Origin of the sequence: Paraburkholderia sp. RL18-101-BIB-B (genome assembly GCF_046026985.1) — a bacterium.
Classification (GTDB): Bacteria; Pseudomonadota; Gammaproteobacteria; order Burkholderiales; family Burkholderiaceae; genus Paraburkholderia.
Genome location: NZ_JARESV010000048.1, coordinates 1 through 57,018 on the forward strand (window position 1 = coordinate 1; position 57,018 = coordinate 57,018).

At 60.0% G+C, this 57,018-nt stretch carries 56 protein-coding genes (1 of these 56 only partly in view); 14 read left to right on the forward strand and 42 right to left on the reverse strand.

All coding sequences use genetic code 11. The features are described from left to right. Window positions 1-25: 25 nt before the first annotated feature. The 14 genes from P0D73_RS37690 to P0D73_RS37755 all read right to left on the reverse strand — a co-directional run bounded on the left by P0D73_RS37690 (window position 26) and on the right by P0D73_RS37755 (window position 13,382). Window positions 26-418, reverse strand: coding sequence for a hypothetical protein (locus P0D73_RS37690; RefSeq protein ID WP_408259063.1), 393 nt, complete (start codon window positions 416-418; stop codon window positions 26-28). Next, window positions 375-569 (reverse strand): hypothetical protein, encoded by a 195-nt coding sequence (locus P0D73_RS37695; RefSeq protein WP_408259061.1) that lies wholly within the window; start codon window positions 567-569, stop codon window positions 375-377. Before P0D73_RS37695 ends, P0D73_RS37690 begins: the two co-directional genes overlap by 44 nt. Before the next feature lie 143 nt (window positions 570-712). Beyond that, a complete protein-coding gene (locus tag P0D73_RS37700; protein WP_408259059.1) occupies window positions 713-1,165 on the reverse strand; it encodes a hypothetical protein in 453 nt (150 codons plus the stop codon). A 105-nt stretch (window positions 1,166-1,270) separates the two neighbouring features. Then, the gene (locus P0D73_RS37705) at window positions 1,271-2,224 is read right to left on the reverse strand and encodes a tyrosine-type recombinase/integrase (RefSeq protein WP_408259056.1); all 954 of its coding nucleotides are present in this window, start codon (window positions 2,222-2,224) and stop codon (window positions 1,271-1,273) included. 816 nt (window positions 2,225-3,040) lie between these two features. After that, window positions 3,041-3,748 (reverse strand): RES domain-containing protein, encoded by a 708-nt coding sequence (locus tag P0D73_RS37710; protein WP_408435192.1) that lies wholly within the window; start codon window positions 3,746-3,748, stop codon window positions 3,041-3,043. Then, window positions 3,723-4,622, reverse strand: a complete 900-nt coding sequence (locus P0D73_RS37715) for a hypothetical protein (RefSeq protein ID WP_408259050.1) — start codon at window positions 4,620-4,622, stop codon at window positions 3,723-3,725. The genes P0D73_RS37710 and P0D73_RS37715 overlap by 26 nt, the downstream gene beginning before the upstream one ends. A gap of 431 nt (window positions 4,623-5,053) precedes the next feature. Beyond that, window positions 5,054-5,272: a hypothetical protein gene (locus P0D73_RS37720; protein WP_408435194.1), complete on the reverse strand. Its 219-nt coding sequence runs from the start codon at window positions 5,270-5,272 to the stop codon at window positions 5,054-5,056. Next, window positions 5,269-6,036 carry an IS21-like element helper ATPase IstB gene (istB, locus tag P0D73_RS37725; RefSeq protein ID WP_408435196.1) on the reverse strand — a complete coding sequence of 256 codons (768 nt, stop codon included), beginning with the start codon at window positions 6,034-6,036 and terminating at the stop codon, window positions 5,269-5,271. The genes P0D73_RS37720 and istB overlap by 4 nt, the downstream gene beginning before the upstream one ends. After that, on the reverse strand, window positions 6,023-7,525 hold the full coding sequence (gene istA, locus P0D73_RS37730; protein ID WP_408435198.1) for an IS21 family transposase: 1,503 nt from the start codon (window positions 7,523-7,525) through the stop codon (window positions 6,023-6,025). The genes istB and istA overlap by 14 nt, the downstream gene beginning before the upstream one ends. 886 nt (window positions 7,526-8,411) lie before the next feature. After that, a complete protein-coding gene (locus tag P0D73_RS37735; RefSeq protein WP_408435200.1) occupies window positions 8,412-9,848 on the reverse strand; it encodes an ISNCY family transposase in 1,437 nt (478 codons plus the stop codon). 699 nt (window positions 9,849-10,547) lie between these two features. Then, window positions 10,548-11,096, reverse strand: a complete 549-nt coding sequence (locus tag P0D73_RS37740) for a hypothetical protein (protein WP_408258547.1) — start codon at window positions 11,094-11,096, stop codon at window positions 10,548-10,550. A gap of 320 nt (window positions 11,097-11,416) precedes the next feature. After that, complete coding sequence (locus tag P0D73_RS37745) at window positions 11,417-11,914, reverse strand: TPM domain-containing protein (RefSeq protein WP_408258544.1); 498 nt, start codon at window positions 11,912-11,914, stop codon at window positions 11,417-11,419. 2 nt (window positions 11,915-11,916) lie between these two features. Continuing rightward, complete coding sequence (locus P0D73_RS37750) at window positions 11,917-12,765, reverse strand: TPM domain-containing protein (RefSeq protein ID WP_408258541.1); 849 nt, start codon at window positions 12,763-12,765, stop codon at window positions 11,917-11,919. Beyond that, the gene (locus P0D73_RS37755; RefSeq protein WP_408258538.1) at window positions 12,762-13,382 is read right to left on the reverse strand and encodes a LemA family protein; all 621 of its coding nucleotides are present in this window, start codon (window positions 13,380-13,382) and stop codon (window positions 12,762-12,764) included. Before P0D73_RS37755 ends, P0D73_RS37750 begins: the two co-directional genes overlap by 4 nt. A gap of 390 nt (window positions 13,383-13,772) precedes the next feature. On the opposite strand from P0D73_RS37755, the gene P0D73_RS37760 reads away from it, so the two are divergent. The 4 genes from P0D73_RS37760 to P0D73_RS37775 are packed head-to-tail and all read left to right on the forward strand — an operon-like array spanning window position 13,773 to window position 17,574. Beyond that, window positions 13,773-14,225, forward strand: coding sequence for a hypothetical protein (locus tag P0D73_RS37760; RefSeq protein ID WP_408258535.1), 453 nt, complete (start codon window positions 13,773-13,775; stop codon window positions 14,223-14,225). A 25-nt stretch (window positions 14,226-14,250) separates the two neighbouring features. After that, on the forward strand, window positions 14,251-14,505 hold the full coding sequence (locus tag P0D73_RS37765) for a DUF2933 domain-containing protein (protein WP_408258532.1): 255 nt from the start codon (window positions 14,251-14,253) through the stop codon (window positions 14,503-14,505). After that, a complete protein-coding gene (locus P0D73_RS37770; RefSeq protein WP_408258529.1) occupies window positions 14,489-15,145 on the forward strand; it encodes a methyltransferase family protein in 657 nt (218 codons plus the stop codon). The genes P0D73_RS37765 and P0D73_RS37770 overlap by 17 nt, the downstream gene beginning before the upstream one ends. Before the next feature lie 20 nt (window positions 15,146-15,165). Then, a complete protein-coding gene (locus P0D73_RS37775) occupies window positions 15,166-17,574 on the forward strand; it encodes a heavy metal translocating P-type ATPase (protein WP_408258526.1) in 2,409 nt (802 codons plus the stop codon). 177 nt (window positions 17,575-17,751) lie between these two features. On the opposite strand, the gene cueR is transcribed toward P0D73_RS37775, so the two are convergent. The 20 genes from cueR to P0D73_RS37875 all read right to left on the reverse strand — a co-directional run bounded on the left by cueR (window position 17,752) and on the right by P0D73_RS37875 (window position 35,456). Then, window positions 17,752-18,147, reverse strand: a complete 396-nt coding sequence (gene cueR, locus P0D73_RS37780; protein WP_408258523.1) for a Cu(I)-responsive transcriptional regulator — start codon at window positions 18,145-18,147, stop codon at window positions 17,752-17,754. A 191-nt stretch (window positions 18,148-18,338) separates the two neighbouring features. Continuing rightward, the gene (locus P0D73_RS37785; RefSeq protein ID WP_408258520.1) at window positions 18,339-18,656 is read right to left on the reverse strand and encodes a P-II family nitrogen regulator; all 318 of its coding nucleotides are present in this window, start codon (window positions 18,654-18,656) and stop codon (window positions 18,339-18,341) included. A 35-nt stretch (window positions 18,657-18,691) separates the two neighbouring features. Then, window positions 18,692-19,249 (reverse strand): PCYCGC motif-containing (lipo)protein, encoded by a 558-nt coding sequence (locus P0D73_RS37790; RefSeq protein WP_408258517.1) that lies wholly within the window; start codon window positions 19,247-19,249, stop codon window positions 18,692-18,694. 28 nt (window positions 19,250-19,277) lie between these two features. After that, window positions 19,278-19,433: a hypothetical protein gene (locus P0D73_RS37795; RefSeq protein ID WP_408258514.1), complete on the reverse strand. Its 156-nt coding sequence runs from the start codon at window positions 19,431-19,433 to the stop codon at window positions 19,278-19,280. An 83-nt stretch (window positions 19,434-19,516) separates the two neighbouring features. Continuing rightward, a complete protein-coding gene (locus P0D73_RS37800) occupies window positions 19,517-19,744 on the reverse strand; it encodes a DUF2933 domain-containing protein (protein WP_408258511.1) in 228 nt (75 codons plus the stop codon). Between the two features lie 54 nt (window positions 19,745-19,798). Continuing rightward, the gene (locus P0D73_RS37805; RefSeq protein ID WP_408258509.1) at window positions 19,799-20,104 is read right to left on the reverse strand and encodes a hypothetical protein; all 306 of its coding nucleotides are present in this window, start codon (window positions 20,102-20,104) and stop codon (window positions 19,799-19,801) included. Window positions 20,105-20,237: 133 nt separating this feature from the next. Then, entirely contained in the window at window positions 20,238-20,591 is a 354-nt protein-coding gene (locus P0D73_RS37810; RefSeq protein WP_408258502.1) for a hypothetical protein, read from the reverse strand. 69 nt (window positions 20,592-20,660) lie between these two features. Continuing rightward, on the reverse strand, window positions 20,661-22,412 hold the full coding sequence (gene dsbD / locus P0D73_RS37815; protein ID WP_408435202.1) for a protein-disulfide reductase DsbD: 1,752 nt from the start codon (window positions 22,410-22,412) through the stop codon (window positions 20,661-20,663). Between the two features lie 213 nt (window positions 22,413-22,625). Beyond that, complete coding sequence (locus P0D73_RS37820; RefSeq protein WP_408258500.1) at window positions 22,626-22,973, reverse strand: copper-binding protein; 348 nt, start codon at window positions 22,971-22,973, stop codon at window positions 22,626-22,628. After that, the gene (locus tag P0D73_RS37825; RefSeq protein WP_408258497.1) at window positions 22,970-26,176 is read right to left on the reverse strand and encodes an efflux RND transporter permease subunit; all 3,207 of its coding nucleotides are present in this window, start codon (window positions 26,174-26,176) and stop codon (window positions 22,970-22,972) included. Before P0D73_RS37825 ends, P0D73_RS37820 begins: the two co-directional genes overlap by 4 nt. Continuing rightward, window positions 26,173-27,702, reverse strand: coding sequence for an efflux RND transporter periplasmic adaptor subunit (locus P0D73_RS37830; protein WP_408258495.1), 1,530 nt, complete (start codon window positions 27,700-27,702; stop codon window positions 26,173-26,175). The genes P0D73_RS37825 and P0D73_RS37830 overlap by 4 nt, the downstream gene beginning before the upstream one ends. 11 nt (window positions 27,703-27,713) lie before the next feature. Then, entirely contained in the window at window positions 27,714-29,006 is a 1,293-nt protein-coding gene (locus P0D73_RS37835) for a TolC family protein (protein ID WP_408435204.1), read from the reverse strand. A 92-nt stretch (window positions 29,007-29,098) separates the two neighbouring features. Continuing rightward, a complete protein-coding gene (locus P0D73_RS37840; RefSeq protein WP_408435206.1) occupies window positions 29,099-29,461 on the reverse strand; it encodes a hypothetical protein in 363 nt (120 codons plus the stop codon). 682 nt (window positions 29,462-30,143) lie between these two features. Continuing rightward, entirely contained in the window at window positions 30,144-31,085 is a 942-nt protein-coding gene (locus P0D73_RS37845; protein WP_408258486.1) for a CopD family protein, read from the reverse strand. Continuing rightward, on the reverse strand, window positions 31,085-31,459 hold the full coding sequence (gene copC / locus P0D73_RS37850; protein ID WP_408258483.1) for a copper homeostasis periplasmic binding protein CopC: 375 nt from the start codon (window positions 31,457-31,459) through the stop codon (window positions 31,085-31,087). The genes P0D73_RS37845 and copC overlap by 1 nt, the downstream gene beginning before the upstream one ends. A gap of 67 nt (window positions 31,460-31,526) precedes the next feature. Next, window positions 31,527-31,874, reverse strand: coding sequence for a copper-binding protein (locus P0D73_RS37855; RefSeq protein ID WP_408258553.1), 348 nt, complete (start codon window positions 31,872-31,874; stop codon window positions 31,527-31,529). Between the two features lie 61 nt (window positions 31,875-31,935). Beyond that, the gene (locus P0D73_RS37860; protein WP_408258480.1) at window positions 31,936-33,231 is read right to left on the reverse strand and encodes a multicopper oxidase family protein; all 1,296 of its coding nucleotides are present in this window, start codon (window positions 33,229-33,231) and stop codon (window positions 31,936-31,938) included. Window position 33,232: 1 nt separating this feature from the next. Next, complete coding sequence (locus tag P0D73_RS37865; RefSeq protein ID WP_408258478.1) at window positions 33,233-34,666, reverse strand: TolC family protein; 1,434 nt, start codon at window positions 34,664-34,666, stop codon at window positions 33,233-33,235. Beyond that, window positions 34,663-34,965 carry a hypothetical protein gene (locus P0D73_RS37870; RefSeq protein WP_408258475.1) on the reverse strand — a complete coding sequence of 101 codons (303 nt, stop codon included), beginning with the start codon at window positions 34,963-34,965 and terminating at the stop codon, window positions 34,663-34,665. The genes P0D73_RS37865 and P0D73_RS37870 overlap by 4 nt, the downstream gene beginning before the upstream one ends. A gap of 86 nt (window positions 34,966-35,051) precedes the next feature. Beyond that, window positions 35,052-35,456, reverse strand: coding sequence for a DUF2946 family protein (locus P0D73_RS37875; RefSeq protein ID WP_408258472.1), 405 nt, complete (start codon window positions 35,454-35,456; stop codon window positions 35,052-35,054). Window positions 35,457-35,721: 265 nt separating this feature from the next. On the opposite strand from P0D73_RS37875, the gene P0D73_RS37880 reads away from it, so the two are divergent. The 5 genes from P0D73_RS37880 (at window position 35,722) to P0D73_RS37900 (ending at window position 39,241) form a co-directional block, all read left to right on the forward strand. Then, window positions 35,722-35,919 (forward strand): heavy-metal-associated domain-containing protein, encoded by a 198-nt coding sequence (locus P0D73_RS37880; RefSeq protein WP_408258469.1) that lies wholly within the window; start codon window positions 35,722-35,724, stop codon window positions 35,917-35,919. Window positions 35,920-35,946: 27 nt separating this feature from the next. Further along, on the forward strand, window positions 35,947-36,909 hold the full coding sequence (locus P0D73_RS37885; RefSeq protein ID WP_408435208.1) for a YVTN family beta-propeller repeat protein: 963 nt from the start codon (window positions 35,947-35,949) through the stop codon (window positions 36,907-36,909). 177 nt (window positions 36,910-37,086) lie between these two features. Beyond that, window positions 37,087-37,485, forward strand: coding sequence for a CopM family metallochaperone (copM, locus tag P0D73_RS37890; RefSeq protein ID WP_408258464.1), 399 nt, complete (start codon window positions 37,087-37,089; stop codon window positions 37,483-37,485). Window positions 37,486-37,549: 64 nt separating this feature from the next. Further along, a complete protein-coding gene (locus P0D73_RS37895) occupies window positions 37,550-38,875 on the forward strand; it encodes an Nramp family divalent metal transporter (RefSeq protein ID WP_408258462.1) in 1,326 nt (441 codons plus the stop codon). Window positions 38,876-39,052: 177 nt separating this feature from the next. After that, window positions 39,053-39,241, forward strand: coding sequence for a hypothetical protein (locus tag P0D73_RS37900; RefSeq protein WP_408258459.1), 189 nt, complete (start codon window positions 39,053-39,055; stop codon window positions 39,239-39,241). An 18-nt stretch (window positions 39,242-39,259) separates the two neighbouring features. On the opposite strand, the gene P0D73_RS37905 is transcribed toward P0D73_RS37900, so the two are convergent. The 3 genes from P0D73_RS37905 to P0D73_RS37915 all read right to left on the reverse strand — a co-directional run bounded on the left by P0D73_RS37905 (window position 39,260) and on the right by P0D73_RS37915 (window position 45,344). Continuing rightward, the gene (locus P0D73_RS37905; protein WP_408435210.1) at window positions 39,260-42,247 is read right to left on the reverse strand and encodes a galactose oxidase-like domain-containing protein; all 2,988 of its coding nucleotides are present in this window, start codon (window positions 42,245-42,247) and stop codon (window positions 39,260-39,262) included. 288 nt (window positions 42,248-42,535) lie between these two features. Next, entirely contained in the window at window positions 42,536-45,109 is a 2,574-nt protein-coding gene (locus tag P0D73_RS37910) for a tyrosinase family protein (protein ID WP_408258455.1), read from the reverse strand. Window position 45,110: 1 nt separating this feature from the next. Next, a complete protein-coding gene (locus P0D73_RS37915) occupies window positions 45,111-45,344 on the reverse strand; it encodes a hypothetical protein (protein WP_408258452.1) in 234 nt (77 codons plus the stop codon). Window positions 45,345-46,912: 1,568 nt separating this feature from the next. Here P0D73_RS37915 and P0D73_RS37920 point away from each other — a divergent pair. The 4 genes from P0D73_RS37920 to P0D73_RS37935 all read left to right on the forward strand — a co-directional run bounded on the left by P0D73_RS37920 (window position 46,913) and on the right by P0D73_RS37935 (window position 53,365). Beyond that, window positions 46,913-47,425 (forward strand): hypothetical protein, encoded by a 513-nt coding sequence (locus P0D73_RS37920; protein WP_408258449.1) that lies wholly within the window; start codon window positions 46,913-46,915, stop codon window positions 47,423-47,425. Window positions 47,426-47,439: 14 nt separating this feature from the next. Further along, window positions 47,440-48,288 carry a hypothetical protein gene (locus P0D73_RS37925; protein ID WP_408258447.1) on the forward strand — a complete coding sequence of 283 codons (849 nt, stop codon included), beginning with the start codon at window positions 47,440-47,442 and terminating at the stop codon, window positions 48,286-48,288. 58 nt (window positions 48,289-48,346) lie between these two features. Continuing rightward, window positions 48,347-50,275, forward strand: coding sequence for a multicopper oxidase domain-containing protein (locus tag P0D73_RS37930; RefSeq protein ID WP_408258445.1), 1,929 nt, complete (start codon window positions 48,347-48,349; stop codon window positions 50,273-50,275). Window positions 50,276-50,440: 165 nt separating this feature from the next. Beyond that, the gene (locus P0D73_RS37935; RefSeq protein ID WP_408258443.1) at window positions 50,441-53,365 is read left to right on the forward strand and encodes a galactose oxidase-like domain-containing protein; all 2,925 of its coding nucleotides are present in this window, start codon (window positions 50,441-50,443) and stop codon (window positions 53,363-53,365) included. Window positions 53,366-53,519: 154 nt separating this feature from the next. Here P0D73_RS37935 and P0D73_RS37940 read toward each other — a convergent pair whose 3' ends face one another. Both P0D73_RS37940 and P0D73_RS37945 read right to left on the reverse strand, forming a co-directional pair. Further along, window positions 53,520-54,095 (reverse strand): TniQ family protein, encoded by a 576-nt coding sequence (locus P0D73_RS37940; protein ID WP_408435212.1) that lies wholly within the window; start codon window positions 54,093-54,095, stop codon window positions 53,520-53,522. Further along, window positions 54,037-54,468, reverse strand: coding sequence for a TniB family NTP-binding protein (locus P0D73_RS37945; RefSeq protein WP_408258437.1), 432 nt, complete (start codon window positions 54,466-54,468; stop codon window positions 54,037-54,039). Before P0D73_RS37945 ends, P0D73_RS37940 begins: the two co-directional genes overlap by 59 nt. 210 nt (window positions 54,469-54,678) lie before the next feature. On the opposite strand from P0D73_RS37945, the gene P0D73_RS37950 reads away from it, so the two are divergent. Then, window positions 54,679-55,929 carry an IS256 family transposase gene (locus P0D73_RS37950; RefSeq protein WP_408261715.1) on the forward strand — a complete coding sequence of 417 codons (1,251 nt, stop codon included), beginning with the start codon at window positions 54,679-54,681 and terminating at the stop codon, window positions 55,927-55,929. 680 nt (window positions 55,930-56,609) lie between these two features. Here the strand turns inward: P0D73_RS37950 and P0D73_RS37960 are convergent. The 3 genes in view from P0D73_RS37960 to P0D73_RS37970 are tightly spaced (each overlapping or abutting the next) and all read right to left on the reverse strand, a layout consistent with a single transcriptional unit that may run on beyond the window. After that, on the reverse strand, window positions 56,610-56,798 hold the full coding sequence (locus P0D73_RS37960; RefSeq protein ID WP_408260788.1) for a hypothetical protein: 189 nt from the start codon (window positions 56,796-56,798) through the stop codon (window positions 56,610-56,612). Then, window positions 56,795-56,995, reverse strand: a complete 201-nt coding sequence (locus tag P0D73_RS37965; RefSeq protein WP_408260791.1) for a hypothetical protein — start codon at window positions 56,993-56,995, stop codon at window positions 56,795-56,797. Before P0D73_RS37965 ends, P0D73_RS37960 begins: the two co-directional genes overlap by 4 nt. Next, a protein-coding gene (locus P0D73_RS37970; protein WP_408260794.1) for a hypothetical protein crosses the window boundary here: on the reverse strand, window positions 56,988-57,018 show its final stretch. It continues 413 nt past the right edge of the window; 31 of the gene's 444 nt are visible here — the last part of the coding sequence; its start codon lies off the right edge, out of view — the gene reads right to left on this strand; its stop codon occupies window positions 56,988-56,990. The genes P0D73_RS37965 and P0D73_RS37970 overlap by 8 nt, the downstream gene beginning before the upstream one ends.

The window sequence follows — 57,018 nt, forward strand, 5'->3', positions numbered from 1 at the left end:
CACCTACATGGCCTGCCAGGACCTGCTACGCGCTCTGGCCAGCTTTCTCAATCTGTCGATGCAGACAGGCGCGCATGTCGTATGCAGCGTCGGCAGCCGTGCTCGCATAGCCCTCACTGATGATGACCGTCTCGGCCTTCACCTCCAGCAATTCACCGTCGTCATCACGCACGCGATTGATGACTGTCTTCGAAAGACGCCAGACCCATTCGTCCAGCCCGATCTTGTCGCGGGACGGATACATGGTGCCCAAGATCTCGCCGTGGGCGAAGGTGAACAGGTCGTCCCGGGTCCCAGTAAATTGCAGTGGGGTATCGTTGTTTGTCAATTCATGTCCTCGTTGAAGGTTTTCGTCCCGCTGGCGCCGACCGTAATTACACATCGTCAACGCCCGCTTGATCGTCTTGGTCATCGTCATCGGTCAGCGCCGCAACCCTCGGCCACGGCTGCACGGCCCAACACGGCGGCTCATCAATCAGCGCGAAGTCGTACTCCTGCGGCTCGTCAAAGATGTCGTGATAGGTCTCGTCCAGTATCTGTTGCATGTACTCAAGGTCGCGCAGGCTCATGCTGTGCCATTCCTTGTAGTAACGGTGCTCCCCGGCGATAACTTTACGGGACGGGAGGTCGATGAGTATCCGGTGGGACATATAGGGATGACTCGCCCACAGGGATTCCCACCGACCAACGGCATAGCGGGGGCGCGGTGCACTCATCCAAACATCCCCGCGACACCGGCGCTGACTGGTTTGCCGCCCTCGCGATCGACGTAGAAGGCGACCGATCCGCCGACGACATCGAGCGAACGGATATGGATGGGTTGATCGGTCGTCGTCGCCGGCCGCTTCGTGACGTTGCCGGGGCGCACGACGTCCAGTGCGTTGTAGACGATCGGATAGTCGGTCATCTGCCCGGCCGCTTGGACGACCAGCCGGATGCAGTCGTGGCGCACACCGGCCAGTTCCGCCTCGATGATCCTGTTCAGGATGACGTCGAGCGCGGTGCTGTCGGTCGGCTGGGGCTGCTCGGGTTCTTCCACCATCAGGTGAACGATCGCGCGGACCAGTCTGGCGTTCTTCGCAAGCACGATGCGATAGCGTGTGACGCGCGGTTCGCGGTTCCTTGCCGGATAGATGATGTCCCTGAACGGGCTTCTGTAGATCATGGCTGTTGCCTCGGGAGTGTAGCCGTACCCCGTGTACGGTTCACTTACCAGGCTACGCGGCGCTGCACAAAGTCAAGGCAGCGCCGCGAGCGATCGGGCGAGCAGTCAGGCCGCGTGCGTGCCGTCCTGCACCTGCTGGGCGTCAGGCTTGCCGGACTCGGTGATCGTTTCGCGTAACCGTGTGGCGGTTCGGTGGCTCGACAGCCCCAGCAGGTTGCTCACCTGTTCGTTGGTTTTGCCCTCCAGCAGGTGCCTGCGTCCATAGGTGTTGCGCAGTAGCCGTGGGCTCTCGTCGGCGGCCGCCGCGTCAATCGCGTGCAGCGCGCCGCGCACGCACTGTCCAAGGGTGACAGGCTTCATCGGCTTCCCGCCAGCCGTCGCCATGAACAGCAGCCCATCGCTTGCCGGAAGTCCGGCGCGCGCCTTCGCGTACGCGCGTAGAAGGTCAACGGCGAACGGGTCGATGGGGACGCGGCGCGCAATGCGCGGCCCGCGTTTCCGGACGAACACGCTGGCTCGCGCGCCCACGTCGAGGTCGTCGACTGTGAGCGCGACTAGCTCGGCTGCGCTGATGCCGCTGCCGAGCAGCAGCGCAACGATCGCGCGGTTGCGCATCTCCTTGAACGACTCGAAGTCCGTGATGCGGCAAAGATGCTGTAGTCGCAAATCTTCGCCGGGCCACAGGAACACCGGCATGGGCTCGTCCTCTGGCCAGTGCTCGCGGGGCAGCAGGGCGGCGGCGGGGTTATCGGTGCGCAGGCCGAGTAGCGTCAGATGGCGCGACAGCCGGTCCATCAGTTTCAGGTATCGCAGACGCGTCGACGTGCCCGGCGCGCAGTCGCGATCCAGATCGGCAAAGAAGCCCTCGATGTGGTCAGTGCCGAACTCCATCAGCGTGACGCCGTGACCTGTGAGGTACCGGTAGAAGCGGGCGAACATCGAACGGTGCTGGACGATTGAGCGCTCCGCGAACGTGCGCCGATCCGCGCCAGTAGCCTCGGCGCGTTGCCATTCGCCATAAGCCGTTTCCGGGTCAGACCGCCAGAGTTCTGCATCCATAAATGTATATACTGAAAGCGCGCCATCCCGATCATACGCGAAGCTGCCGCTTCGCCAAAACCGGCTCCCAGGGGAAAGGGGTCACAGCGACAGACAGGCGCAGGGAAGGGCGGAGCAAATCATGGGCGGCACGGCGAGAATGAATCTGTGGCCTATCGTACGGTTCGCCATCCAATGTCAAGGCGCGGCGAGCTCGCACGAGAGCGCGCCGCAAAGCGCGATGAGTCGTGATGAGCCAGCTATCGCACCGGTGCAGGAAGCTGCTTTACCGCATGATGTGGCGGACGCCTGACGGGATCGTCGATGCGTTTGCGCCGTGTGCCACGCGCGAGGACGAAGACCCGCGAGTCTTTGAAACGCAATGAAACGGCGCGCATGTCGTTGGACGGACGAACCGCCCGCTGTTTCTGACCCGCGATCCAACGTTGATCGCGCGATGGGCCGATCTGCGTGCGGAGCCGGCCGCAGCCGACGGAAACGCATCAGTCACCAAAGAGATCGGGCGTCGAGCCGCTCTGCTGCAACTCCGGAAAATCGCCGCGACGGATCTTGGCAAGCGTCGCCGCGGGCAGCCACGTTTCCTCCATCGCGTCGATGCCCCGCTCGATGACTGCTGCAGGAAAAACGACTGCCTGCGGCCCGTTGTCTCTGCAAGCAGCCGCAGTCTGTGCTCGATCTGCGGATCAACGCGCACCGCTACCACCTTCAACTTTCGTAGGGTCGCAGTCTTGCGTGCGTGAGACTCGAGAGCGGCCGTTGCCAGCTGCGATCCGGCTCAGTGCCAAGGTGGTTCAATTTGCCAGAAATGCGAGCCTCTTAAGATCCCGTTGGGGTCGGCGGCGGATCGAACGCAGGCCCGGCCGGCGCGCTGAGCCAGGACAAGCCTTGTGTCGCCAGCGCCCGACGAATACTGGATTCGCCGGCAACGGAATCGAGCCGGACAATTTCGGAGTCTTCGCATTCCCACCACGAGGCAGTCATAGGCGGCGCAAAAAGCAGCACCACACTGTCAGCACCACCCTGCCGCGAATGCCATCTTAGTGCCGCGCCCTTCTGATGGCCAGCTGCCGCCAGTTGGCGCATCACGCGCTCGGTGACCTGGTGAGTCGCCTGATGCTCGGGCTGTCTCAACCACTGCTCCCACCTAGAGTCGAGTAAGGAATTCGGGTCGACTATCTCTCGGCGGTACGGCGCCCTTAGGTCGATGAGGGGCACGCTCACCGAGAGGGTCAGCCGTGCGAGCACCATCCCCTCTAGATGGCTGGGGTCAGTGTAGACAGAGCCTTGCCGGACAGCGGCATCCCGCAATACTGTCTCCCAGAGCGCGGCTGCGGGCGTGTCCCCCGCGTAGAACATGCTGTGGGCGCCATCGCGCCACGCCAACCGTGCTTCCGATCGTGGATTGGGCGATGTCGCCGCATAGTGGCCCGGACAGACGTGCCAATAAGAACCTCCAGCCGGTAGGTAGCCAACGTGGACTCGATGAAGCACGTCACCGTCACCACCGGGCATCGTTGTCTCCATGGAACTCTTGCTTTGCGACTTCAATCACCCGCTTCGCGTCGCTCGGGAACACTGCTGCGGGCGCTTCGTTTCCGAGCTGCGCGTGAGGAGAATAGAGCCAGAACGCACGACGCCAGCCGCCTTTATCGTCGTCGGCTCCCGGCAACACCGCGAGCAACTCCGCAACTTCCGGGCGGACTTGGCCATGAGCGTCGAACTGTATGTCAGGATGCCGGTAAGTCCGCTCCGGTGCGTCCCAGACGCCCAGTAGGGCGCCGTTCGAACGCAGTCGAGCCGCGTATTGCGCCGGGTTTTTGCCGACCGAAACGCCGGCCATTTCCGCGACGCGCTTGCCATCCGGCCAGCGCTTTGCCAAAAGCTTGTTCCGGAAATCAATCGCGGCTTGGTGTGACTTCGCCGACGATGCGTCTTCCGAGATTGGTACCTGCGGGCGATCCTGCTCACGAATCGAATCCAGTAGGTAGAGCACATCGCTGAGCTCGCCCTCAACTGCAAACACCCTGCCCACGCTCCCAAACGATCGGGCCAAATCTCGCCACGAATGCACCGGCAATTGTTGGACGGCTCCGGTGGCGTTTTTGGCTTCAAAAAAAATCCATTCGCCGGAAACCCGGTTCACTGCCAAGTCGGCGATCTGTTCCCTAAGAGCCGAATCAGGACGCGCCATTTGCTTCACGAGGGCGAAGCTCTCCACAAAAGACGAGAAGTTTGCTGCTAGAGCAGTTTGACTCTCGACGAGGCGAGAGAAAAAGACTCTAAGGCGTGCCCCGTCGTTGGAGACGTCGACCAGCGCCTCTGCGTCGTCAAGTTGACCAAATTCGATTACCGGAAGGTCGCCCTTCCGTGCCACCTCGACATAACCGACCGAAGACATACCTCCTCCGCATGATCTGTAGGCGTACTGCCCGTAAGGAAAGGATACTCCGGGATATCCTCGTTATCAAGCTTATCCTCGTTATCGCGGTCGGGGTGAGATCGCATGGGCGCTGAGTGACAAGAAAAAACTGACAACCGTGATGCGCTTCGATGCAAGTTAATTTCACCGACGCCGCTAATCTCACGGGTTTGTTGCGTTATTAAACCAGGTAGCGACGCTAACGACGGTCGGCTTCGCCAGAATCGAAATTTTATTTGTCGAGGCCATTCTGAAATGTCGGGGTCCCAGCAAGATACAGATGTCCGTATCGGTTGAACAGGAAGTGGTGTTAGCGGCGGTGTAAAAGCGTCATTAGATGGCGGCGCAAAGTTGAGTAGAAGCGTCAACAACAGGGGCGGTTATGGGCCGCTGTTGTTGGGTGATGGCCATCAGAATGGATCGTCGATGTCGCGAGGGTGAGGATTGTCGGGAGGCGCGCGCTGTTCGTGCAGCAAGTCATTGAGCGGAATCTGGTAGTGCGCGGCAATACGCTCGCGTAGATCGTCGATGAGTTCGACGACGGCGAGCGCCTGATCGGCGGACCAGTTGTCCGGGATCAGGAAGTCGAGCCCGTGAGTGTTGCCCGAAGGCAGGTGAAGGCGCTTCATGATTTCTTCTTCTCCATACGTGCCGCGCTGCGTTTCTTTGCGCGCTGCTCGGCACGTTCACGTGCCTCCTTCACCCGGTAGGACTCGCCTTCGATCGCGACGACTTCGGCGCGATGGACCAGCCGGTCAACCAGTGAGACGACGCAGGCGGCGTTCGGAAACACCTCCGACCATTCTGCGAACGGCCGGTTTGTCGTGACCACGGTGCTCGCTGCGCCGTATCTGCGGCTAATCAGTTCGAACAGCAGGTCGGCGTGGCGGTTCGAGTAGGACAGATATCCGACCTCGTCAATTACAAGCACATCAGGCGTGGCGTACCGGTGCAGCCGCCGACGTAACGCCGAGTCACTGTCAAGCGCGGCGAGCTCGCCGAGCATCTGGCCAGCGGTTGTGAACAGCGCGGTGTGCCCGCTAACGAGCGCCTGGTATGCGAGGTTCAGCGCCAGGGTCGACTTGCCCACGCCGTTCGGGCCGATCAGTACGACGTTGGCGGTGTCCCTGACGAACTCGAGCGACATCAGTTCTTCGACGGCGCCCCGGTCGCAACGCGTGGGCCAGGCCCAGTCGAAGTCGCACAGCGGTTTGAAGCTGCCCAGATGGGCGTCCCGGATGCGCCTCTCGAGTGAACGGCGGGCGCGTTCGTCTTCTTCCCACTGCAGCAGCGGCGCAACCCAGTCGGCGTCAGTAAGTTCCGGCCAATGCGCCAGCAGCCCGTACAGGCGTAAGGCGTTCGCGCGCTGCTGCAGGTTCTCAGCCGAGCTCATCTGTACCTCCCGTTATCTGGTCGTAGATGTCGAGCCGGTGAGGGGTCACCAGCGTGTCCTTGCTACGCACGTGCTCGGGCAGGTTCACCATCACGGGCGGCGGTACCTGGCGCGACTCGCGCCGACGCTCCAGCGCCAGACGCACCGGATTCTGGTGAGGCGCGGCATCGCTGGCGAGCGTTTCCTCGATCGCTGCCTGCAGTTCGGCTGCACCATAACGGTCGAGCAGCCGCAGCAGGTGGGCAGTGATATTGCCCAGATTGGCGCCGCGTTCAGCCGCGCGCAGCATGAGTGTGTGACTGGCCGGCGCTGCGCGGGCGAGATGATCGAGGCCGCGATGGTGACGCGCTTCGCGTTTGCGTGCAACGAGGGCGTCGATGTGCGCGGCAATCTCGATCTGCGCGCCGCGATCGTAGCTACGCACATGAGTCGCAAGCAGATCGGCGCCGTCGAGAATGCGCACCTGCCGGGGATCGGCCCGAACCGTAAGCACGCGCCGCACGTGGGTATGCGGGATCGTGTAGTCATTCAGGTCGAAGCGCACATAAGGCTGCTTGCCGACCTTCACGGCCTGTTGCAGCTCGCAGGGATACGGATTCTCCGGCAACGCAAGCAGGCTGGGCTGCTCGCGGGCGAACGCTTCGCGCACCGTGATCGTGGGCTCTTCCCGGCAGGGACGATCGGCCGCCATGCCCGCGCACCATTGCGCGGCCTGGATGTTCAGATCGTCGAGATCGGCGAACTTGCGCGCGGCAAAGAAACTCTCGCGTACATATCTGATAGCTCTTTCGACGCGTCCCTTCTCGTTTCCTCTGGCCACTGCCACGGGACGGGGCTCGAAGCGATGATGAGCGGCGAACGCCAGAAGCGTCGGGTTGAAGCGGATCGCATCACCCTGACGCTCGAGCACAGCGCTCCTGAGATTGTCGTAGAGGAGGATCCTTGGCAATCCGGACCACGCCGCGAACGCGCCGGCGTGGCCCGCCAGGAAGCTGTCCATGCGCGCATCGAGGAAGAAGCGCAGATAGATCTGCCGTGACCACGAAAGCACCATGACGAAGGCCATCAGTGGCCGGCGCGCGCGCCCGATCTGCAGGTGATCGAAATGGGCCCAGTCAACCTGGCCCTGCTCTCCGGGCAAGGTGCGCAGCCGCAGATAAGCCTCTGGCGTAGGACGCGGACGGTGTACCGCGATCAGGTGGCGGAAATGATGAGGGTTGCCACGGTAGCCGCGCTCGGTGACCATCGCATACAGCCGGCTGGCCGTGAGCGAAGGAAACCTCCTGAGCGTGTCAAGGATAAACGGCAGGTAGGCATCGATCTGCGAAGGTCTGAGCATCCCGCCGACGCGGGGTAGACCGGCCTGCGCCAGCACGCGCTGGACCGTGCCACGGTGCACGTGCAACTGTCGTGCGATGGTGCCGCAGCGCCACTTCTCGACGTGGTAGTAGCGCAGGATCTGCGCCTCCAGTTCAACTTCGATGGTCATGGGTCACTTCCTGTGCAGTAAGTAGCAGTACGAACATCACGGAAGACCCGACGGCGTAGTGGCCCGATGCGCACAAAGGCCGGACAGACGCAGTGACAGAAATGACAATGCTCAGGCGCAGATGGGGCGGTGGCGGGGACCGCTGCTCTTGCCGCCGACGTCGTCGAAGTCGGTGCCAGTAGAGCATCGGTGGCAGGCACAGCGGAACCGTGATGCGTCACTTTATTCTGGCGGCTGCGATAGCGGCGCATCCGTTCGGCGTGCGCAAAGCGGCCGTGACGACTGCGCTGATAGCGCTGGCCAGCTTCGCGCATGCTGGCTTGACGCGCGACCTCAGAGCAGTCGCCGTCGCAGTAGATCTGACCGCGGTCGCAACGGCGGCAAACGATGACCTGCGCCCGGCAGCGGGCGCACACAAAAAGGCGGCCGGTGGCCGGCATCGGCAATCCCCGTCAATGCCGAAACGCTATCGACGGGACTGATGGGCCGTGCCATACTGGTCCGGCACCCGTGCCCCATGCGCGTGTAGGGCTCGACATCGGAGTGAACTTGGCGGTTTGAGCCGGTGTCGGGCCTGTTTCTTCGACGGTAAGCCTTCTTCTACCGCATCTCGACCTGAGCGTCACCACTTCCTGAAACGAGCCGCGTCGGGTGCGTCTGCACTCGCCCTACGGGCTCCTTCCGACGCACCCGGTAGCGCCCCCGCTGTTCGCGCAAACCATTCCCAAACCGCTCAGCAGAGCGTGACCATTCCGCATCTCTGATCGACGCCGCCGTTTAGTGTCGGCTTCTCACAGCCGTTCACAAGTGGCGATCTATCTCTCTGGTTTTGTCGTTACACATTGTTGAAGGACGGCGTGTGAACGGGCAGGGCGTGTCAGTCCGTTCAGCGGGATCCTGCGGTCCGCCGCGTGGGTTTGATGGACTGGCTTGGAGGTTTTGCGTCCGGTTGTGCGATCAACTTGAGCGCGGCATTCATGTCCTCGCGCGTGAACTCGCGCTGTTTCTTCGTGCCCGGCAGGCGTTCCTTGCTACGCACTTGCGCGCCGCGATTGGTGCGGGAGGGCGATCCCGACACAGGGCGGTTATCGCGCTGTGCCTGCATCGCCTGGGCGACCCTCAGTGCATGGCCGAGCCGTTTGTGCTCAACCACGGCCCCCTGGTCGATTTCCGCGAGCTTGTCGTACGGTACATAGGGCAGCGCCACGCCGTCCGCACGGATCTCGATGCGACCGTCCGGATACTCCCACACGTCAATGTAGTGGCCGATCAGCTTCCGGCTGATCTCGGTTTCTTCCAGAAGATAGATCATGCGGTCATTCAGCACGGTCAGCGAGTCCGACACCTTGCGCTGGACCCGCCACGTCAGGATGGTGTCGAGATTCTCGTCATCGCGCAGCGGCCGGTGCGCATCGTACGTGCTTCTGGGCGGCTTCGCGAAACGCGCGTTATAGGCGGCCATGAAAGCGGAGGCATACGCGTTCGCGACTTCGATGGTGCTGATATCGCGCAGCCGCAGTTCCTTGACCAGCCGGTCCTGCAGCGTCAGGTGGGCCCGTTCGACGCGCCCCTTGGCGGGGCTGCTGTTGGCGCAGAACGTGTCGATGTTCAGCTCGTACATCGCGCGGCCAAACTGCGTGACGCCCCGCGCGCCGGTGCGGCTGTGCGTTGGCCGGAATACGCTGGCCCGGTCGCTGTAGAACGCGACCGGCTTGCCGTAACGTTCGAGATACGCACGCGTCGCCTCGAAGTAGCTGAACGTCGACTCCGTGGCCGTGAAGTGCAGCGCCATGATCCGGCTGGTGGCATCGTCGACATACACCAGCAGCGTGCACGCCGGCGCGCGCTCCTCGAACCACGCATGGTCGCTGCCGTCGATCTGGATCAGCTCGCCCAGACACGCGCGCCGGGCGCGCGGCTGGTGGATCTTCGGCGGGCGCTGCTGGCGCGGAATCCATAAGCCCGCATCGGTCATCAGATGCCGCACGGTTTCCTTCGACAGCGTGACGCCGTGGCATTCGTGCAGCTTCTCGCACGCGAGTGTCGGCCCGAAGTCGGCGTAGCGTTCACGGATGATCGTCAGCGCCCGCACAGCCAGTCCTTCATCCAGTTTCCGGTTGCCCGGGCGATCGCGTCGGCCCGAGCACAAACCGGCGGCACCCGAAGCCCGATAGCGGATCACCAGCCGCTCGACCTGGCGCACGCTGAGCCCGAGCCGTTCAGCAGCTCGCCCGGGCTTTAGCCCCAGCTCCACAATCGCCTGAATCACCTTGAAACGGTCGAGTTCGCGCATGTTCAGTGTCACCAGTTCGGCTGCACGCATGTCGGGCTCCCGCAATCAGACCGGAAACGCCGAGCATGGCATCAGCTGCAAAACACGACATCTGTATCTTGCTGAAACACGACATTCTCATATTGCCGCTACATTATTTCTGGTGATAACTTTCATTATGTCAAATCGCATGGCCAGAAGTTAGGTCGGGTCCAACGCGTGCGTGAAAAGTTGGTCACGGCGCTACAGGCTTTGGCCGAAGGCAAGCCGCATAATGATGCGTCACGCAACTAGAGTCCCGCAGGGCGCACTCCGCCTCGCGTCTTTGGTCACGCGTCAATTTCTAAAGGCGGTGAACTTGGACTACTGGGAGCGGACTGTTGTGTCATTTGGCAGAGTCGAAGCGTACGCGAGGCGTCGCCGCCGGCTCGTGCCGATTGTTGGAACGTCAGTGCATCTGTGTCTTGAAGAAAAGAGCGAGATACGAGCGGCTTCCTCGCCACTTCTTCATCTCACGGAGGGCGCACACCCAAGTATTGAGCGCCTGTCCAATCTTCTTCCATCGCTTGGCTCAGTCACTTGGGCTTTTGATGAAATAACAAGTGAACTCGTGACAAATGCCGACGGAATCCGGATAAGCCTGATGAACACCAATCCCGGAGGCGAAGATACGCTCACAATTGAAGGCGCGCTACGCGGCATAGCCGCGCGTCTTGTAGTTGCAATCACGTATGCTCGATGACACCTGCTCTAGTCGAATGAGAACTTGCCGCGGTACTTTTCCGTTTCCGCGGCCTGCCGCTCTGCAGCTTGCTTCGCTTTGTGCGTCTTGACCAAATCTGAAATTTTTGCCAGCAATTGCTCGGCAGTCGGACTCGAGTGGTAAGCCTCGACACTGACCATCGAAAATTGAGCCGGGATGCAAGCTTCACGGTCGCGTGCCAGATAGACACCGGCGAGCACGACATCGTCATCGAGCAGCATCTCGACACCTTCATAAACGGTGGCGGCATCGCTGCTATCAAACGACATCGGCAGATACCACACGCCCCGTAACGTAGATACAGTGCCGTCCAGCTCCGCGGTCACGGCGTGGCCGTTCCCGCGAGTGAATCCGACTGTCACAGGTATCGGTCCGCCGGATATGCCCGACAGGCCGATATTGTATTTGGCGAAATCGTCCCGCTGGCTCCACGACGGATAGTGCCTCGTCTCGAGGTAAGCGGTAATCAGGGCGACGTCCAGTCCCTTTTCCCGAACGATTGCCAACGCCCTCTTCTTTGCTTCCTCAACGCTCATGTCGTCCGCCTGTGCTGAACACGGTCGCCGACCATGCGATCAACCGCATCGACGAACTCGCACCGTGGGTCATTGCCGATCAACTCCGCACCGCAGTCTGAAGATCACAATCTCCAGTCAAGACGTTGCTGGTGCCACGCTTATCTAACAATTAGCTCAAGACGGCCTTCAACGGTAAGCGCTGCTGGGTGAAGGCGACAAATAGATTACGCATTGAAGTTGAGAAACTCCGGCGGATACGCCATGCAGGCGTATCCGCTTCGCGGGCATAAGGGCGCTCTTGGCCGCGCAACCAGCATCAGTCCGGCTCCCCTTATATCTCACAACACCGCTGGCTTGCTCGGCAACTCACTTTGCCGCTCCTGCTGGGCAGGGAAGTGCCTTTTGAGCAGTTCGCTCACCTGCTCGACGCCGTGTAGTACGCCAGCCTCATAGTTGCCGAGCCTGAAATTCTCCTCCATGCTCTGACAGATGGTTTCCCACTCGGCGGCGTGCACCTGAGCATGAACCCCTCGGTCTGCAACTATTTCCACGTCACGGTCGGCAAGCAGGAGATAGATAAGTACGCCATTGTTGTGCTCCGTGTCCCACACCCGAAGCTGCGAAAAGACGTCAATCGCCCGTTCTCTTGCAGACGTGTCGGTCAGCAGTTCATCGATTTGAAGCGCTCCCTCGACCGCAAATCGAACCTGTCCTACATGGGCTCGGTGGCTTGCCTGAATCGCTTTCTCAATCGCGTGCAGCGTGCGAGGAGGAAAGGCAGTGTTCACATTCCAGCGCGTCAGGAGCAGGTGCCTTACTATCCGTTTGATTTCCATGCCTACCACCTGCCCGAGGCGCCGCCACCACCAAAGCCCCCACCGCCCCCACGAAACGTTGTGCGGCTGGACCCGCCCCCGGGGCCGCCAATGGCACGCCCTCCAACGAACGCGCCCAACCCGCTACCCAATAGGGTAAAAGCCAGGGCAATGGCACCCGCGACGATTGCGATTAAAACCGTCCCGGACAACAGCCATGCAACGACCGCGATGGCGCCGCCGGTCACAACTGAACCGACCAGGCGTCCCAGCACCGAACGAAGCACGCCCCCTGCCACCAAAGTCAGTACGAAAAGTACGGGCAAATAGCCCCGGACGCTCCCCGAATCTCCGCCAGTCTGTCTATCTGGCGGTGGCAAAGGCTCGCCGCTGATGACGTTCATCATGCTGCTGACGCCCGCCGTGATGCCACCGTAAAAATCTCCCTGCCTGAATCTCGGAACAATCACCTCATTGATGATGCGGCTGCTGGTAGCGTCGTTGAGTACCCCCTCGAGGCCATAACCAACCTCAATGCGCAGTTCCCGGTCATTTTTTGCGACGATGAGAAGCGCGCCGTCGTCGACACGCTTGCGGCCGAGCTTCCATTGCTCGACAACACGCATTGAATATTGCTCGATGGTTTCGGGCCGTGTCGTTGGCACGATAAGCACGGAAATCTGACTTCCTTTCTTCGCCTCGAAATCCTGTAGTGTCTGCTCGAGCGACGCGCGCTGCTCGGCGGTGAGCGTCGCCGTCTCATCGGTGACGCGCGCAGTCAAAGCAGGGATTGCAACATCTGCGCTGACAACAGACGACAGGAATGGGATGAGCGCGAGCGATGCAATTCTCGCTGCCTTCAGGATGTTCAATTGGACGCTCCACTCGCCGGGGCCGGGGCCGCGTCGAAATTGACCTGCGGAGGCCGAGCAATCTCGGCTTCATTCGACACTGAGAAGTTGGGCTTCTCCTTATAGCCGAAGACACTCGCCGTCAGGTTGGACGGAAACGAGCGCACTGTTACGTTGTAGTCCTGCACCGCCTTGATGTAACGGTTTCTCGCAACGGCAATCCGGTTCTCGGTCCCTTCGAGTTGCGCCTGCAGGTCACGGAAATTTGCGTCCGACTTCAATTGCGGATAATTCTCTGACACGACCAGCAGCCTTGATAGCGAACTCGTCAACTGGGCCTGCGCAGCTTCAAATTTCGCAAATGCTTGCGGGTCGTTAATGAGCTCCGGGCTTGCCTGCACCGAACCCACTCTCGCGCGGGCTTCCGTCACACGCGTAAGCACTTCTTTTTCCTGGCTCGCATAGCCCTTGACTGTATTCACGAGACTAGGGATAAGGTCGGCGCGACGCTGATACTGATTCAATACCTCAGACCAACTCGCCTTCACCTGTTCGTCCTGCCCCTGAATAGCGTTGTAACCACAGCCGGAGATTCCCAGCACGACTACCGCCATCAACCACGTCAAAATTGCGCGCATTGGGATATCCCTGTCTTCTGTCTGGTTCCTTCGCATTCTTCTGGCCGCCAGTCACCACCGGCGACAGCCTCAAACCTGCCAGCGACGGCAATTTCAGCCTACGCCGGACCAGTCGACCGCAATTGACGCAGGTCAAGTTCGTTCCGGAGTCACACTCCCCGGTTACCAGAATCTGTTTTTCCGACGTGATGGGCGGGGTCAGGACGAAAGCAGCATGCTTTCTGACCTCCACGGAGAGGCCAAGCGCCGTCGCGCGGTGCAACGACCCTGTGTCAACCTTCAGACAAATATGCCTCCCCGCCGCGACGTGTCTTCTTTGAGCTAGGTCAATTAGGTCTGCGTACTCGTCGATACAGTGTATGGTATGCAATGAATAGCTCGGGAAAAATCATGAACAGCCGACCGAAAACATCGACTCTCGCATCGATTGCTGGGTCGCTCATTGCCCTATCACTCACATTCGGCTCGGCCATCTCACAAGGCGCTTCACCGGATGTTGACGAACACGGCCACGGCCCGGGCGCTTCACAAGCCGCAAAGGCGTCGAAGGCGCAACCAAAATCGCTTACCGACGCCGACGCTCAAATGAAGAAGATGCAGGAAATACACGAGCGGATGATGGCGGCAAAGACGCCTGAAGAGAGAGCAACGCTGATGGATGAGCAAATGCAGGCCATGCAGCAAGGGATGGCCATGATGAACGCCATGAAAGAACCTCACGGCGGCATGGGCTCAAACCGCATGCGGGACGACATGATGGAAAAGCGCATGGACATGATGCAGATGATGATGACCATGATGATGGACCGCCAATCCGTTCAAAGCGCGCCGACCGGCAAATGACGGCGCAAATGCCGAGGAGTCAAGCATGAACATGCCTTCTCAGGAAACACGGCCATTCTGGAAGTCGCGCGGCGCCATCGCGTTGGTGGGCTTTGGGGCGGTGGCCGCCTTCTTCATGTTCTCCGAGCATCGCGCGCATTTTCTCGGCGTGCTGCCGTATCTCCTGTTCCTGGCGTGCCCGCTAATGCACCTGTTCATGCATCACGGACACCATCACGGCGCTCACGGCGGTGCGCACCCTACAGATACGAAGGGAGGTCACGATGAGCGACCCAGCTAGCGGCTACGGATTGTGGGGACTGGTTGCAATCAACTCCCTCATCTTTATTGTCTTCGCGTTCAGTTTCTTCAAACCGAACACCGCCCGCGACTGGCGAACGTTTGGTGGATTCTCGGCATTTGTTGTAGCGCTGTTCGCCGAGATGTATGGCTTTCCGCTCACCCTCTATCTTTTATCCGGGTGGCTGCAGACTCGTTTTCCACAAGTGAATCTGTTGAATCATGACTCCGGCCACATCTGGTGGACGATGACTGGGCAGCACGGCAACCCGCACCTCGCTTTTCCTCACGTCGCCAGCATTGTTCTCATCTTCGGCGGCTTCTATCTGCTGTCAATATCGTGGCATGTGCTCTACGAGGCTCAGCGTGCGGGTCAGTTGGCAACGACGGGTCCGTACGCGAAGGTCCGGCACCCCCAGTACATCGCCTTCGTCGTTATCATGACCGGCTTTTTGCTGCAGTGGCCGACGCTCGTCACAATCGTCATGTTTCCGATTCTGGTAGCCATGTACGTGCGTCTTGCGCGGCAGGAGGAGCATGACTCGCAACAGCGGTTCGGCCAAGCCTGGCGAGATTACGCCGCACACACGCCACGCTTTATTCCCAGGTTATCCGGTAGCGATACTGCGCATGTCCAATGACCAGTAGCTGAGAGGCTTCGATGTCCGAGTCAAACGTCCACACGAAAACGGCCGCCCACATCCCCTCTGGGGGTGTGCCTGTGGATAAAGGCAGGGCTGGAGTCGTTGACCCGGTATGCGGCATGAACGTTACGGAGGACGCTGCGCATCGGTATACGTATGGTGATAAAACGTACTACTTTTGCAGCAGCAAGTGTTTCGACGCCTTTCGCGCCGCGCCGACGAAATACCTTCGTCCTGCAGTGACGAAAACTCCCTCCGCAGCAATCGGACCGGGCACCGTCTATACATGCCCGATGCATCCGCAAATACGTGCGTCAGCGCCAGGCAACTGTCCTATCTGTGGCATGGCGCTGGAGCCAGTCACACCGCTCGCGGCCGAGGAGCGGAATGTTGAACTCGAGTCGATGACGCGTCGGTTCTGGGTCGCGCTCGCACTCTCGGTACCGTTGCTGGTGATGACGATGGGGCCGATGTTCCTGTCATACGACTTCAGCGCCACCATTAACCGGCTCGGTAACTGGTTGACATTGCCCCACTGGATGCCTGCATCGTGGGCACAATGCGTTCAGGCGGCACTCGCCACCCCAGTCGTTCTGTGGGCAGGCTGGCCGTTTCTCGAGCGTGGCTGGAAGTCATTCCGGACGTGGCAACTGAACATGTTCAGCCTTATCGGGCTGGGCGTTTCCGCCGCTTACTTCTTTAGTCTGTTCGCGCTGTTCTTCCCGGAGGCATTGCCACAGGCGTTTCGACATGGATATGAGCTGCCACTTTACTTTGAAGCAGCGTCAGTCATCGTCACGCTGATTCTTTTGGGACAGGTACTGGAGCTGCGCGCACGCTCCCGCACTTCGAGCGCTATCAAGGATTTGCTCAATCTTGCGCCGCATACGGCAGTCCGTGTAACGGCCGACGGAACGGAGGAATCCGTACCGCTCGAAGACGTCGTGATTGGCGACACGCTTCGGGTGAAACCGGGCTCGAAGGTTCCGGTCGATGGAGTCGTCACCGACGGACGCTCAAGCGTCGACGAATCCATGATTACGGGGGAGTCCATCCCGTCGGAAAAGGTAGCAGGTAGCAAAGTGACAGGTGCCACGGTCAATCAGACGGGTACGTTCCTGATGCGTGCGGAAAAGGTGGGAGCCGATACGCTGCTGGCGAGAATCGTCCAGATGGTTGCTGAGGCCGGTCGTTCTCGCGCACCCATTCAAAAGCTGGCTGACCTGGTGTCGGGCTGGTTTGTGCTGGCTGTCATCGCCATAGCTGGGGTTTCGTTCGTCGTCTGGGCTGTCATAGGACCGGCCCCGGCGCTCGCGAACGCGCTGGTCGTCGCCATCAGCGTTCTCATCATCGCGTGCCCTTGCGCGCTAGGACTGGCGACTCCTGTCTCCATCATCGTAGGGGTCGGGCGCGGCGCCAGGGAAGGCGTTCTCATCAAGGACGCGGAAGCACTCGAATTGATGGAGAAAGTAGATACGCTTGTCGTCGACAAGACTGGCACCCTCACGGAAGGAAAACCTCGCGTGCAAACCGTCGTGGCTTTAACGGGCCTGTCAGAATCCGCAGTCCTGAGCTATGCAGCCAGTCTTGAGAGACCCAGCGAGCATCCCCTGGCGCAAGCCATCGTTGCACAGGCGCAGGAGAAAAAGGCGGACACGAAGCCCGTTGAAGCATTCGATGCTATCGTCGGAAAAGGTGTGAGTGGTCGGATTGATGGGCACGTCGCTTTGCTCGGCAACACGGGGCTCATGGACGACGCGAAAGTCGACTGCGCTGCCGTGAGCATTGACGTGGACCGGCTACGCGAAGCCGGCCAGACGATTATGTACCTCGCAATTGATGGAAGGCTCGCGGGCTATATCGGCGTGGCCGACCCGGTCAAGGGAACAACAGCAGAGGCGGTTCAACTTCTGAGGGCGTCTGGCATCAAAATCATCATGCTGACCGGCGACAACCCAGTCACCGCCAACGCGGTAGCAAAGACGCTGTCGCTTGATGGCGTCAAGGCGGGCGTTCTGCCGCAGGACAAATACAAGCACGTACAGGAGTTGCAGAATCAAGGGCATGTCGTCGCGATGGCAGGCGACGGCGTCAATGATGCGCCGGCTTTGGCACAGGCCAATGTGGGAATCGCGATGGGAACTGGAACCGATGTGGCCATGAACAGTGCCCGCGTTGTACTGGTTAAGGGCGACCTGCGAGGTATCGCGCGAGCCCGGGCACTGAGTGTCGCAACGATGAAGAACATCCGGCAGAACCTCTTCTTCGCGTTCGCATACAACGTAATTGGAATCCCGGTCGCAGCGGGCGTGCTGTATCCCTGGCTGGGCATCCTGCTCAGCCCGATAATCGCGAGCGCGGCAATGGCATTAAGCTCAGTATCGGTCATAGGCAATGCTCTTCGCTTGAGGGCGGCACGCACGTAGCCGTGCCTCTTACCGGCGAAAGGGTACCTAGTACCTGTAGCTAGATGGAGCGCGACTTCGCACTGTCGGCCCTCACCGACGGGTACGAACCCGCGCCCGCGCGATTAATGCATGTTCGCGTCACCCGTCCGTGACTTGCCGTTCATTCCTTCCAGTGCATGGAAGGTCGCGGCGCCATCAATGCGCCTCGCCAGCCAGGTTCTCCAGAATCGGACAGTCAGGGCGTGAGTCACCCTTGCAGTGGGCCGCAAGATACTGGAGCGTATCTCTCATTTCTATCAGTTCCTGAATGCGCAGGTTCAAGTCGGCAATATGCTCATTTGCAAGCCGTTTGACCTCGCTGCTGGACCGGCCGTGGTTTTCCCAAAGAGCCAGCAATACCGCAAGCTGCTTCGTGGAAAAACCAAGATGTCGAGCCTGCCGGACGAAGCGCAGCACCTGGACATCCTTGGGCGTGTACACGCGATAGTTCGACTCTGTCCGCGTGGCAGCCCGAATCAGGCCTGTTTCCTCGTAATGGCGAATCATCTTGGCGGACATGCCCGACGACTTCGCGACTTCGCCAATATTCATCGCTCCCCCTCACACAACGGTCGCTCCACCAGTACAGGTCATTGTTGGCCTTCCCACGATGGGAAGGTCAAGGAATTTTCGACGTCGGCATGGACCGCTACCCGTTGCCGCCGTCTATCGATGACGCCGCATCGATGAGGGGCGCTTTAAGCATCAGGATACGGTGCACGGGGCGCCCGCCGTCGTTTGGCTCACGGAGCCGCCTCGGAAGCCGTACGCACCCGGAAAAAGCGCTCCACCGGGAGGACCGCGACGATTCCGTCTTCCCCGGCAGCACCGTGTGTGACGTCCATGATTGCCTGAACCAATACATCAACGCCCTCGCTCTGGGTGAAAACCTCAATCTTGATGTGCTCGGAAGTCCAGTCGTTCGAGAAGGGGTTTGGGTGCGCTCCGAAGCCCTTGACTCGGGTGACGGTCAGTCCGTGAACGTGAATTGCTCCCAACCGCCGCTCCAGTATCTCCACGACTTCGGGCCGAACAATTGCAACAACGCATTTCAGTTCCATGTTGTCCTCCGTGACCGAGGAAAAGCAGCTGTCGCCTAGCCTTTCGGTGCCCACTTCGCATCGACGGCTGCCTGAATCTTGCCCGCATCCTGAACCCCTGCCTGCGTCATCTGGTAAGCAATCTCAGCGGTCCCCTGACAAACCGCACACGTCACCGCCATCTGGTCTTCGAAGCACTGGAGATTGGAGCGGTGCACACCGCGATTTTCGCAACCGCACCAGCAGTAGAGCTTGTTGAGCACGGCAGGAATCTGTGTTGCGACCCAGTATGCGTGCTTGACATCCTTGTCGGCAAACTCATTCGGGTTCAGGACGTGAGAAGCATCTGACCGCCCACTTGGGATGATGCGCAACCCGCCTGGACGCAGCATTCCGACGTGCCAGGCGGATGCTTGCTGGACTTGACTGGATGGTCTTGCTGCCTTCACTGTCGAGACAGCCTCATGTCGCACAAGAGACGGTCCCCAAATCATGGCTGCAGGTATCGCGACAACCAGGGCAAGCAGGAACAGCAGGTGCAGCAAAGCTTTTCTGGACAGCCTGACGCGTTCAGCGGACCTGGCCGCCTTGCTTTCGGGTGTATGACGCTTCATTCTGAATCTCCCAATTCACCAATGGCTTTCACGGTTGAAGATGCATCGCCTGACTGCACGATTGCAGCCCATGCATCATGCTGACGTGCATCGCTGTCATGCCGACGGCACCGAGTACGGCGATGAGGCCGATAGCCGCAAAGATGCCGATGATGAGGTTCAATATCGGCTTTCCGTTAAACATGATTCGCTCCTACGCTGGGGCACGGCGCGACGACCGCTCAAGTCGCACCAGCCCCACGCTATACCATCAGAAAGATGGTCGAATTACAACCTGCTCTTCTCCACCGCCTGACCAGGCTTTTCCGGACTGTCGGTGTGGGATTGCATGGCGCGCATCATGAACAGCATCGAAAGCGGGCAAATCAACGCGCTGGCTATCACGATGAATGTGCCGAGCGCTCCTCTTATCTGAGGAAGCGCCCAGTAACCGAGCGACAGCACCAGTGCGAGAGCCAGTGCAATCGTCACCATCGTCTTCGTGTTGCATTTCATGGTCGAATCCTTAAGGCAATGAGTTTGAATGTTCGTGGTTGAATACCGAGGCGCTTACTTAGACGGAGTCGCTCCGGCCTGGTCGGAGTACTTGAGCATGATGTCGCCCATCGCCTTCATCATTTCGCCATGCATGCGCATCGCGGTCTTCGGGTCCATGCCCATATTGCCGCCCATCATTGGACAGTTGCCCATCATGCCTCCGCCCATTCCTCCCATTCCCATCATGGACGAGCCGTGTTCCCGGCTTTGCGGGGAGGAGCTGGGGTTATTGCCCGTACCACCGGCCGCCATAGCGACAGTGCCTGTGGCCAATAGCAGTGCTGACAGCGCGGCTGCTCTTAGAAATTTCGAGTTCATGTAACTCTCCGGATTCGGTTTAATCGTGTCACTGCAAAAGCAGTTGACGACGCGCAGGTTGACGTTCGTCACGTTCGTGGCAGACGTCCGCGAGCCACGGTGTGAAACCGTTCGAACCTGGTCGACAAAGGAGTTACAGCGAGCGAGGCGGAGGTGCCGGCAGTTCGGGAATGAACTGCTCTGCGAAGGTGCGGGCGACAGCCCGATAGACAGGCGAGAAAGGGATAACGATAACGGCGTACGTCACAGGTATGGCTGGCACACCGCAGACGAGACCACCCATGCCCTGACATGCCGGCTGTGCTTTCATGGTGTGGTGTTTTGCACCGTGCTCGCACGCCACCATGTCCGACACGTGTGAGGTTTGCATCTGTTGCTGCGTGGCCTCGGACGCTACCGCCGGGCAAAGCGCCGCCTGCGCAGGGTAGCCGAGCAGCGGCAACCACGCAATCAGAAAGTACGCGACGAGTTTGGCCCAGACTTTCATAGATTTCAGTATAGGCGCTGCCGCAGCACATCGCTACGACCCGCCGTCGGACTTGTGTGCACGCTCACGCTACTGCCCCCATCGCTTTAGATGCGCGAGAAACGCATCGGCACCAACGAATCCCGCAAGTTGAGCATCGGCCTGCTGCCGCCCGCTCCTGTCATAGAAAATAAGGGCCGGCGGCCCAAAGAGCCCGAAGCGCCGCAGCATCGCCGTGTCCTCTGCAGTATTCTTCGTTACGTCGATGCGCAGCAGCTTCCAGTGAGCAAATTCGCTGACCACACGCGAGTCGGCAAACGTAAAGCGCTCGAGCTCCTTGCAGCTGATGCACCAGTCCGCATAGAAATCGACCATCACAGGCTGGCCGTCCGCTGCCTTCAGCGCCTGGTCCAGCTCGGCATTGGTCCGTACCGCTTCAAACCGCACGGTTGCATTTGCATCCAGGTTTCCGGTCGCCGATGACGACGCGCGCATCACGCCACCGAGCGGTTCGAGGACGTCGAAGTTGCCCGATGCAACGCCAATGAATTCAGCGACTCCGGCGACCAGCAGCAATACGCCGAACGCCTTTCCCACACGGGAAATACCGGGCGCATCGGGCGGTAACGGGTCAATAGCCCGGAGCATCATGCCGCAGCTGGTCAGCAATAGCGCGACAAGTATCATCAGCAGCCAGCCAGGCAGCAGCGAATAGACAAACCACAATGCGCCCGCGAGCAGCATGACGCCGAGCGTGTTCTGTATCGCAACCATCCACCGGCCGGACTTCGGCAAAGCGTGTGCGCCGAAGGTACCGACCGCCAGGAGCGGAAGGCCTATTCCGATGCCCATCACGTACAACGCCAGTGCTCCGCCGACAACGTCGTGACTGTTCGCGATATAGAGCAACGCGCCTGCAAGTACTGGCGTGGAACACGGCCCGACAATCAACGCGGAGAGCATACCCATCAGGAACACCGGAAGGATGCGCCCGCCAGGCAGGCGATTGCTCCACGCCGTGATTCTGGTTTGCCAACTGGCCGGCAGCTGCAGCCGGAATACGCCGAACATGCCCAGCGCGAACAGCACCATCAGCGCGCCAAACGCGACCAGAACCCAGGATTTTTGCGTCACCGCCACCAACGGGATGCCGATAAGCGCCGCAATAGTGCCGGCGACCGCGTAGGTGATTGCCAGTCCTTGCACATAAGCGAGCGACAGTGCGAAGCCCCGCCATAGGGATGACCGCTCCCGCGTTCCACCGATAACGGCGGCGGTTACGATGGGGATGAGGGGATACATGCAAACCGTGCCCGCCATTAACAAACCGGCAAGCAGAAAGCCTAGCAGTTCGGGCACGCCAACACCATTCGCCGGTCGCAGATTCAGGCCGAAAATCGCGAGGCCCCGATTTTCGCCGACAACTGGAGACCCGGTCGCGCCGGCCGTTGCATTCCCTTCGTTGGCAATGGAGGTGACGACGCCGTTGGCGGCTATGCGGTAGCTTCGGGTTAGCGGTGGGTAGCAGACGCCGAGGTCCGCACACCCCTGCGACGTGACGGACAGCACGATGCTTGCTGCGATGGCGTGGGGCAAGGGAATGCGAATCTGCACAGGCCGGTGATAGACCTGGATCATGCCGAATGTCGGGTCGTTTTTCGATTCGGCGGGCGGCATCTGGTCCGGCTTCACGGACACGCCATCTACGGCGAAGCCGAAGCGGTCCTGGTACAGGTAGTAGCCAGCCTTCGTGCCGAAGTCAAGCGTTACCTGCTGTGGCCCGCTGACGCTGACTGTCAATGGGAAGGCTTCATTGACGGGCAGCAGGTCCGATTCGTTCACCGCGTAAGCGGCCAGAGACACGAATACGAATAGCAAGCCAAGCACGATGCGCAACGCGCGATTCGCTGCGTCCGTTTGACAGCAAATTTCTTGCCGTACGTCAGATGATGTTATTCGCATTGCAGTGCCTCTACTCACAAGATGTGAGCGCAAACGTGCGACCGCAGGCCCGCTGTCACGCGGCGAGCCTGCGAGTGCGATGTCAGCGCCCCATCATGACTGCTTTTCCAGTTTCACGATGGTCAGGGTGCCGTTGAGGTTTTCGACACGGACCTTCACCTTGTCGCCCTCGTGAACCTGCTTGACCATCGCCGCATCCTTCGCCTTGAACGCCATCGTCATCGGTGGCATCCCGACGTTCTCCAGCGCGCCGTGCTTCAGCGTGACCATGCCGGTCGCAGCGTCCACCTTCTTGACCTCCGCCTCGGTAAGCGCGGTTTTCGATGACGTCTTGGAAGCCGACGGCTTGGACATGTCCATGCCGGCCATGTCGTCACCAGCGAACGCGGGCGCAGCAACGATGGCTGCAAGCGCAACAGACGCAACAATCAACTTCTTCATCGGGTTTCTCCAGTTTGAGTAGATGGCACTTTCATGCCGGAAGGTACTGCGTGTGGGAGCCCTGCACCTGCCTGTTTGCGCGCACGGCGGCGTTGCAGCAGGAACCAGGCTGCAGGAATAACAAACATCGAAAGGATGGGGGCCGTGACCATACCGCCTACCATCGGCGCAGCAATGCGCTGCATGACTTCCGAACCGGAGCCGTGTCCGACCATGATGGGGATGAGACCCGCGAGCACGACAGCAACCGTCATCGCTTTCGGTCGCACACGCAACACGGCGCCTTCACGAATCGCATCGAACAGAAGCGCCTCGGTTAGCGGTTCACCATCTTCCAGCCGGCGATTGAGCGCACCCTTCAGGTAGAGCAGCATCACGACACCGAACTCGGCTGCGACACCAGCGAGCGCGATAAACCCGACTGCAGTTGCGACAGACACCGCGTGACCCAGAATCCAGATGAGCCAGAAGCCGCCGACCAGGGCAAACGGCACCGTCGACATCAGCAGCAGTGCATCGGCCGCAGAGTTAAAGGTCAGGAAGAGCAGCACGAAGATAACGACAAGCGTCACGGGAATGACCGTGCGCAGCTTCGCCGCTGCCCGCTCGAGATATTCGAACTGGCCGGACCATGCAATCGAATAGCCCGGCGGAAGCGTCACCTTCTCTGCAACAGCGCGCTGCATTGCCTCGACCGCTGACTGCAGGTCCGTATTGCGGATATCGACATAGACGTAGCCGGAGAGCCGCGCATTTTCACTGCGAATCATCGGTGGACCGTCGGCAATCGTGATGTGCGCGACATCACCGAGCTGGATTTGCGCGCCACGGTCCGTGACGACCGGCAACTGTCGCAGCTTCTCGAGCGAATCCCGGATTTCGCGCGGATAGCGGATGTTGATGGGGAAGCGCTCCCGGCCGGCAATCACTTCGCCGACGTTGTCACCGCCCACTGCTGAGGACACGACTGACTGGATGTCGGCAACTGCAAGCCCGTAACGTGCCGCCGCCAGTCGGTCGATATCAACGTCGATGTACCGGCCGCCGTTTAACCGTTCGGCCAGTGCGGACGTGACGCCGGGTACATTCTTCACGGCTGATTCGACCTGCGCCGCAATCCTGTCGATTTGCGAGAGGTCGCTGCCTGAAATCTTGACGCCAACCGGCGTCTTGATGCCCGTCGACAGCATGTCCAGACGATTCCGGATGGGCGGCACCCAGACGTTCGACAGCCCCGGCACCTTGACGGTCCTGTCCAGTTCGTCGACCAGCTTCTCCGGGGTCATGCCGGGTCGCCACTGACTACGCGGCTTGAACTGAATCGTCGTCTCGAACATCTCGAGCGGCGCCGGGTCTGTGGCGGTGTCCGCCCGTCCAGACTTGCCGAAGACGGTCTCCACCTCTGGAACCGTCTTGATGAGCCGGTCAGTCTGCTGCAGCAGTTCGCTCGCCTTCTCGGCAGAGATGCCGGGAAGCGCGGTCGGCATGTATAGCAGGTCGCCTTCATCCAGCGGCGGCATGAACTCCCCGCCGAGGCGCGAGACCGGAACAATCGTGATGACTAGCGCGAGGACAGCGAGACCAATCGCGACCCATGGTCGGCGTAGCGTCGCGTCCAGCAACGGACGGTACAACCGAATCAGCACGCGGTTGATGGGATTGGCGTTCTCGTGTGGAATGCGGCCCCGGATGAGGTAGCCCATCAGGACAGGCACCAGCGTCACCGACAGGCCGGCCGCAGCCGCAATCGTGTAGGTCTTCGTAAACGCAAGTGGCGAAAACAGCTTGCCTTCCTGCCCCTCCAGCGAGAACACGGGGATGAAGGACAATGTGATGATGAGCAGCGAGAAAAACAGCGCTGGCCCCACCTCGGCCGCCGATGTCGCGATGAGTTCCCAGCGCTGTGCGGTTGTGATTTGTTGACCCGGATGCTCGTGGTCGTACGCTTCGAGATGCTTGTGAGCGTTTTCAATCATCACGATGGCCGCGTCAATCATCGCGCCAATGGCAATCGCGATACCGCCCAGCGACATCAGGTTCGCGTTCACCCCCTGATAGCGCATGACGATGAAGGCGGCCAGCACGCCCAGGGGCAGCGACAGAATCGCGACGAACGCGCTACGCAGATGAAACAGGAACACCGCGCAGACCAACCCAACGATGATGAATTCCTCGATGAGCTTGTCCTTGAGGTTGTCCACGGCGCGCTCGATGAGCTGTGAGCGGTCGTAGGTGGTCACGACTTCGACGCCGGCCGGCAATGACCGCTTCAGGTCAGCCAGTTTCGCTTTCACCGCCTCGATGGTCGTCAGCGCGTTCTTGCCGGAACGCATCACAATGACACCACCCGCGACTTCTCCCTGGCCATTCAACTCGGCGATGCCGCGCCGCATCTCGGGTCCAATCTGGATTCGGGCTACGTCGCCGAGCAACACCGGCGTACCTGCATCGTTCGTGCGCAATACGACGTTGCGAAAGTCGTCGAGCGTACGCAGGTAGCCAGACGAACGGACCACGTACTCGGACTCGGCCATTTCCACCACCGAGCCGCCCGATTCCTGATTCGCCTTGCTGAGCGCGTCGGCCACGGCTGTCTGCGTGATGCCGTACGCGCGCAGTTTGTCCGGGTCGAGCACAACCTGATACTGGCGCACCATGCCACCAATGGACGCGACTTCGGAGACGTCCGGCACTGACTTCAGTTCGAACTTCAGGAACCAGTCATTCAGCGCGCGCAGCTGTCCAAGGTCGTGTTGCCCGGTCCTGTCGACGAGCGCATATTCGTAGACCCAGCCCACACCAGTTGCATCCGGTCCAAGCGAAACGGTCGCGCCCCGCGGCAGCCGGCTCTGCACCTGATTCAGATATTCGAGCACGCGCGAGCGTGCCCAGTACTGGTCGGTCTTGTCGTCGAACAGCACGTAGACGAACGCGTCGCCGAACGACGAATACGCCCGGATGGTTTTCGCACCCGGCACGCCAAGCAACGTCGTGGTGAGCGGATACGTCACCTGGTCCTCGATGACCTGCGGCGCCTTGCCCGGGTACGACGCCTTGATGATGACCTGCGTATCGGACAGGTCAGGCAGCGCATCGAGCGGCGTCTGCGTGACCGAATAGACGCCCCATGCTGTAACGAGCACGGTCGCCAGCAGCACCAGAAACCGGTTGTGGATAGACCACCTTATAAGGCGCGCAATCATTTCGCGCCTCCGACCGGTTCGACCTTGGTCAACTGGTAACCGTCATCCGACTGCCTGAAGACAAAATGCACGGTCTGGCCAGGCTTCACGTCCGGAAACGCCGTCGGCGACGGTTTGCCGAACGACATCGTCATCGCGCCCCAGCCCAGGGCCGGAACGGGTTGATGTGAAAACGTGATGTCCCCGGGCGTCACCTTTTCGACCTTACCCGTGGTGTCGTAGGTCGGGGGGGCTGCCGAAGCAGGCGCTGGAGCCGGCGCGCTCGCACCGGTCGGTGCGGTTGCTTCGAGCTTCGGCAGAACGGATTTCAGACTGGCTTCCGAGTCAATCAGGAACTGGCCCGATGCGACGACCTGCTGGCCTTCCGTCAGGCCGCCGCTCACCTCGGTATCGTCGCCGGCATCGTTGCCGACGGTGACCGAAACAGGTTGCAACCTGCCGTCGGAATTCCTGACGATGACCACCGACCGCTTGCCGGTCGTGATGACGGCTTCTGAGGGAACAAGCAACCGCGATACCGTTTTCGCGGCACCGATGCGCGCCCGCATCAGCATCCCCGGCGTCAACCTGAAGTCTGCATTGTCGATTTCCAGGCGTGCCTGAAGCGTACGGCTGCTCGTGCTGATACCCGGCAGGATTTCGCGGATGCGTCCCGTGAAATGTCGCGCCGGGTCACCCGCAAACACGGCGTCCACGCTCATGCCCGGTTGAACCTGGAGGGCCAGCGCTTCGGGCACCTCGACCACGAGCCACAACCTGTTGAGTCCGGAGACTTTCGCAAGCGTCTGTCCGGGCGACACCATCGCGCCATCGCGCACGTTGAGTTCGGTGAGCACGCCGGTTTCCGGCGACGACAACGTGATATGCGTCTGCGCTTTGCCGGTGCGGTCGAGACCGGCAATCACGCCGTCCGGAATCGACATCGCACGCATCCGCGTGCGTGACGCCGCAAGCATGCCGTCATCCATGCCGCCACGCTTTAACGCCAGATACTCTTCCTGTGGCGCGAGCCAGTCTGGAACAAACAGCGACGCAATCGGCGCGCCTTTCGTGACGCGTTGCATCGGGGCACTGGCGTAAAGATGGTCAATGTAGCCGGTCACCCGCGACTGCACGACGTCAGCTTTTGATTCATCGAACTGCGTCGTACCAATCGCGTCGAAATCGTCGACAGTATCCTGCCGGCGCACCGTCGCGTATCGAATGCCCAGGTTCTGCTGAAGGCCCGGGTCAATCTTGATACCGCTGGCGCCCCCTTCATCGGCGTAGACCGGCTCTAACTGCATATCCATGAAAGGTGACTTGCCCGGTTTGTCGAAATGCTGGTTCGGCACCATTGGGTCGTGCCAGTACAGCACCTTGCGGCCAGTCTTTGGGTCGGTTTTCTCACCGGTGGCGGATGTCACGGCAACTGCGGTCGAGCCGGTCGTCGAAGCACGCCAGGTGCCGGCGACGTAACCGACACCCAGCAGCGCCGCTGCGGCAAATACGATAAAGGCCGCGCGCGCCAGTTGTTTCCTTTGCATGTTGTTCTCCTTCACTGACTCACGGACATCGAGGCGGGCACGACCTGGTATTCCAGTTGGGCCCAGGTCTGGGAAACGTCGCGCTGCAGGTCGAGCACCTGAAGCTCGGCGTCGAGCTGCGCACGCCGGGCAGCGAACGTGTCGGCGAGCGACCCAGTCCCGGCCTTGTACGCCGCAGTCGCCAGTTGCACGCGCTGGTCCGCAGCCGGCAGCAGCGAGCTGGTCAGATGGGCGGCGCGCTCGCGTCCGCTAGCCAGGGTGGCCGACAGTGTGCGGATATCCGCGTCGACCTGTCGCTGCGCGTCCTCATACATCAGCCGCGCCCTGGTGCCGAGTTGCGCTTTCTCAGCCGCATCCCGGTCCTCGACGTTCTTCCGGTTAATCGGCAACGGGATACTGACGCCCACCGACACAAACCTCGAAGAGCTGCCCCCCTGCAGATAAGAGACGTTCCAGGTCCAGTTCGTACTGCGGTTGCTGTTAGCGACAGCGGTATCGGCGTCCGCCACTTTCATGTCAGCCGTCGCGGTCATGAGTGCGGGCTCCACTTCACGGAGCTGGTCGGGCGGAAGCGAGGCAACCACGGATTGCGGCGCCGGCGGTTCACCGGCAACGTCTGTGACCGCACCGGCCGTCCAGCGCGACAGGCTGATGAGCGCTGTTTGTAAAGTCTGCTGGGCCTTCAGGAGCTGGTCTTGCGTTTGCGCCAGCATGAGTTGGGCTTGCACGACGTCGCTTGCGGATGCTTTTGCACCCCGATAGGAGGCTTGTGTGGCCGCAAGCTCGTGCGTCATGTGGCCGACCAGTTCCTGCTGCAATGACACAGCCTTTTTTGCATAGGCTGCGTTTAGCCACGCCGTCGCAGTTTGCTGGCGCACATTGACAAGTTGCGCTAGAAATCCCGCGCGCTCCTTATCGACAACCTGGTTTGCCAGCGCGGAACGAAGCCGGCGCTTTTCCGGCGAGACCCATTCCTGCTCGATGCCGATGCGGCGCATCGTCAGAATGTTCTGGCCAATCGTGAACGCTTGTGGTCCGTTGATTGGCAGGTTGTCGATGCCCGCAGCGAGCATCGGGTTGGGCAACTGCCCCGCCTTGACGGCAGCTTCCGAACTGGCGCCGACGGACGCTTGCGCCGCCTGCATCGAAGCCGAACGGTCAGTCGCCGCCTGTAATGCCGCATCAAGCGTGACGGGCGCTTCCTGAGCGTGCGCGGTGACGCTCGCGAGAATCAGCGCGGCGAAAACTGAACGCGCGCGCAGTGGTACACGCCGGCATGACGGCGTGCCAATAGTTAAAGGCATGTTCTAACCCCAACGGCGGACTCCCACAGGGAATCCACGTCCTGGACGCAGGACGACCTCGCCGCAAACGCGGCGAACTTGTCAGAAAGGGATTAGATGGCGCGAGGAGGTCGCCAGAGACCGGCCGGTTCACGGACGGAGAGCGACTGCACGTAGTGGAATACGACTGGACTGGCCAGCCCCGCCGGGCGGGTTACCTCAGTGGCGGCAACCGGGTGATACAGGCTGCCGAGTTGGCATTGCGCCGTTGCCTTGCAGAAAAAGCCTTTGGCTTTTCCCGGTTGCGAGGATTTCATCGTCTCGCAGCCAGGCATGTCCGAAGACATCGCACTACCATCGTCGGAGCCCATGCTAATCTGCAGCGGACATTCTCCAGTCAAGCCGCTGGCCGCCAGCCCACTGATGGGAAGCGCGGCACAAAGCAGCAGGAGGAGCAATGTCCGAAGAAATTTCATGGCTTCAATTATAGCGAGGCAATTTTAGCCGAATTCTGGCGAATGCGTCATCAGCGTCGTTCACCACACACAGCCAGCGCCGACTGGCGACGGTCGCAGTTGTGGCAAAGCAACCGCCGTGCTGACAGTCCACGCTGACGCTTTTGCCCCGGTTCATACCGCTGGGCAATCCGGCCTTTTTTACCCGAAGGTCCTGGCAAGGCCAGCCAGGGGGCAGTTGCGGCGCCTTTCCGGAGGGTGTATCTGAGTCCTGGTCAGCGCGAGCGGGTGCTTGAGCCGACGCGGTGCGACTCGCACAGCCCATGAGGGCGGCGGTAGTGGCCGCCATTGTAATGATGCGTACCCAAGCTAGAGAGATGATGTCAGCATCATGGCACCTCACAGGTGACTTCAACGGAAGAGCCCCGGCAAAGAAGCGAGGCTCGAGCCTCAATGGGAAGCTTCTACATCGTGGAACGATATTGGCCCTCTGCTCGTCGCGATTCAGTTCGAGACTTTGGGCTCCCTGATGGCCACCAGGATTTTCAAGTTCGCGTTCTATGCAAAAAAAAGACCCGGACGTACTGCCGGGTCCTGTAAAAGATGGCCGTTACCTGAAGCCAATTGAGGCACGAATCGCCCTTATTGACCCTGCGGCAGAGACCATCTGCGTGGACGTAGATAACAGGTGCTTCCGAATGGACTACGACGTACCTGGCAGTGGACTCGAAACAAGGACAGCAGCAGCGACAAGTACCCCCGCCAGAACGACCGATTCAATGCGCAGCACGGCGGCGAAACGCTTTAAAGGCTTCACGGGCGACACCGGTGAGGCACTCTGCAGCGATGCGAGCAACTTGGGCATCTCGAAGAAACGGTTATGCCCTCCGAGGGCTGCAGCCACGAACACGAGTGCTAGTTTCAATAACAGCACCTGCCCGTAGGCCGATTCCAATAGGTCGATTGGCGTCCTGACACCGCGCCAGCCGTTATAGGCGCCGGTCAGAAAAAGAATAATCAGCGCGAGCGTTGCAGCGTCCGACAAGGACTGGATATACGCCGCGCTATTGATGCGCTCGCTGTCCGGCGCGCCGAAAAACCGTGGCGCAACAACGTACGTTGTAACCACCACAAGACCCACCCATGCACTGATGGCAAGCAGATGTATCCAGTTGACCCATACAGGCAAGCTGAATGTGCCTGCATCGACTGGGTGACCTACGTGGCTTCGAGCCAGGGCGACACCGGCCAGAGCCAACCCGATAATCAGAGGAAGGGGCGATGACTTGCCAGTGCGGACAAACGAAAGAATGACCACGCACAGCATCAGTACTGCGCCGACCAACCAGGCATGACCAAAGCCGGTCTCCACCAGCATCGAGCGAACCGCAGGCCCTGCCTCCAGAAGCGTGGAGTCGCTCATCAACGCACAATGAATCCAGAAGGCGGACGCGCTGGACAGCAGTGCACCCATGGACGCGACACGCAGAGCAGCAACCAGCCGCCAGCTGAGTCCTGCCTGCCAAGGCGAGGGTCGGCGCGCGAGCCATCGGTCACTGAGCAGAACCCCGACGGCAACCGCGAAGCCGAGGTTTTGCAGAGCGACGAATGCAAGCCGGAAGATGCCGAGCAAACCGTCGTTCATCACTTCACCTGGAAGGTGTATGTGCCCTTGGTCTTATGCGAATCATGTGTCATGACAGTCCACTGCACGGAGTAAGTACCCGGCGACAGCTTCGGCAGGGAAATCGTCAGCACGCGGGGATTCGAGGCGTCAACCTTGGCCTTTTCCTTGCTCACGGCCGCGCCGCTTGCGTCGGTTACTTTCACGGTGCTGAACGCGGTCTCCAGCTCCTCGTTGAAAGTCAGCCGAAGCGCCTCCGGTGCCGTATCGACCGTGCTGCCAGCGGGCGGCACGGCACTTTCCAGCATGCCGTGGGCAAACGCTGCGACGGGTACCAATGCAATGGCGGCGGCCGAAGCCAGACTCGTGAATTGCTTGCGGGTGAATGTTTTCATGTTCTTTCGCATCCTGGATAGTCAAAGCGGGGGTTGCCGGCGTTTGAGGGCAACACCCCATGAGCCGTTACTTCTTTTGCAGCTTGGTCACCGTCAGTGCGCCGTCTACTTCCTCGGCCACGAAATCAATCTTGTCGCCCACCTTGACCTGCGAAATCATTGCCGGGTCCTTGACCTTGAACACCATCGTCATGGCTTCCATGTTCAGGTTTTCCAGCGGGCCGTGCTTGATGGTCAGCTTCCCGGCTGCCGCGTCAACCTTCCTGATTTCGCCATGCGACATTCCGGCTTTTTCACCTGCCGGCTTGGCACTGCTGCCGCTCATGTCCATGTTGCCCATCTCGCCAGCCGCATATGCAGCGCCCGAAATCGCCAATGCGCAGCCAACTGCAATCGATGCAAATACCTTGTTCATCATTCCTTCTCCTGCGTTAGATAAAAAGTTGACCGGACTGTGTGTCCGACCAGGACAAAAATCAGCTGTCCGGCAACTCGCCGGTGTATTCGTAGGCAACCGTCCCTTTGGGGTGCTTGAACCAGCCCGGGTCCCGGTAGTCTTTACGCCCAAGCCCCTCGCGAACTTTCACGACGCTGAACATGCCGCCCATTTCCAGGGGACCGAATGGGCCGGTGCCGGTCATCATCGGCAGCGTGTTATCGGGCAAGGGCATCTCCATCTCGCCCATTGCGCCACCCGTGCTGCCCATCGCCATGTAGTCCGGCACCAGCTTGTTGATGCGTTTTGCGAGGTCCTTCTGCGGGACGCCAATCAGGTTCGGTACCTGATGCCCCATCGCGTTCATCGTGTGGTGGGACTTGTGGCAGTGGAACGCCCAGTCGCCGGGCCGGTTCGCCGTGAATTCGATGGCACGCATCTGGCCGACCGCGACATCGGCGGTGACCTCAGGCCAGCGCGCGGCCGGCGGAATCCATCCGCCATCCGTGCCCGCGACCTCGAAGTGATAGCCGTGCAGATGGATGGGGTGATTGGTCATCGTCAGATTGCCGAACCGGATACGCACGTGGTCCCCGGCACGTACCGGCAACGGGTCGATGCCCGGAAAGACCCGCGAATTCCAGGTCCACATGTTGAAGTCGGTCATCTCATTGACGCGCGGCGTGAAGCTGCCCGGGTCGATGTCATACGCGGACATGATGAACACGAAGTCACGGTCGACCTGCATCACACCCGGGTCCTTCGGATGAACGATGAACGTGCCCATCATCCCCATCGCCATTTGCACCATTTCGTCGGCGTGCGGGTGATACATAAAGGTGCCGTGCTTCTCAAGCTCGAATTCGTAGACGAACGTCTTGCCCGGAGGGATGTGCGGCTGCGTGAGACCACCGACGCCATCCATGCCGGACGGCAACAGCATTCCGTGCCAGTGAACGGTGGTGTGTTCCGGGAGTTTGTTGGTCACGAAAATACGGACCTTATCGCCTTCCACTGCCTCGATGGTTGGGCCAGGGGCCTGTCCGTTGTAGCCCCACAGATTCGCATTCATGCCCGGTGCCATCTCGCGTACAACCGGTTCAGCAATCAGGTGGAACTCCTTCCAGCCATTCTTCATGCGCCACGGCAGCGACCAGCCGTTCAGCGTGGCAACGGGCGTGTACGGACGGCCATTGGGAGGTGTGAGCGGCGGTTGCGTGGCGGCCCTGGCCATCGTGGGTGCCTCCGGCAGCGACGCAGCACCAGCCTTGCTCACCAATGCTGCTCCGAGCAACGCGGCCCCCGAGCCGCCGATAAATTTTCGACGTGACACCATTTCATTTACCTTCTGAATCTGTAGGCGACGCCGGTTGCGTCGTGGGCGCGGATGGCGCTGAAGCCATCGCGAGCGGCGGGAGACGGCCACCGACTGCCTGCTGCAGGTCGGTCTCCGCGAGCCAATAGTCCCTCAACGCGTCGATATAGCTGTTCACCGCGCCGACCTGGTCGCGAGAATCGGCGAGCAGTTCGAACACGCTCGCGAGCATGCCGTTGTAGCGGAGCAGGAGTTCGTCCGAAATGGTTTTCCGGATTGGCACGACTTCGTCGCGGTAGTGCTTCGCGACGTCGTAGTCGGTCACGTAAGCTGAGTACGATTCGCGAACTTCGGACCTTGCGTTAATCGCTGTCTCGGCGACGCGGTTGACCGACTGCATGTAAATCGCTTCGGCGCGCGCAACCTTCGAACCGCCCCAGTTAAAGATGGGAATCTCGACGCTGATTTCGTATCCCTGTTCGTGGCCGTCGGAAGTGGTGAAATTGTTCTGATATCCGACGTCCAGCGCGTTGATAAAACGCGTCGCTTTGCTCAGACCCAGAGAGGATGCGACGCTCTGCGTCTGCAGCTTTGCCGCCTGGATGTCCAGCCGGTTCTGCATCGCGAAGCCCTCGAGGTCGTTCAACTCAGGCCGGGTCTTGGGAAGGTCAGGCAGACGGTCGGGAAGCGTGTACTGCGTCCCGGCACCCCACAGACCCATCGTCCGCGTAAGTTTTTCCCGCGCGGACACAGACTGCTGCCGCGTTTTCGCCAGTTGCGCCACTGCGTCTGCATAGAAGGCCTGCTCACGCGCGTAGTCGAGCTTGCTGAAGTTGCCGGCCTGTTGCATCCGCAACGCCAGTTCGGCACCGGCCTCGGCGGAATCCTTTACCTGCTCCGCGTACGCGGCAGACTGCTGCGCTGCAACGGCGTTGACATAGGCCCGGCGGGCGTCGGCGGCCACTTTGAGCATCGCGTCTGCAGTCAGCAGCTTGGTCTGTTCAAAGCGGCGGCTCTCAATGCGCGTCGCGAGCGGCATCGTCAGGACATTCAATAAGCCGAGCGTGAAGGTGCGGCTGATGCTCAGGTCGTTGTTCCCGTGCGCGCGGCTGAACATGAAGCCGGGATTCGGCAGGCGTCCGGCCTGTACCAGGTCGGCCTCGGAGATGCCGAGCTCGCCGTATGAGGCCTGCAGTCCCCGATTGTTCAGCAATGCAATCTGCACGGCGTCGTCCATGCCGAGCGGGTTTGAAAGAAGTTCCTGCGTCCGCTTTGCAACCGCCTCGCGGTCCTCGTCTGTCTTCACCAGCACGGCGTCCTTTCCAAGACGCTCCGATGCGGTCGTCGAAACGGTGTTAAAGCCGCCGTCCTTTGAAAAGGTGGTACAGCCGGCAAGAAACGCTAGTGCGGTGGCCGCAGCAACGACGCGGCCGCACGAAAAGAAGTGCCGCATCATTTGGCCGACTCCTCTTGATGAGAGGTGTGGTCGTTACTCCTTGCACCGGCGCCGCCGGAAGGCATCTGGCTGTGGCTCATCCCCGGCTTTCCGGGTGTGGTCATCACTGCCCGGTTGAGCTCCTGCCAGCTGGGCGCTTTCTGGTCCCGGTATGACTGATAATCCGCAAAGACGGACGGCACGCTAACCGTCGGAACCGTTGCAGCCGCATCCGTCGGGTCAGGCAATGGAGTTGTGGCGTGCACGAGCGCCGGCAACAATGCCGCCGCCCCGGCTAGCGCCGCGATAAACATTCGCATGGATTTTTCTCGTCGTAAGTCACCTGGATAGCCGACAGGCCATCAGGTCGAAATTTCGCATCGCGGCTACGGCCGCGACAGAAGGACTAGACGAGGGAGATTCGGGGAGGACGTTCGATGCCGCCGGTCAGGAACGACGCGATGCGGTCAGAGCGGGGGAACGGAACAGCAAAATGAACCACGTCGGCGGAGCTCGCCACTGTCGGGGCGGCCGGCAAGGCCCCGCCGAAGCAGCAGGACGCGCAGGTCGAGCACGAATGAGCATGGTGCACATCGCCGCCTTGGGGATGGCTGTGATGGTCGCTGTCAGCCATCATCAAACCATCCAGGTGATGGCGGTGAGTTGTCGCACCCTGTTCAGCGTACTGCGCCGACGCGACGTCACTCCCGGCATGCGAAGACCCGCATGTCATGGAGACGGCCGCGAACGCCTGAACCGGAAGGCTCAGTGCCAGCAGCACGATGACGAAGAGTTTGCGCCAGTAAGACATGGGCGGAAGTCTAGCACGCAGTTCAAGAAGACTGTAAGACAGAGACCGTGTCAGCGTGTAACTTCGCTCCGAAGATTCCAGGCTTATCTCGTTTTTTCATGAACCTGCAACTTGAGCGGACGACTTCATTCCTTGTATCCGGCCTCACCCAGCTGGCCGGGCGGTTCCGACAGCCATCAGCCGCAGCCGGGGCGCTACTGCCTCTTGACCTTCCCGCCATGGGAAGGTTTATGCTCGGGCTTCTGATTTGCTGCTGGAGTTAAAAATGGAATTCGAAGTCAAGGATATGTCGTGTGGCGGATGCGCCAATGCGATTACGCGCGCGGTTACCAGCGTCGACCCGGCAGCGAAAGTCGACGTCGACGTCAGCACCAAAATCGTGAAAATCGACTCGGCGTTGGCGCCGGAGCGTCTGGTCGCCGCGATTGAGGCGGCGGGGTTCCACCCAACGGTCAATGCGTAGTCACGCTGCCCCACGGAGATAACAGAAATGCGGCTCCCGATTTGTGCGTTAGCGTTTGCTCTCGCGTTTCAGGTTCCAGCGCATGCTGAAAACGTCATCGTGCTGAATTCGGCTGACGCAAGCGTGAGCCTGATTGATGAAGCAACGCAAAAGGTCGTTGACACCTTTCCGGTGGGAAAGGAGCCTCACCATTTGATGGCAACCCCCGATAATCAGTCGCTGATTGTCGCCAACTCTGTGGCCAACAACCTCGTCTTTCTTGACCCGAAATCCGGCAAGATTCAAAGGTGGATGCCGGACATCGAGGACCCGTACCAGCTCGGCTTCTCGAACGACAGGAAATGGTTCGTTACGAACGGGCTGCGGCTCGACCGCGTGGACATCTACCGTTTCGACGGCAAGAACTTCGCGCTGGCCAAACGCGTGCCGCTGGCTGCGATGCCGAGCCACATGATTTTCTCTGCTGACAGCAAAATCGTCTTCGTCACGCTGCAGGTCTCAGGTGAAGTAGCGGCAATTGACCTGGCGAGTCAGACGGTGCTGTGGAAGATGCCGGTGGGGAGAGCGCCCGCCGGCCTTTGGCTCACGCCGGGTGACAAATACCTACTGATTGGTATGACGGGCGCTGACTACGTGGCCGTCATCGATTGGCGCGCGCGCAAAATCGTGAAGACCATTCATACGGACAAGGGCGCGCATAACTTCCGCTCCCTCGTCGACGGCCAGCACATACTGGTGTCGAACCGTGTCGGCAACACCATCAGCATCCTGGACCAGAACAATCTGACCAACATTGGGACCATCACTGGTCTGCTGCCAGGCCCCGATGACATGGAACTGACGCCCGACAGGCGATACCTCTGGGTGACCTTCCGCTTCACCCGCTACGTCGGGGTCATCGATATGAAAACGCTGAAGCTCGTGAATACCGTCAAGGTTGGGAAATCACCTCACGGCATCTACTTCCATAACCGCGCGCCGCTGGTGTAGGAGTCGTCACGCAGGAGCCATCGCGTCGTTTACCCATCATTCGCATCATTTCGGGCCCGCCGGTCCTGAAAAACACGACGGTCAGGGCGATGAATATGGGCTCGACGCCTCGCATAACCATGCCCACCGTCATCATCACGGCCATTCCGAATGACCCTTTCTTCAAGGAGATTCCACATGAAAAGCCTTCTTGCTCTCCGCGCCATTTCGCTTTGCGCAGCCCTCACATTGACCATTGCGAGTTTTCCCGCCAGCGCGCAACAAGGCGCATCCATGCCGGGAATGAACATGTCCAGTTCGGCCGATAGCGGTTCGAGCACGTCAACATCAGCGTTCAAGGAAACGGACGAAAAGATGATGAAGGAGATGAGTGCCCCTCCGTACAGCGGTGACACCGATAAAGATTTCGTGTCTCACATGATTCCGCATCATCAGGGCGCGGTCGATATGGCGAAGGTGGAGCTGAAATACGGCAAGGACCCCGACATGAAGCGACTGGCCAGGAACATAATCAAGGCACAAAATGAGGAAATCGCTTACATGAAGAAGTGGCAGGCGAAACACGCCGGCAAATAACGTCGTTATGTGCCGATGGCTGTTGACCCGCAGTCTGTGCAGCAGGTGACTGGCTGGAGTGGCGGTGGACGACCGTGCTCGTCGCAAGGACAAACGTAACACGCTGACGGCGCGAACGACGTCGGCGATACGCGAGCGGCTCGAAGGCCGGGGCGCACGGGTATTCCTGCCATTTTTCGGCCCGGCCGTGGTCGTCTCAATCGCCTACATGGACCCGGGGAACTTCGCGACGAACATTCAGGCTGGCGCGAAGTACGGATATACGCTCCTCTGGGTTGTGCTACTGGCAAACCTGATAGCCATGCTGTTTCAGGCGCTTTCAGCGAAGCTCGGGATAGTTACCGAACGAAACCTCGCTGAGCTCTGCCGCGAGCACTTCCCCAAGCCGCTCGTCCTTCTCATGTGGGGCGTGAGCGAGGTGGCCGCGATGGCCACGGATTTGGCCGAGTTTCTAGGCGGAGCAATCGGCCTGTCCCTGCTGTTCCACATGCCGCTGTTTGTCAGCATGGTCGTGACCGCTCTCGTGACCTATGCGCTTCTGTTGTTTGAGCGTGCCGGTTTTCGTCCACTCGAACTTGCAATTGGGGGACTGGTCGGTGTGATTGGCTTGTCTTACCTGGCCGAGCTATTCATTGTACGGGTCGCCTGGCCAGCAGTCTTCACGCATACGTTTTCGCCGCATCTTCCGGATTCAGAAGCGCTCACGATTGCTGTCGGCATTATTGGCGCCACGGTCATGCCACATGCGTTGTTTCTCCATTCGGGGCTAACCCAAAGTCGCGTGCTCCCAAAGACAGAGGCTGAGCGCACCACGCTGCTCGCGTATTCGAACCTCGAGGTCGTCATCGCATTGGCCACCGCCGGTCTTATCAATATGGCCATGGTCATCATGGCTTCCGGCGCATTCCACGAGGGACACCCTGATGTCGCCGAAATCGAGACGGCATATCACACACTGGCACCGCTGCTGGGAATAGGCGCTGCAGGCATTTTTCTCCTTGCCCTAATCGCCTCCGGGATATCAAGTTCGGTCGTGGGCACGATGGCTGGCCAGATGATTATGCAGGGCTTCATTGGCTTTCGTATCCCGCTTTGGGTGCGAAGGGTCGTGACAATGGTGCCCAGTTTTGTCGTTGTTGGTTTCGGGGTGAACGCGACCAATGCGCTCGTCATCAGCCAGGTCGTGTTGAGTCTTGCCTTGCCGTTTCCGATGATGGCGCTGCTATGGTTCAGTTGTCGACAGGACATCATGGGCGTTCGCAAGAACCGCACGTTCACTACCATATTGGCCACGGTAGCAGCGACTGCGGTCCTGTCGCTCAACGCACTCTTGTTATTACAAACCTTTGACATAGCGCTTCCGGACCTGTCGCTGCTACTAGCTGGTTGACGGACTCACTATTGGACTGAGAGCGCGACGATTTCTTCCTGGGTACGTCCAACACGCGCACGCAACGAGGCAACGACGCGACATTCATTCCTCGGGTGACGCCAGCAGCGCCACCGCAACGCCATGACAATCCACCTTGGCCCGTACGGTTGCTCCGAGGCCTGCGCCCCAGTTGTCGTGAGCATCGAGCGCGATGGCCTCAAGGAACGCCGCAAGGAAAACAACCGTGAGCGACCATGCCGGGTGACCAGCGAGCAGATGCAACAGTTGGACGTACCCTGGCGGGCACCAAAATTCCTCCGGGGATGGGCACTGGTAGCCAGAAACCTGAAAGTCAAGGTTATCAATGCGGGACGGGTGATCTGAGCTCTTCCAGAAATTCCCTTATTCATGATGCGTCGGCGGAAAGCCTGGAATCGGGAACCCCGGCATGTGCTCGTGCTGCATCTTCCCCCGCAGTGGCGGGATCTTTTCGCTCACGACCATCTTTTGGATGGGCGCCTTGCGATCGAGACGAACCCACCTCGCCACCGACGGAATGCCTGCCTCATTGCACAGAAAGAGCAGATACCAGCCCGGCGGCGCCAAGTTCGGATTTTCGCTAACGACCACGTGCAGATGGCAGGCATCCCGTTCGCGGATCGGTAGGTCGAGAAGGCGCTGCGACGTATCGTTTGAGTGCGTGACAGCCATGGGTCTGACGAGGTGCGCCCACTTGATTTCGGCGGCCTGCGGTGTGCGGATGGCGATCGTGGTGCCATATAGCCAATTCTGTGGCGCTTCCTGGATGAACGGCCGCTGCCCGCGGAAAAGATACGGCGGGTGGTACAACTCCATCCTTAACTCATCGTCACCACGATCGGGATTCGATCCTGCCGTGATGACCCGACCGTCCGGTAAAAGTAGTGCGATGGAGTGATACAGCCGCGACACCAGTTGCGTACCCGCCGGATGGAATACATTCGTCGCTGGATCGTACATCTCCGCCTGGTGAACGGCATCACCGCGTGTCTCGCCACGATAACCGCCTCCGCTCACAAGGACCTTGCGATCCGGAAGGATCACGCAGTTGTGCAGGCCGCGAGCGTGCGCCATGTCGGGACCGGCGATATAGTGCGGCGCTCCCGCGTTCAGATCGACGATGTCAGTATGTTTCGTGGCGTGCTGCGCCCCCCCGCCGCCGAAGATCATCACTTTCTGATCCTGGGCGGGAGGCAGCAACACGCTGCACGCCTCGTCGCGATTGTTCTGGTTGCGCAAGCCTGGAACGATGGTCTCGGCCGCGGTGAAGGGATTGATCTTGCGCGCATCGAGAACCGCCTGACCGAGCTGGCCGCCCGTGTAGAATACCGTGCCGTCGGCCAGGAGGAGCAGATGCGGATAGAGGGGTAGATTTGTCCCGTGAGGCAGCGTCGACCATCCCGTCATCGGCGCGAACACTTCGCTCGCCTCGCTAATACCCGAGACGGCGATCGCTCGGCCGTCGCCCAGTGTCACGAGCGACGGATACCAGCGCCCGTAAGCCATGTCTCCGAGGCGGATCCATTCTTCAAGCACCGGATCAAAAAACCAGGACGAGTGAAGGCCGATGAACGGATCGTACTGTTGCGTCCCGCCCGCGATGAGCACCTTCCCGTCCGGCAGAACCGTCTGGCCGGCGCAGAAGACGTCGAACGGTGTGACCGGCGTGTGAAACTCGCCTGCCTGATAGTCCCAGACTACGCTACGGACGTCATGTGCGTTGAATCGCGGCACGTTATTCCCGGATCCTGCGAAGAACAGGACGCGACCGGTGTGCATAAGCACGGCGTGGACCGCGAGCACCTTCGAATCGCACGGCAGCAATTCCCAAAAACCCTCCTTTGCGGCGACGCAGATGTCCAGTGGCTGTGGCATCCCCGGCATTGTTGTCATCGGAGTCGCCCCCATGGCCATCCCGCTCATGGACATGGACGTAGGCGCCGAAGCTGTCGATTCCGCTCCGTGTTCGTGTGGGGGAGTATGCTCGCCGAGCGGTGCCTTCGGGGGAGGGGGTGGCTCGTCCGGATGCTTTCCCGTCGGGCAATGCTGGCCGCATCGCTTCAGATCGACCCATCCTACCTCGTTGGTGCCATCGTCGTAAGGCAGCAGAATGTCAGTTACCGCCAGCGCTTCCTTGGACACCCAAATCCAGTCCTTCGATCGCACAAGCCCCGCGAGCCCCGACATCATGTGTTCTTCGAGATGGCAGTGGACGAGAAATTCACCCTTCACGGGAATCCGGCACCCGGCTTCGGGCGGGTCGCACTGCAATGGCGCGAGTGCGCAGGGGACGCGGATGGCTGGCGGCGCTTCGGTGTCCATCACATAGGTTTGAGCAGGGCTCAGCGAGTGAACGTCCGCGGCGCCCCCGCTTGGCGTCGGAAGCTGCCAGCGCGCCGAGTGCGGGTGGATGTTGTGCCAGACTGTTCCGAGATCCAGATTGCAGAGGTACCAGCGAAGGCGCTGGCCGGGTCGAACTTCGATCGTCGGGGTGTTGCCGACGTATGCTCGCCCATTTAAGCAGAACGTTGCAGCGCCGCCGCCTGGCGCAAAGACGATGTGATCGAAATTACCGCCGTTCGTCCATTTCACCAACGCGCCCGGCCGTATGCTGACGCTGGCCGGACTGAAGAAGTTGTCGCCGATCGCGACCGCGCGGTCTCCCGCGGCTGCCGAGGGATCCACGATGACGGTTCCTGTCATCGACATGCCGTGAATCTTGCAGTGATACGCGACCGTTCCCGGCGACACGAACGCGTGCGTGTAGACGCCTCCATGACCGAGTGTCGGGCTCTGGAACGTTTCGGATAGCGAAGCGCCTTGCAACTGGTGAACGAAAAGCGGGATCTCATGATCTGGGCCCGGTGCCCTCGGATCGCGCACGATCAGCGCGCCGAACAACCCCTGGTTCACGTTCGCCTGGACATTACGCACGTGATCGTGGAACGGCCACGCGCCGATGGTTTGTTCCGTGGCGTCGAACACGTACGTCCAGCTCTCGCCCGGCCGAATCTCATCGCTTCTGCGCCCCGATCGTGCGCTTGCACCAAATGGCCAGGCACCGTCCGATTCGATGCCATAGCTCAGCCCGTGCAGGTGAAAGCTGTGGCAATCGGCCGGGTCACCGTTCAAAACCCGGATGTACAGTCGTTCGCCCGGGTGCGCATACAGCACACAGCCTGGAACGCGCCGGTCCCACGGTGGCTCGTTGACATCGGCGGGCACGAGCTTCATTGTGTTTGGATGCGTGTAGTGATTGTCGAGGTACTCGCGGTAAACGAGTGCATCGAGCGTGGTCGCGACGATCTCACCCGCCTGCACTCTCCCGAGTTCGTGGCCCGGATTGAACATGGCGTCCCGTCCCCAACGGCGGGCGCACGGCTGCGGAGCCAGCGGGCTGTACGCTGTGACCCGTTCGATCTTCAGGAAGATGTCCCGACGGAATGCGCAACAATCCATGGCGTGCTCCCACCGTTCGGTGTTTCTGGGCCAGTTTTTTATATCGGCTCCAACAGCCATTTAACCATCGACGCAGCGACGTCGCGCTCAGCTTGCCGATCTCAGATTCGACGTTCGTAGATTGGCATGGCCGGCTGGCCGCAGCGAACTCCGTGCAACAACAACTGGACTCGAACCAGCCTACCGAAGAACAGAAGGTTTCTGTTCCGGGCAGAGCTTGTTCACGCACTTACGGAGACGTGACCCATCAATACCTCGTTCCTCCAGCAGCCGAAGGAAGCGATCCGTCAGTACGCCTTGGTCAAAGAGACAGTGCAGGAGATCGCAGAGATCCGGTGCGCCTCCGGTTGGACCGTGCGTTGGGTAGCCGACGACGGCGGTCAGTAACTGTTCACGGGTGAATATTTCCCCACGCGTGGTGAGACCTTTCGCCTGGGCCAGGAATCGATAGACGCCTGACTGTGTCGCGAGCACCGAAGTCTCGAACTGCCCGGGACCGGTCTCCGTCAGGCCAAGCTGAGCCGTGGTGTGATCGGGACGAGTCATCTGGGCTAATAGAGTCGGGCTCGTCTCGATGGGCTCCCCATATTCCGTGATGACCGCACGGAGGTAGAGCGTGCTGCCTGGTGTCGGGGCGCTCTGGTCGATGGTCGCTCGCATGGAAAGATTGGAACGAACATGCATGAGAGCGTGGAAGCGCAGAGCTGCAGAGGAGCTTAAGAAGGCGTGGCTGAATGTGGGGTTGTCGCCCACGCCTCGCCCGAACAGACCGAGCAGGAGCTGCCATTCGCCCTCCCAATGCTCGACGCCATTCACGACCAGCGGCAAGGTGACTCGGAATCCCCTGGAGGTGACGCCAGTCCGGAAGCCGCCCGGCGGAACCTGAAGCTGATTGACAATCGTCCCATCCGGTGATTGCAAGGCGAGCGCCAGGAACTGTGGAGCTCGGGACAGGGCCAAGGCGTCGAACTCGATATCGGATCGAGTCAGATTGAAGGGAACCTTGGAAATCTGGCCGGGAATCACGATACCCTCGGGGTCGCGGACGATGGAGCGGTTCACCACTCCAGCCAGGACTTGAATAAAGAACTTCTCGAGCAGGAATTCATCGTCCTGGGGAATCTCGCCCGTCACGAGCATGAAGCCGCCCGTATTGTTCGCGAGGGCGCGAAGGACATCATTCTGGACGTTGGCAGCGTCGGCCACACCGATGGCGTAGACCCGTTCGCCAACCGATACTTCGCTAACGAACGGATGACGGTCTTCAATGCCATCCGTAAAGACGATCGTGGATTGGATGTCGAAGTTCGATGCGATCGGAGAAGTGGAATAGACTTCGGACGCCTTTTGAAGTCCGCCGCCGATACCGGTATGAGGAAACTGATCGGGCGGACCATGCGCGGCTATCTTGACGCGTGCGTCGCCGCGAACGCCCGAATTCATATCCCCTGCTACTTGCAGGTCCGTTACTTTGGTCGCCGTATCCGCGAAAGATACGATGGCCAGCCCGTTGTCATCGTACATGTGATCCACGAACGTGGTCGCGGCCTGGCGCAGGACTTGGAGGCGTGTGCGTCCATTTCCCGCCTGAGCCAGCATACTGCCGGAATCGTCGAGCACCAAGACTGCCGCAGCGCGCGGCCGGCGGACGGAATTAGCGACGATCGGAATGACCATCGGGGCGTGTGCCTCTGCTCCGAACTCGTCGTGCACAGTGACGGTCATCGAGCCGAAAGCAGTGGTATTTGGAGCTTGCCCGGTGAATAACACCCAGATCCGCAGCTCACTTTGCGGAAGTGGTCCGAGAGGGAATGAGAAAGGACCGGGATCGAGCAGTGCAAACGGCGCAGCAGGTCCAGGCGAAACCGTAAAAGTTAGGTGCCCGCAGCAGGAGACCTGAAAGGTTGCGGCCCGCCGGGTAGTATCGCCCTCGGGAACGTCGTTGAAGTTTACGGTGGGCGTCAGCTGGTCGATCTGGACGGGATCCTCGGTTTCCATAGCTGGGAAACCGAGTGCCAGGACACGCTGCTCCAGGCGATCGTCCTCGGGATATGTGTAGCCAAGCGCGATGTGGTCCAGCATGGCGGCGGGGGTGGCGCCGCCGATCATCGGAGAATTCAAGGGAACGAATGCTGCATCTACTCGAAGGCAACCACCGCAGTCGTCCAGCGTGTACTGGTCGACACCGGCGTGATTGCGCTGCCAGATGGACCACAGCCGGTCGACGTTGCAGTGATGGAGATAGAAAAGAACGTCCTCGGGCGATCGGGTACTCTCCATCGTGCCACCGGTGGACGTATGTGGGGGAACATGGCTCCCGAACTCCATCGCCCGAAAGTCGGCGAAAGTCCCTGCCCTTAATTCATTGATTACGCTGTCGAGATTGGGGTAGGAGCCTTGGGGTTGTGGAGCGCGTGTGAAAGACCACGTGGGAAACCGCCCTCGGCCGCTTCTTCCTCCAAAAAAGGACAGCCAGGGCTCCGCATTCAGATCTTGAGAGTTTGGATTGGTCCAGTCCCAGTAGGGAAGCGTCGCCCGAGAATCGAATCGGCGCATCTCCTCCTCGACGGTCAGCAGGAAGTATCGGTGCCAGGGAAGAAACGCCGGTCCGCGATGGATGCCATTCAGGAAATTGTTCCCGTGGTGATCGGCAAACATGGTGATCATGCCGCGCGCGAACAGGTCGTTGAACGCGTTGGCGAGGAGGTCGCGCTCTTCGTTGTCGAGATCAAGAAAGTTTTTTCGGCAGGCCATGTTACTTCCCTCCGAACTTGCGCTTGCGCTCGAGGAATGCAGTCACCGCCTCGAGGAGCGTTTTATGGGGTTTGTCATAGGCCGCGTCGTCGAGGTTGTAGCCATCCTTCGTGACTAGGAATTTCTTCCGGACGCCGTCGATCCTTAGTTCTTCTCGTGGTGCTTTGCGGATTTCCACGTGGTGGCCTGCGATCTCATGTTTTTCGATCGAGGGATCGTAGTCTTTGTCCTTCATCGTCTACTCCTCGGCGGCTGCTACTGCTCGTAAGGCGTCAGATGTCGTTGAGTCGAGACTCTAGCTAGCATGAGCCCGTTGGCCAGGTGCGAGTCAGCATAAATCTATGCTTACTTCCTGCAATAGGCACCCGTGAATTAACACTGCCCGTTTTGCAGCGGCGCGTGCACCATACTGGTTAAGCTCGCTCCCATACACGACCTGAAGTGATCGTCCGATATAAACCCCAACCGCACCACGCCGTTCGGTGGGTTGCCGCAACTGGCGATCGACCTTCGCCGATGCAATTCGTAGGCCAAAATATCGATACATGCATTTCTGGTAAAACGATTCATTACCGTGAAAATATGTGTCGCCCGCACCGTTGCGTTAAAGATGAGAGGCCGCAGAGCCACCGTGTTTAGACTGGCCGCGCCTACACGTCGACTAGGCTCTCTGACACCCAGTCAAAGGTCCAACCTAACGGTATAAGGACAACCAAAGAGACCACTTCAGCAAAGTCGATGATGCCCGGTCTCTAACCATACCGATGTTTATTCTTAAACTAGCAACCCGGCACTGCCGAAATCGGACCGATCTCGCAGTAGCGCAGAAGATTAGAATTACCGCGCCGGCAGATGAGGGCCGAAACGTTAGTGTCGAGAAACCGGAGGTCAAGAAAGACGACCACGAAATCGCGGAAAGGCGAAATGGAAGACGATCGCCAGGATATGCCATATCGCGCCCCACTGGCTCACAGGGCGCGGAGTCATGCACAATTCGAGTTATTGTTTCGAAAGTGCGACGCAAGGTTTTGTGAACCTCGATACTTGTATAGTCGCCGCACCAATAAAACGCAAGCGACGTGGCGGACGAGGCGGGGTTCTTGGCGCTTCAAGAACCTGGAGGTTAATCCCCGTTTTCCTCATGCGTGACGGTGGGATTACAGTCCGATGGCATTTGCGTCACTTGTTCGTCATCTTGGCCATCGCAAGGCGGCGACCGCCTGCCGCTATGGGCTGACCGAGGGCGCCTTGAGGGGCGTGACTAACTCGCACACGCAACCCTGTCCGGGCACGCGCAACCCGCGACGTCGGCGCCAGGAATATTGACTGCACTAGGCGGCATCGCGACGTCACCACGTTTTCTCTGGGTGCGCGCGTCCTGCAGCCGGCTGGCTCCAACTCCTTTGTGAGCGCCCGCAACGTCTGGAGAAAGCGATGACACGTCCGGAAACAACGCAGGTTTTGGACGATTGCAGTCTGCGACAAGGTCCGCTCGTCGAATGCGGCGAGTAAGGCTCGATTCAACGGGGCCGGTGTTCGCTTTGTATACCGTTGCCGCGACCGAGACGATGGAGACGGGCAGAGGCCTCACTGCGCACTTCGAAGTCCTTCTGCGGATAAAAAAACCTTCCGCGTACTTCCGCTCAACGTCGGCCTGAAATTTTTCGTTAGCAACACCTTAAACTGATGTCTGGATTTTCGGGTCACCAAGACGTTCGCCTTAACCTTATGTCATTCGGACTATTGAAAGTTTTCCATCCGAGAACTATAACAACATAGTCTTGAGCGGCCGAAGGAGTTCCAGTGCCCGAACAAAGAATCAACCGCGAGCAGGCAGAGAATATCGCTCGACGCCATCCCACGCTTGAGTCGCTCGCTCAAAGACGGAGTAGATCCGTCCTCGTCCAGCCCAAACCTCCTCATGGCGAAGAGTCTGGCGACAACCATCACGTCCTTGTCGGCTTCTACGATTATGAGTACAACCAATCGTTGATCGTTCTCGTGGACATGAAGGCTGAAAAGGTGCTGGCGGTTGAGAAGGCTCTCGCGCCGTTTCAGCTCAGTAAAGAGGAACGGCAGGAAGCCGAGGACCACGCGGCCGCGGATTTTCGAGTCGAGGCGTTCCTCGCCGGGCGAAAACCGAATCCGCTGACACGCCTGTATTTCCCACGACATGTCGCACCAATTCACCGATCCCACCGCTTCGCGATTGTTTTCCTCCGACCCAGCAATACCGAGCGGCGCTATGCGGTGGTCGACCTTTCAGAACCCCGCGTCGTCGACGTGCTGACGCGTCGCGATCTTACCGGCCGCTGAACACGGGAGCTTCCATGCCGTTGATAGACAAAGCCAACTGGCACGTTCAATACGCATGGTCGGCCTCGAGCGGGTTGCGCCTAGGAGTCTGTAGGTTTGCCGGCATCCGCGTTATCCACAACGCATCGGTGCCCTTCGTCTACGTGAACTATGAGGGAGATTCGTCGGGGCCGTTCACGGACGAACTGAGGAGCACGACTAGCAAGGTCGAGGTGCGCGAGATCATGAATGGTTTCGATCTCAAAGTTACCTACGATCTCTACGGACCGGACTACGAGTACAACCATGTGTGGCGTTTCCACGACGATGGGCAGTTCGGCTCTACGATCGTCATCCAAGGACCCGGTGAGGAGATCGACGGACACCACACCTATCACCTTCCATTCCGATTCGATCTCGATATCAGCGGCGCGTCCGGGGACTCGTTTCAGCGGCGGGTTGCGGCCGGTGCATGGCAGGACGTGCCGTTTGAAGGGCGACACTTGCCAATTCATCCTTGGGCGCCCAATTTTGACTGGCGAGTGATCGATAAAGCGAGTGGCAGAAGCGCGCTGATTCGAGCGCGCGCAATGGACGACGCGGAGCTATGGGCGCTTCAGTACAAGGTTTTGGAAAGCTGGAGTACGTGGGGAACAGCCGGCCCTGGCACGCCAGGGGCCGCAGGCAGCGTCCCGGCCGTGTACGACAACGGCCAGAGCGTTCAGAACACGAATCTCGTGGTCTGGTACATCGCGCACGTTCCTTCGGTCGAGCGCGTCACGGCGTGCGGTCCCTGGTTCCGCCTTCAGGGTTACCCGGAGGTGCCTCATGAGGATGGCGATCACCATCACGACGATCACGACAATGGGCCTCCAGATCACTGACATTCCCGGCCTACGGGGATCACGCTTTTCGTAGGTCCTTCGAAGAAAAGGAAACAAAATGCCTGACATCTGGATTCAGCTCGAGAATCGCGCTTGGGATGTCTCGCCATTCGGGATCGATCGGATGACGGGCCAGAATGTCGCCGCCGCGGCGGTGGCGAGGGTAATCACGTCGCCGGAAACTGGCGTCTCCCACACGCGCATGATGTGGAAGCCTCTCATCCAGGACGCCCTGATCTTGCGACGCTATACAGAGAATTGGGCTGCACCGGCCGACCGCAAAGTGAACCCATGGGATCTGAATGAGATAGATCCAACCGACAACGGCACGATGGGTACGATACCGGGCCCGGTCATCGAGTGCGCGCTCGGCGAGACGATGACTGTGCATTTCCGCAATAAGGACTCGCGCTCCGACAAAGCGGTGCAGGCGAGAACACATAGTCTGCACCCACACGGCTTCGTATTCGACCCGAGGTACGACGGCGCCTACCCGCTCTCTCCCCCTGACCCAAGTCAACCAGTCGGATCGGAAGCGGCTCTTTGGGCAGCTGTCGGCGTTATGGGCGCCAAGCGGGGTGACCGCGTGCCCCCGGGTGGAACGTTCACTTATACATGGCAGACGATCGGCTGGCAGACCACCGCTGGGGTCTGGCTGTACCACGACCACTCCATCTGCGATATGGAAAACGTGCAGTTGGGTGCAATCGGGCTTATTGTGATCCACAATCCCGCGGATCCGGAGGATGTGGTAGTGGGGTCCGGGGATCTGCCCGTCAGTGGTGATTTCAACAGCTCACCGCTACGGGTGCGGTGCTTCCCCTTTCCGACCCCAGTGCCGATCCTGCAACACCAACTAATCGATGTGGGACGTGTGACACGACTCGAACAGCTTCTTCTTGACACCTTCGGCGCGAGTGGGACAGGCGTGATAAGCGGCGGCGGAATGTCAAGCAGCGGCGGAATGTCCAGTATGAATATGAGTCCGTCGATGCCTATGGCAGCGCAACCCGGCGCTAGCGACGAGGCGCCTGCCGTCCGACCGCGAAATGCCGGACACGATGACGAGAACAACAATCATGATGTGGTGCTCGCGCAAAGTATTGTGCACGGCGCCACCATTCTAGAGTTGAACAAGGAACTCACGGTGATCGCACGCTTCTGCCTGCGCTTTTACCGAACGCCCCCGGGCAAGGCGCAATACTTACTGCTGTTCCATAATCTCACCGGCGCGGAAATGTGCATCAACGGGCGTAAGTATTTGGGCAATACCCCAACGGTTATCGCCGGTCCGCAGACAGAGATGCGATTCGGCGTCGTAGGGATGGGAAACGTCGACGGGTTCCACACCTTCCACTTACACGGCCATCGCTGGACCCTGAACGGCCCTCACGGGAACAATCGCGCCGCAATCCAGTCCAGCGTACAGGACACGCCGATCTCGCAATTCGAGGACACGCGCACTTTCGGCCCCGCAAACTCGTTCGCATTCTCCATCAAGGAAGGGACGATTGGCGGCCTGCCGAGTTTTATGGGTCCGCCACCCGGGGCCGCAGTTGGCGAGTGGCACATGCACTGTCACGTACTGAACCACATGATGGACGGAATGATGGGTTCATTGCTCGTGGTCAACGGCGGAGAAACGGCGACCACACTGCCGCGTGGGGTGCCGTGCCCATCAGACGTGGTCGGTGGCGGCGGGACACCCCACACAGTACGGCTCCATCCAGTCGGCGGTGATCCGTCGCCGGTCTTCGATCCCCAGAACATTACGATCGCGGTTGGCGATACGGTCCACTGGCAGTGGGCCGATTCTCAGCCGCATTCGAGCACATCGGACACCGGGATCTGGGATTCAGGCGTGCACACGGGCGCTGGGTTTATCTTCGACCACACGTTCGGGAGCCCCGGCGCGTTCCCCTATCACTGCTCGATCCATGGAGCGGCCGGAGGCTTGGGGATGGCGGGTACCGTAACTGTTATTTGAATAATCAGATTTGTCGTGCCACTGAGGATCCATAGCCATCAGGCAAGAGATCCCGACCCAGAAATGCGAAGAAATTGTTAGAAACTTGACTAACGATGCCGAAACGCCGCGGTTGCGGGCGTGCTGGAGGCGTGCGCGGCGTTGCCGAGATATACGAGAAGAACCATGTCCCAATGCCGCGATGTGTATCTGAAGATCGAGAGACTTCCGGGTTACAGTCCTTTGGCCTCCGACGACGCGGAGAAGATTCTCTTCCGCCGTGACTGTATGAACAACCACGGCCACGACGACGGGCGGATTCCCGATTCGGAAGTCGCGCTGAGTCGATTGGATGCGATCGTCTTCCGCGAATACCTCGATCCGGGCTATACGATTCCCAACGCGGCCAAGCTCATCGACTCTGATATCAACGAACCGGCATTCGACCGGCGTATTCCCGGCGCGGTCATCTATACCGAGCCGGGCGAGCGTCTATTCATCCACGTCTTGAACGCAGACGACCAGCCCCACAGCTTTCATGTGCATGGCCTGATCTACGGAATCGATTCGGACGGCTCGTGGCCGTTCGGGGTGCACCACCTCAGCCACGATGGCCGGCGCAGCGATACGATTTGCCCCAGCAAGACGTGGACGTATGTGTTCGACGTGACCTGTGAAACGATCGGCTGCTGGCCCTTCCACGATCACCACATGAACATTGGCGAGAACACCAATCGTGGACTGTTTGGCGGAATCATCGTCCGTGACGAGAGCCTGCCAACACCCGATTACGAGGTCCCCTTTTTCCTGCACCGCCTGGCTGGTCCGAGCCGCACCGGACTCTTCGACAGCGGGACGCTGACCGCTGGAAACACCTTTGCGTTCACTTTCTCGGCCGAGGGAACGTACGACTACCACTGCAACTTCCATCCGATGACGGGGCGCGTACGTGTCACGGCGGTGGGCGCGGCCAGCGCAGCAGTGCAGATTCTGGATAGCCCTGCCCGATTCCAACCGGATGACGTAACGATTCGGCCAGGCGGAACCGTGACGTGGACCCATGCGGGCGTGCAGCCGCATACGGTTACCGATTCGACCGCCGGCGGAAGGCAGCAGGTCGCTATTAACGGACGGGCCTACGTAGGGAACACGCCCACTATCGTGGCCGAATCCGGCAAGCGGATTCGCTGGTACGTGTTCAACCTCGACTTGGGCGAGCAGTGGCACAACTTCCACCCGCACGGCCAGCGATTCAAGGTGGGCGATGAGATCATGGACGCCCGTAGCCTCGGACCGGCGGAGTCCTTCTGTGTCGATACGATTGTTCCACCTGTGATCCTTCTTCCGGACTGCGACCATCGCTCACATTATGACGAACACAGCCACGGACATATGCACGGAGATTCGAGCCATTCGAGCACCGGCTCGCAGTCCCAGGACAGCGGGCATGATCCCTCCAGTCCTGCTCAGAAACGACCCGATCCTGACTGCAAGAAGATCACGCTGTGTGGAGATTTCCTGGTTCACTGCCACGTGGAGATGCACATGATGCAGGGCATGGCCGCGCTCGTGCGGGCCGTGCAGGAGGTGGAGGTCACGTCGGCGACTCAGAAGCAGCTCGGATTCCACCTGCCCGAGTGCACGGGGAAAAACGAGTGCCCCAAGGTCGATCATCACGTCTGCGTCGGAGACGATACCGGACAATGGGAGAGCCTGTCCGATTCGCCCGTCTTCGTCGTCCACGCGGCGGTCTTGTCCACCGGCAAGGTATTGCTATATTCCGGTACAGCGGAGGTCGGCTACCCGAACGAATCGCGCGTGTTCGACCCGGCGACGAACACCTTCACAGCCCAGGCGTACGATCAGGATCTCTTCTGCAGCGGACACGCCTGGATGGCCGACGGGCGACTGTTGGTGGCGGGCGGTGCGCCTAACGGTACGGTGAACTCGGCCCACATTTTCGATCCGGCGGCCGAGACCTGGACTGCCGCCGGGGTGGCCGCCAACATGGCGAGGGCACGCTGGTACCCTACCGTGCTCACGTTGAGCGACGGCCGAATTCTCGCCGTCTCCGGTCTGGGTGGAACTGCGCCCATCGAGATCTATGATCCGGTGGCAAATACGTGGACCACTGTGGCGGGCGGGGATCACGACTTTCCCGAACTCTATCCGAGCCTGCACCTGCTCCCCAGCGGCGAGGTCTTCTATTCTCGCGCAGGATGGGCCTCCGCGGTCGGCACGCAGACCGCCTACCTGCGATTCACCGGACCAAATGCCGGATCCTGGATTAACCTGGGCCAGCAGCAGTTCTTCGACCGGCAGGAAGGAACAGCAATACTCCAGATCGACACCACTGTCTCGCCCCCCTCAGCGATTATCACGATCTTTGGGGGCGGTGTGTCAGGAGTTCCTACCAGCCGGAATGCGCAGAGCTGCGAGCGGATCGACGTCACCCGGCTCTCGCCAGCCCCGGCCTGGCAGCGAATACCGCCGGCGGACATGAACTACCCACGCGGGAACGTAAGCGGCGTGCTCCTGCCGGACGGCACGATCCTGGCGGTCGGTGGGCAAAGAAACGGCAAGTGGAGCGCTGATCCGCAGCCTGTCCTTCCCTGCGAGATCTACCATCCCGCTACAAACACATGGTCGGTCACCGCACCGATGGCCCATCCCCGGCAGTACCACTCTATCGCGGTGCTGCTTCCGGACGGACGCGTTCTCACGGCGGGTGGAATCGATCCGACGCTCGGCGGAGCCCCGGCGCGTGATCAGCGCTACCTGGAGGTCTTCACACCCTCCTATTTGATGCGCGGACCTCGGCCGACGATCACCGGCGCGCCGGCGAGTGCGGCCTATGGCGCGACGATCAACATCGACACGCCGGATGCCGCCATCATCGATTCCGTAGTACTGATGCGACCATGCGCCATGACGCACCACACCGATGCCGGCCAGCGGTATATCAAGCTGCCGATCACCGGCCGCGATCCGGGTCGTATCCACGTTACGGCACCCGCCAACGGCAAAATCGCTCCGCCTGGCCCCTATATGCTATTCATCCTTAACGCGGCTGGTGTGCCTTCCGTCGGCCCATTCATCAGCATACCTTGATGCACTGGCCAAGGGCCCTCGTTGGCGAAGAGGTCAGCGTACCAGCTGAAGTTGTCATGAAAACGCGTCTCACGGACCCCACCTCTCTTTTTTCGACAACGGGTGTTGGCGTTCGAAATTGGTGCTAGCCGTGTTCACAGAAGCGCTAGCAGGTTCAGTAATTCTGATAGCGTAGCTTTGTGTCTCGTGAAAATCGAGGAGATCGGTAGCGCGATATCGCCCGAAGGGCCGCCTCGAAGTTCGCAACGTTCCGACATATAGATGCAGGTATGGTCTCCACGAGCCTGTGATGCGCTCTACAGTAGTTCGCGGTTGGATCAAGCCATTTCCTTTTCCACCGCGGTGCGGTAACGTCGACTTCGTTGAGCACCAGACATCTGAAGCAATATGCAAGATAACGTTGGTCGGTAATCCACTCAGCCGGCGTTTGGATCGCTTCCAGTCTCCCGTCGCCCATACGAGCCAACTTCGATAGCCGATCGAGTGGCGGTCCAGAGACTCGAGGAAACAATATCCACCCTGCTCTGCCAAGCGTCGGCAGCTCTAACCCCGTACTGGTCTCCCAGAGCATGCCGACGCTGAGCTGGTAACGCGCCGCAACTCGACCCAGCCAGCTGCCAAACGCCTCTTCGAAAAACGGTCTCGGCGCTACCGGCCAAGGCTTGAGGGAATCAAGTATGTGCTCGAGCAACACGTTCGAGGTGCGAGATATCGATGTACTCATCGCCATTTCGGATAGACAGTTCGGCAGCGTCGTTCAGAATCGTCGATATAGCGCCCATTAGACCACCGCTCGCTTCCAGGACGAACTGGACGATCTCGCGTCGTGAAAGATCCGATGGCTTCCTCAGCGGCAGAACCCTTTCGAACGCGGCGAGAAGCCGACGACGGCTATCGCTTTCCCTCCACCGGGGTATCTCGAACGGCCTGTAACGGCTCACCATCTGAGGATCGGTTTGAAGCGCGAGCACTGCATCGCGGGTGCCCACATGGACCATGCTGATCTGCAAGTCGTTTGCGAGGTATTTCAGAAGGTTCAGAGAAGCACGCTGATCGCGACACGTTCCCGCGAGCAGGTGATGGACCTCGTCGACAATCAACATCTGTGGCGACAATGTTCGAATCACCGTGGAGTAGAAGGCATGGCATACGGTCGCGTCTCGGTGTCTCGTAGAGCCTTTGAAGCACCTGTAACGCTTCAGTCGCTCGTGGGTAATCGATCCAGCGATCACGAAGAAGACTTTTTATGAGGGTGTAATTAGTTTTGTGTAAACGGTCATTTGGCAGGAGACTGCCAGTAATCAGGAGCGACGATGACCGTAGCGAAACGCAACAAACGAGTGAAACCCGATCCTGAGCTCGTCAAGCTGGCGGACAGCGTGCTGGCGAACTACCAGAAGCCCGAGGACCTGATTGGTGAGAATGGCCTGCTCAAGCAGCTCACAAAGATGCTGGTGGAGCGGGCGCTCGAGACAGAGATGTCCGAGCACCTGGGCCATGGCAAGAGCGAGGCAGTCACCAATGCCACCGGCAACACCCGTAACGGCCACAGCGCCAAGACGTTACAGGGCGAGTTCGGCGAATTGCCGCTCGATATCCCGCGCGACCGTCAGGGCGCGTTCGAGCCGAAGCTGGTGGGGCGCCATCAGACGCGCTGGTCCGGCTTCGATGACAAGATCATCTCGCTGTACGCACGTGGCCTGAGCGTGCGCGAGATCCAGGGGCACCTGGAAGAGATGTATGGCACCGAGGTGTCGCCCACGCTCATCTCGGCCGTCACGGACGCGGTCAGCGAGGATGTGAAGCTCTGGCAAGCCCGCCCGCTCGACGCGCTTTACCCCATTGTTTATCTCGACTGCATCCACGTGAAGGTGCGCGACAGCGGCGCTGTGCGGACCAAGGCGGTCTACCTGGCCATCGGTGTGAACATGGACGGCCACAAGGAAGTCCTGGGGCTGTGGATCGCCCAGACCGAGGGCGCGAAGTTCTGGCTGCAGGTGGTCACCGAGTTAAAAACACGCGGCGTGCAGGACATTTTTATTGCCTGTGTCGACGGGCTCAAAGGCTTCCCCGAAGCGATCGAGGCGGTCTATCCCAAGGCGGCCGTCCAGCTGTGTATCGTGCACATGGTGCGTAACAGCCTGAACTTCGTGTCGTGGAAGCTGCAGCGCGAAGTCGCCGCTGACCTGAAGACGATCTACACTTGCGCGACGGTCGAGCTGGCAGAGCAGATGCTGGACGCCTTCGAGACCCGATGGGACAAGGACTACCCATCCATCGGGCAGAGCTGGCGGCGCAACTGGTCACGGGTGATTCCGTTCTTCGACTATCCGCCAGAGATCCGAAAGGTAATCTACACGACCAACGCCATCGAATCGATCAACATGAGCCTGCGCAAGGTGATCAAGACCCGCAGCTCGTTTCCGACCGACGAGGCCGTGATCAAGCTGTTCTATCTGGCACTGAACAACATCAGCAAGAACTGGTCGATGCCGATCCGTGACTGGAAAGCAGCCCTGAACCGCTTCACTATCCAGTTTGAAGACCGGTTGATGCCGCGTTAAATCAGGACCTGTTTACACAAAATTCGGGACACCCCCCTTTTTATGCGATCTTCGTTTCCCAACTGCGCCTGCTCTCTGGCAGCTGGAAGTAAGTGCGCCAGCTCATCGTGCTTCATGTTGACTCCCTACCACTGTTCGACATCGTACGCCGTCACAGGCGAGTCATAGTCCATCTGTTCCGCGTCCCGTTGTTCGAGTTGCTGCTGGGTGCCTTGACAGTCGAGCTTCCCTACAGAAGGAATGCTTTGTAGTCTCGAACGCCGACGCTTCCGTGTGGCACGCGTCGCATTCACGATCACGCTTCGCTGCTGCATGACCGTCTCAAAAATTTCCCTTTCCGAGATCGTTCGCTGTCCTCTCGCCCTGATCGATTTCAAGGCTGCCCGCTGTTCGAAGAGCGAGATGGGAGGCCGTCGCAAGTCCGCGTAACGCACCTCTATGTAACTCTTCTTTCCCGCACTTACGAATACCCGCGACAGGTCTTCGGGATGGTAACGAACAGTCACAGCTCGGTGTGTCTCCCGCCACCCGGCGTAGGGCGAAGGAAAGTTGTCACCAAAAGCGAAGCAATGTTGTCAACACCCGTTTTTGCGTAGCGATCGCGGCGGCGACGAAGAACCACATCGCGTTACCGAAAGGTCGACACTGCACGCTCGTGCTCTGCCGAACACCGTAGCGAGCTACGCGTCATGGTCGTCACGGCCGAGGCGAAAGCTACCGGGCATGCGGTTGTAGAAATGCCGTGAGAGCTCGATCGCGTCGATATGATTCTTGATGCGCTCACGCTGATGAGTCTCCATCTCGGTCCACGCGAGCGTTGGCCAGGTGGCAAGGTCCAGCACCTGAAATTCAGGTCTGCGGTGGATCATGATTCGGCCTGCACTGCGACAAAGCGCGTCAGCAACGACAGAGTTTCGGTGTGGAGTTCGCGCGCCCGGATACGACCAAGGTGCAGCAGTTCGAAAACGGCCGCCCGAATGAGGACGGCATCGCCTGTAGAAAACTCGCGCTCGATCGACAGCAACGATTGTGGTGTCGCAAGAAACCGTTCGATCGCGTCACGCATCGAGGGCTTTACGAGCCCGCGTG

Bases quoted from the DNA above. Each gene is read 5' to 3' on its own strand.
- P0D73_RS37935 (WP_408258443.1), top strand. From the start codon at position 50,441: ATGTCCCAATGCCGCGATGTGTATCTGAAGATCGAGAGACTTCCGGGT.
- copM (WP_408258464.1), top strand. From the start codon at position 37,087: ATGAAAAGCCTTCTTGCTCTCCGCGCCATTTCGCTTTGCGCAGCCCTC.
- P0D73_RS37930 (WP_408258445.1), top strand. From the start codon at position 48,347: ATGCCTGACATCTGGATTCAGCTCGAGAATCGCGCTTGGGATGTCTCG.
- P0D73_RS37880 (WP_408258469.1), top strand. From the start codon at position 35,722: ATGGAATTCGAAGTCAAGGATATGTCGTGTGGCGGATGCGCCAATGCG.
- P0D73_RS37960 (WP_408260788.1), bottom strand. From the start codon at position 56,798: ATGATCCACCGCAGACCTGAATTTCAGGTGCTGGACCTTGCCACCTGG.
- P0D73_RS37760 (WP_408258535.1), top strand. From the start codon at position 13,773: ATGAACAGCCGACCGAAAACATCGACTCTCGCATCGATTGCTGGGTCG.
- P0D73_RS37700 (WP_408259059.1), bottom strand. From the start codon at position 1,165: ATGATCTACAGAAGCCCGTTCAGGGACATCATCTATCCGGCAAGGAAC.
- P0D73_RS37765 (WP_408258532.1), top strand. From the start codon at position 14,251: ATGAACATGCCTTCTCAGGAAACACGGCCATTCTGGAAGTCGCGCGGC.
- P0D73_RS37835 (WP_408435204.1), bottom strand. From the start codon at position 29,006: ATGCCTTTAACTATTGGCACGCCGTCATGCCGGCGTGTACCACTGCGC.
- P0D73_RS37785 (WP_408258520.1), bottom strand. From the start codon at position 18,656: ATGGAACTGAAATGCGTTGTTGCAATTGTTCGGCCCGAAGTCGTGGAG.
- cueR (WP_408258523.1), bottom strand. From the start codon at position 18,147: ATGAATATTGGCGAAGTCGCGAAGTCGTCGGGCATGTCCGCCAAGATG.
- P0D73_RS37915 (WP_408258452.1), bottom strand. From the start codon at position 45,344: ATGAAGGACAAAGACTACGATCCCTCGATCGAAAAACATGAGATCGCA.
- P0D73_RS37775 (WP_408258526.1), top strand. From the start codon at position 15,166: ATGTCCGAGTCAAACGTCCACACGAAAACGGCCGCCCACATCCCCTCT.
- P0D73_RS37830 (WP_408258495.1), bottom strand. From the start codon at position 27,702: ATGCAAAGGAAACAACTGGCGCGCGCGGCCTTTATCGTATTTGCCGCA.
- P0D73_RS37905 (WP_408435210.1), bottom strand. From the start codon at position 42,247: ATGTTCAATCCGGGCCACGAACTCGGGAGAGTGCAGGCGGGTGAGATC.
- P0D73_RS37720 (WP_408435194.1), bottom strand. From the start codon at position 5,272: ATGAAGCGCCTTCACCTGCCTTCGGGCAACACTCACGGGCTCGACTTC.
- P0D73_RS37925 (WP_408258447.1), top strand. From the start codon at position 47,440: ATGCCGTTGATAGACAAAGCCAACTGGCACGTTCAATACGCATGGTCG.
- P0D73_RS37875 (WP_408258472.1), bottom strand. From the start codon at position 35,456: ATGTCTTACTGGCGCAAACTCTTCGTCATCGTGCTGCTGGCACTGAGC.
- P0D73_RS37690 (WP_408259063.1), bottom strand. From the start codon at position 418: ATGACGATGACCAAGACGATCAAGCGGGCGTTGACGATGTGTAATTAC.
- P0D73_RS37770 (WP_408258529.1), top strand. From the start codon at position 14,489: ATGAGCGACCCAGCTAGCGGCTACGGATTGTGGGGACTGGTTGCAATC.
- P0D73_RS37940 (WP_408435212.1), bottom strand. From the start codon at position 54,095: ATGGCGATGAGTACATCGATATCTCGCACCTCGAACGTGTTGCTCGAG.
- copC (WP_408258483.1), bottom strand. From the start codon at position 31,459: ATGAAAACATTCACCCGCAAGCAATTCACGAGTCTGGCTTCGGCCGCC.
- P0D73_RS37820 (WP_408258500.1), bottom strand. From the start codon at position 22,973: ATGAAGAAGTTGATTGTTGCGTCTGTTGCGCTTGCAGCCATCGTTGCT.
- P0D73_RS37710 (WP_408435192.1), bottom strand. From the start codon at position 3,748: ATGGAGACAACGATGCCCGGTGGTGACGGTGACGTGCTTCATCGAGTC.
- istB (WP_408435196.1), bottom strand. From the start codon at position 6,036: ATGAGCTCGGCTGAGAACCTGCAGCAGCGCGCGAACGCCTTACGCCTG.
- P0D73_RS37740 (WP_408258547.1), bottom strand. From the start codon at position 11,096: ATGAGCGTTGAGGAAGCAAAGAAGAGGGCGTTGGCAATCGTTCGGGAA.
- P0D73_RS37800 (WP_408258511.1), bottom strand. From the start codon at position 19,744: ATGAAATGCAACACGAAGACGATGGTGACGATTGCACTGGCTCTCGCA.
- P0D73_RS37845 (WP_408258486.1), bottom strand. From the start codon at position 31,085: ATGAACGACGGTTTGCTCGGCATCTTCCGGCTTGCATTCGTCGCTCTG.
- P0D73_RS37855 (WP_408258553.1), bottom strand. From the start codon at position 31,874: ATGAACAAGGTATTTGCATCGATTGCAGTTGGCTGCGCATTGGCGATT.
- P0D73_RS37860 (WP_408258480.1), bottom strand. From the start codon at position 33,231: ATGGTGTCACGTCGAAAATTTATCGGCGGCTCGGGGGCCGCGTTGCTC.
- P0D73_RS37945 (WP_408258437.1), bottom strand. From the start codon at position 54,468: ATGTTGATTGTCGACGAGGTCCATCACCTGCTCGCGGGAACGTGTCGC.
- P0D73_RS37805 (WP_408258509.1), bottom strand. From the start codon at position 20,104: ATGAACTCGAAATTTCTAAGAGCAGCCGCGCTGTCAGCACTGCTATTG.
- P0D73_RS37715 (WP_408259050.1), bottom strand. From the start codon at position 4,622: ATGTCTTCGGTCGGTTATGTCGAGGTGGCACGGAAGGGCGACCTTCCG.
- P0D73_RS37865 (WP_408258478.1), bottom strand. From the start codon at position 34,666: ATGATGCGGCACTTCTTTTCGTGCGGCCGCGTCGTTGCTGCGGCCACC.
- P0D73_RS37825 (WP_408258497.1), bottom strand. From the start codon at position 26,176: ATGATTGCGCGCCTTATAAGGTGGTCTATCCACAACCGGTTTCTGGTG.
- P0D73_RS37885 (WP_408435208.1), top strand. From the start codon at position 35,947: ATGCGGCTCCCGATTTGTGCGTTAGCGTTTGCTCTCGCGTTTCAGGTT.
- P0D73_RS37950 (WP_408261715.1), top strand. From the start codon at position 54,679: ATGACCGTAGCGAAACGCAACAAACGAGTGAAACCCGATCCTGAGCTC.
- P0D73_RS37705 (WP_408259056.1), bottom strand. From the start codon at position 2,224: ATGGATGCAGAACTCTGGCGGTCTGACCCGGAAACGGCTTATGGCGAA.
- istA (WP_408435198.1), bottom strand. From the start codon at position 7,525: ATGACCATCGAAGTTGAACTGGAGGCGCAGATCCTGCGCTACTACCAC.
- P0D73_RS37910 (WP_408258455.1), bottom strand. From the start codon at position 45,109: ATGGCCTGCCGAAAAAACTTTCTTGATCTCGACAACGAAGAGCGCGAC.
- P0D73_RS37870 (WP_408258475.1), bottom strand. From the start codon at position 34,965: ATGCGAATGTTTATCGCGGCGCTAGCCGGGGCGGCGGCATTGTTGCCG.
- P0D73_RS37755 (WP_408258538.1), bottom strand. From the start codon at position 13,382: ATGCGCGCAATTTTGACGTGGTTGATGGCGGTAGTCGTGCTGGGAATC.
- P0D73_RS37795 (WP_408258514.1), bottom strand. From the start codon at position 19,433: ATGTTTAACGGAAAGCCGATATTGAACCTCATCATCGGCATCTTTGCG.
- P0D73_RS37840 (WP_408435206.1), bottom strand. From the start codon at position 29,461: ATGAAATTTCTTCGGACATTGCTCCTCCTGCTGCTTTGTGCCGCGCTT.
- P0D73_RS37810 (WP_408258502.1), bottom strand. From the start codon at position 20,591: ATGAAAGTCTGGGCCAAACTCGTCGCGTACTTTCTGATTGCGTGGTTG.
- P0D73_RS37965 (WP_408260791.1), bottom strand. From the start codon at position 56,995: ATGCGTGACGCGATCGAACGGTTTCTTGCGACACCACAATCGTTGCTG.
- P0D73_RS37735 (WP_408435200.1), bottom strand. From the start codon at position 9,848: ATGCGTGCAGCCGAACTGGTGACACTGAACATGCGCGAACTCGACCGT.
- P0D73_RS37745 (WP_408258544.1), bottom strand. From the start codon at position 11,914: ATGGAAATCAAACGGATAGTAAGGCACCTGCTCCTGACGCGCTGGAAT.
- P0D73_RS37790 (WP_408258517.1), bottom strand. From the start codon at position 19,249: ATGAAGCGTCATACACCCGAAAGCAAGGCGGCCAGGTCCGCTGAACGC.
- P0D73_RS37695 (WP_408259061.1), bottom strand. From the start codon at position 569: ATGAGCCTGCGCGACCTTGAGTACATGCAACAGATACTGGACGAGACC.